Raw genomic sequence first — 42,799 nt, 5'->3', positions numbered from 1 at the left:
CTTCATCACCACCGTTCCGGATTCCGACCTGCGCGCCACGCTGCAGCACGCGGTGCTCAGGCCTCCTACCGAGGCGCCGGTCGCCTGACGCGATCGGTTGTGCCTCGCAACCCCGGCCGGCGCGCACGCTCTGGCCGGATGCCGACCGGATGCCGCATGACCGACCTCGAAAGCCATCTCGCCCCTTACGCTGCCCGCTCCGCCCAGTCGCGCGGACGCGTGCACGCCGAACCGCCGTCGTCCTCGCGCAGCGAATTCCAGCGCGACCGCGACCGGGTCATTCACAGCACGGCCTTTCGCCGGCTGGAGTACAAGACCCAGGTATTCGTCAATCACGAGGGTGATCTGTTCCGCACCCGGCTCACGCATAGCCTCGAAGTGGCGCAGATTGCCCGCTCGATCGCCCGCAACCTGCGGCTCAACGAGGATCTGGTCGAGGCCATTTCGCTGGCCCACGACCTCGGCCACACGCCCTTCGGCCACGCCGGGCAGGATGCGCTGAACACTTGCATGAAGAATCACGGCGGCTTCGAGCACAACCTGCAGAGCCTGCTGGTGGTGGACGAGCTGGAAGAGCGCTATGGCGGCTTCGACGGTCTCAACCTGACCTTCGAGACGCGCGAAGGTGTGCTCAAGCATTGCTCGCGCGTCAATGCGTCGGCGCTGGGCGAGCTGGGCCGGCGCTTCATGGAGGGCACGCAGCCGTCGCTGGAAGCCCAGCTGGCCAACCTGGCCGACGAGATCGCCTACAACAACCACGATATCGACGACGGCCTGCGCTCCGGCCTGCTCACGCTCGAACAGATGGACGAGGTGCCGATGTGGGCCCGCCACCGCGCCGAGGCGATGGCCGCGTTCCCCGGCATCAATGGCCGGCGCGCCATCAACGAGACCGTCCGGCGCATGATCAATACCCTGATCGTCGACCTGATCGAGACCACCAGCCACAATATCGCCGCGGCCAACCCGCGCAATATCGACGCGGTGCGCGCTGCCGGCCCGCTGGTCGCCTTCAGCGCCGCGGTACGCGAGGAGGCCGCGACACTCAAGCGTTTCCTGTTCCGCCATCTGTACCGGCACTACCTGGTGATGCGCATGTCGGCCAAGGCGCAGCGCATCATCACCGACCTGTTCGACGTGTTCATGGCGGATGCGCGCCTGCTGCCGCCGCAATACCAGGCCGGGCAAGGCCGCGACCAGTCTCGCCTGATATCGCATTACATCGCCGGCATGACCGACCGCTACGCGATCCGCGAGCATCGCCGCATCTTCGCGGTCCACGAGGGCGCCGGCTGAGCCAGCCTGGCCAGGGCGCGCCGTCGGGGCGGCAGCCCCACCAATGAAATGGGGACGGATCAAGCTGCGTCTGGGCTATCATCGGGTTTTTGCGCCCCCCCCGGCGACTGGTCCGGCAGGGCGTCCGCTTCGAATCCCGCCCCCGATCATGGCCCGACTCCCTCGTTTTTCGCCCGCAGGCCTGCCGGCCCTCGTGTTGCAACGCGGCAACAACCGCCAGCCGGTTTTTCTCTGTCCCGACGATTACCTGCACTACCTGGATTGCCTGCGCATGGCGGCGCGCGAACACGATCTCGCCATCCATGCCTATGCCCTGCGGCCCAACCACGTGCACCTGGTGGCCACCCCGCGTCATGCCGACTCGCTGAGCCTGACCATGCAGGCGGTCGGGCGCCGCTATGCCCGCTATTTCAACCGCGCCGCCGGCCGCACCGGCACCCTCTGGGATGGCCGCTTCCGCTCGGCGGTGTTCGATCCCGCCGCCTGGATGCTGCAGGCGATGCTGTACGTGGAAGGCAATGCGGTACGCGCGGGCGACGTGGTCGCGCCGGATGGCGATCGCTGGAGCAGCTACCGCCATCACGCCGGCATCGAGGCCAGTCCTTTGGTAAGCGATCACTCCGCATACTGGGCTCTCGGCAATACACCGTTCGAGCGCCAGTCGAACTATCGCACGGTGGCAGCCGAGGGCTTGTCTTCGATGACGCTGGCGACGCTGCGCAGCCACGCCCACAGCGGCTGGCCGCTTGGTGACGCGGCTTTCCTGGCACAACTGGAGCGCCAGGGCAGCCGGCGCGTGCAACCGCTGCCGAAGGGCCGGCCCGCCGGTCGTGGCGCCGGGGGTGGGGAGGCCGAACCCGGGTCTGCGTAAGCGCGGACACCCGCTGCGCAGGGCAAGGGGCGATCGCCTCACAAAACGCCTTGCGGTGCACCAAAAAATAACCTGTCCCCAAATAATCACCATCCCCGTTGTGGTGCGGGATTAATTATGATCTGACCCCGTTTATTTTTTTTGCGGGACTGGGACGATTCTTTTATAGTTGCTCCACCCACATTCATTGTGCGGCGCGTCACGCTTGCGTACGCCGCTGCGGCCCCGCTTGTCCTCTCGTCATCCCGCTCCCGGTTCCGGCCGGCCCAGGTGGCAGAGTGCGGTCCCCGTTCCGGCCTGCCTTGCTGGCTGCGCAGCCCTCACCGGAATCAAGCCAGTGGACCAATCGCAATCCCAACCGAAGCAAACGATGGCGCAGGCCGCAGAGTCTGCCGTCGCCGCGCACGCGCCCACCTCGCTTCCGCAAGCCCAGGGCATGTACGACCCCGCCAATGAAAAAGACGCATGCGGCGTCGGCATGGTCGCCCATATCAAGGGCAAGAAGAGCCACGAGATTGTCCAGCAAGGCCTGAAGATCCTGGAAAACCTGGACCACCGCGGCGCGGTCGGCGCCGATGCGCTGATGGGCGACGGTGCCGGCATCCTGATCCAGGTCCCCGACCAGTTCTACCGCGAAGAGATGGCCAAGCAGGGCGTGACCCTGCCGCCGTCGGGCGAGTACGGCGTGGGCATGATCTTCCTGCCGAAGGAACACGCTTCGCGCCTGGCCTGCGAGCAGGAGCTCGAGCGCACCGTGCGCCTGGAAGGCCAGGTCGTGCTCGGCTGGCGCGATGTGCCGGTGGATTGCAATATGCCGATGTCGCCGACCGTGCGCACCACGGAACCGGTGATCCGCCAGATCTTCATCGGGCGCGGCCGCGACATCATGACCACGGACGCGCTGGAACGTAAGCTCTACGTGATCCGCAAGACCGCCAGCCACGCCATCCAGGCGCTCAAGCTCAAGCACGGCAAGGAATACTTCGTGCCGTCGATGTCGGCGCGCACGGTGGTGTACAAGGGCCTGCTGCTGGCCAACCAGGTCGGCGAGTACTACCTCGACCTGCAGGACCCGCGCGCCGTCTCGGCCCTGGCCCTGGTGCACCAGCGCTTCTCCACCAACACCTTCCCGGCCTGGGAACTGGCCCACCCCTACCGCATGGTCGCCCACAACGGCGAAATCAACACGGTCAAGGGCAACGTCAACTGGGTCAACGCGCGAACCGGCGCGATCTCGTCGCCGGTGCTGGGCGACGACCTGCCCAAGCTGTGGCCGCTGATCTATCCCGGCCAGTCGGACACCGCTTCGTTCGACAACTGCCTCGAACTGCTGACGATGGCGGGCTACCCGCTCGTCCACGCGATGATGATGATGATCCCGGAAGCCTGGGAACAGCACACGCTGATGGACGACAACCGCCGCGCGTTCTACGAATACCACGCCGCCATGATGGAGCCGTGGGACGGCCCCGCCGCGATCTGCTTCACCGACGGCCGCCAGATCGGCGCCACGCTGGACCGCAACGGCCTGCGCCCGGCACGTTTCTACGTGACCGAGGACGACGTCGTGGTGCTGGCTTCGGAAGCCGGCGTGCTGCCGTTCCCCGAGTCGCGCATCGTGCAGAAATGGCGCCTGCAGCCGGGCAAGATGTTCCTGATCGACATGGAGCAGGGCCGCATCATCGACGACAAGGAGCTCAAGGACAACCTGGCCAACGCCAAGCCCTACAAGAGCTGGATCGACGCCGTGCGCATCAAGCTCGACGAGCTCGACGCCAAGCCCGAGGACGTGGCCGCCGAGAAGAAGCCCGACGCGCGCCTGCTGGACCGCCAGCAAGCCTTCGGCTACACGCAGGAAGACGTCAAGTTCCTGATGGCGCCGATGGCGCTGTCCGGCGAGGAAGCCACCGGCTCGATGGGCAACGACAGCCCGCTGGCCGTGCTCTCGTCCAAGAACAAGACGCTGTACCACTACTTCAAGCAGCTGTTCGCCCAGGTCACCAACCCGCCGATCGACCCGATCCGCGAGAACATGGTGATGTCGCTGGTGTCGTTCATCGGCCCGAAGCCGAACCTGCTCGAACTCAACAACATCAACCCGCCGATGCGCCTCGAAGTGTCCCAGCCCGTGCTGGACTTCAAGGACATCGCCAAGATCCGCAACATCGAGCACTACACCGGCGGCAAGTTCCGTACGTATGAACTGAACATCTGCTATCCGCAGGCATGGGGCAAGGAAGGCATCGAAGCCCGCCTGGCCTCGCTGTGCGCGGAAGCCGTGGATGCCGTGCGTTCGGGCTACAACATCCTGATCGTGTCGGACCGCCGCGTCGATGCGGAGCACGTGGCCATCCCCGCGCTGCTGGCGACCTCGGCCATCCACCACCACCTGGTGGAGAAGGGCCTGCGCACCTCGGCCGGCCTGGTGGTGGAAACCGGCACCGCGCGCGAAGTGCATCACTTCGCCCTGCTGGCCGGCTACGGCGCCGAAGCCGTGCACCCGTACCTGGCGATGGAGACGCTGGCCGACATGGCGCAAGGCCTGTCCGGCGACCTCTCGCCCGAGAAGGCGGTCAAGAACTTCGTCAAGGCGATCGGCAAGGGCCTGCAGAAGGTGATGTCCAAGATGGGCATCTCCACCTACATGTCGTACACCGGCGCGCAGATCTTCGAAGCCATCGGCCTGTCGCGCGAACTCGTGCAGAAGTACTTCCACGGCACCGCGTCGAACGTCGAAGGCATCGGCATCTTCGAAGTGGCCGAGGAAGCGCTGCGCCTGCACCAGGACGCCTTCGGCGACAACCCGGTGCTGGACACCATGCTCGAGACCGGCGGCGAGTACGCCTACCGCATCCGCGGCGAAGAGCATATGTGGACCCCGGATTCGGTGGCCAAGCTGCAGCACGCGGTGCGTGCCGACGACGGCCGCGGCGCGTACCAGACGTACAAGGAATACGCCAACATCATCAACGACCAGAGCCGTCGCCACATGACGCTGCGCGGCCTGTTCGAGTTCAAGGTCGATCCGACCCGCGCGATTCCGCTCGAGGAAGTGGAACCCGCCAAGGAAATCGTCAAGCGCTTCGCCACCGGCGCCATGTCGCTGGGCTCGATCTCCACCGAAGCCCACGCCACGCTGGCCGTCGCGATGAACCGCATCGGCGGCAAGTCCAACACCGGCGAAGGCGGCGAGGACGAGAAGCGCTACCGCAACGAACTGCGCGGCATCCCCATCAAGCAGGGCGATACGATGCAGTCGCTGCTGGGACCGGAAGCCGTGGTGCGCGACCTGGAACTGCAGGCGGGCGATTCGCTGCGCTCGAAGATCAAGCAGGTCGCCTCGGGCCGTTTCGGCGTGACCGCCGAATACCWGGCTTCGGCCGACCAGATCCAGATCAAGATGGCGCAGGGCGCCAAGCCCGGCGAAGGCGGCCAGCTGCCTGGCCACAAGGTCTCGGACTACATCGGCAAGCTGCGTTACTCGGTGCCGGGCGTCGGCCTGATCTCGCCGCCGCCGCACCATGACATCTACTCGATCGAGGATCTGGCACAGCTGATCCACGACCTGAAGAACGTCAACCCGGCGTCCGACATCTCGGTCAAGCTCGTGTCCGAAGTGGGCGTGGGCACCGTCGCTGCCGGCGTGGCCAAGGCCAAGGCCGACCACGTGGTGATCGCCGGTCATGACGGCGGCACCGGCGCCTCGCCGCTGTCGTCGATCAAGCATGCCGGCACGCCGTGGGAACTCGGCCTGGCCGAAACCCAGCAGACCCTGATGCTCAATGGCCTGCGCAACCGCATCCGCGTGCAGGCCGACGGCCAGATGAAGACCGGCCGCGACGTGGTGATCGGCGCGCTGCTGGGCGCCGACGAGTTCGGCTTCGCCACCGCGCCGCTGGTGGCCGAAGGCTGCATCATGATGCGCAAGTGCCACCTGAACACCTGCCCGGTGGGCGTGGCCACGCAGGATCCGGCGCTGCGCAAGAAATTCCAGGGCAAGCCCGAGCACGTGGTGAACTTCTTCTTCTTCATCGCCGAAGAAGCCCGCGAGATCATGGCGCAACTGGGCATCCGCACCTTCGACGAGCTGATCGGCCGCGCCGACCTGCTCGACACCAAGCCCGGCATCGAACACTGGAAGGCACGCGGCCTCGACTTCGCCCGCGTGTTCTACCAGGCGCCGTTCCCCGCCGAGCTGCCGCGCTTCCACACCGACAGCCAGGACCACGGCCTGTCGCTCGAGGCCGGCAAGGCGCTGGACCACGTGCTGATCGCCAAGGCGCGCCCGGCCATCGACAAGGGTGAGCGCGTGTCGTTCATCCAGCCGGTGAAGAACGTCAACCGTACCGTCGGCGCGATGCTGTCGGGCGTGGTGGCCAAGCAGTACGGCCATGAAGGCCTGCCCGACGACACCATCCACATCCAGCTGCAAGGCACCGCCGGCCAGTCCTTCGGCGCCTTCCTCGCGCACGGCGTGACGCTGGACCTGGTGGGCGACGGCAACGACTACGTGGGCAAGGGCCTGTCGGGCGGCCGCGTGATCGTGCGCGCTCCGCACGAGTTCCGCGGCGACCCCACCCGCAACATCATCGTGGGCAATACGGTGCTGTACGGCGCCATCGCCGGCGAAGCGTTCTTCAACGGCGTGGCCGGCGAGCGCTTCGCGGTGCGCAACTCGGGTGCCGCCGCCGTGGTGGAAGGCACCGGCGACCATGGCTGCGAATACATGACCGGCGGCACCGTGGTGGTACTGGGCGGCACCGGGCGCAACTTCGCGGCCGGCATGTCGGGCGGCGTGGCCTACGTCTACGACGAGGACGGCCTGTTCGACAAGCGCTGCAACACCTCGATGGTCGCGCTCGAAGCCGTGCTGGCCTCCGCGGACCAGGAGAAGGGCCAGTCGCCCGCTTCCTGGCACAAGGTCGGCGGCAAGCGCCAGCTCGACGAGGCCATCCTCAAGGGCCTGATCGAGCAGCACTTCCGCTTCACCGGCTCGGAACGCGCCAAGGAACTGCTGGCCGACTGGACCACGACGCGCCGCAAGTTCGTGAAGGTCTTCCCGACCGAGTACAAGCGCGCCCTGGGCGAGATGTACGCGAAGGAACAGGAAGCCCGCGACAGCGACCGCGAAGCCATCGCGGCCTGAGCTAGACAGGCGGGGCCCGCGGGCCCGACCAAGCATGGGCGGCGGCGCTCTCTGCGCCGCCGGCTCACAAGATACTGACCTCACAGCGGGGCCGGCGCATGCGCCGGTGCCGCGCAGCAAGACCAAGGACGCAACATGGGTAAGGCGACTGGCTTTCTCGAATTTCCGCGCCAGAACGAAGGTTACGAGCCCGTAACCAAGCGCGTGAAGCACTACAAGGAATTCGTCTTCGCGCTGTCCGACAGCGAAGCGAAGATCCAGGGCGCGCGCTGCATGGACTGCGGCATCCCGTTCTGCAATAACGGCTGCCCGGTCAACAACATCATTCCTGACTTCAACGACCTGGTGTACCGCCAGGACTGGAAGTCGGCGATCGAAGTGCTGCACCAGACCAACAACTTCCCCGAGTTCACCGGCCGCATCTGCCCGGCACCGTGCGAAGCGGCCTGCACGCTGGGCATCAACGAACTGCCGGTCGGCATCAAGTCGATCGAGCACGCGATCATCGACAAGGCCTGGGAAGAAGGCTGGGTCGCGCCGCAGGCGCCCAGGCACAAGACCGGCAAGACCGTGGCCGTGGTCGGCTCCGGCCCCGCCGGCATGGCTGCCGCCCAGCAACTGGCGCGCGCCGGCCACGACGTGACCGTGTTCGAGAAGAACGACCGCATCGGCGGCCTGCTGCGCTACGGCATCCCCGACTTCAAGATGGAGAAGACGCTGATCGACCGCCGCATCGAGCAGATGCAGGCCGAAGGCGTGACCTTCCGCGCCGGCGTGATGGTGACCGACGGCGAACTGCCGGCCGGYATCCTGAACTACGCGCGTGAAACCATTTCGGCGCAGGCGCTGCAGGACCAGTTCGACGCTGTCGTGCTGGCCGGCGGCTCGGAAGTGCCGCGCGACCTGCCGGTGCCGGGCCGCGACCTGGACGGCATCCACTACGCGCTCGAATTCCTGATCCCGCAGAACAAGGAAGTCGCCGGTGACGCGCCCAACCCGATGCGCGCCGACGGCAAGCACGTGATCGTGATCGGCGGCGGCGATACGGGTTCGGACTGCGTCGGCACCTCGAACCGCCACGGCGCCGAATCGATCATCCAGTTCGAGCTGCTGCCGCAGCCGCCGGAAGAAGAGAACAAGCCGCTGGTGTGGCCGTACTGGCCGATCAAGCTGCGCACCTCGTCGTCGCACGACGAAGGGTGCGAGCGTGACTGGTCGGTGGCGACCAAGGAATTCGTCGGCGAGAATGGCAAGATCACCGCGCTGAAGGCCTGCCGCGTCGAGTGGAAGGACGGCAAGATGCAGGAAGTGCCCGGCAGCGAGTTCATCCTCAAGGCCGACCTCGTCCTGCTGGCGATGGGCTTCACCAACCCGGTGGGTTCGCTGCTCTCCGCCTTCGGCGTGGACACCGACGCACGCAAGAACGCCCGCGCTTCGACCGAAGGCGAGCGCGCCTACCACACCAACGTGGCGAAGGTGTTCGCCGCCGGCGACGTGCGCCGTGGCCAGTCGCTGGTGGTGTGGGCCATCCGCGAAGGCCGCCAGGCTGCGCGCTCGGTGGATGCGTTCCTGATGGGACACTCCGAACTGCCGCGCTGAGTCCGCGAAGGCTCTGACGCGCCGGCTGGCAGCCGGCAACAACCCGCCCCGCGCAAGCCGGGCGGGTTTTTTATGTGCTGGGCCGGCCCGGCGGTCAGCGGGGCGGCAGCGTGCAGCCCATCAATACCGCGTCGTCGCCATAGGCGGCCAGTTTGGCGGACAGCGCGGCGCTCGCCGGTGCCAGTTGCCGGTAGCCGAGTCGCGCCCACCAGGCAGCGGCCGATTGCACGGCCACCAGCCGCGAAGAGCGCAGTCCGGCATCGAGCGCCGCAGCGCGTGCCGCCTGGTAGAGCCGCTGCGCCAGGCCGTGTCCCTGGCCCGCCGGCGCCACCGCCATGTCGTGCACGAACCAGGTCAGTCCGCCGTCTTCCCAGTGCCTTGCCAGCATGCCGTCCAGCGGCGGCAGGCTGTCCTGCGGCCACGCATGCGTCAACAGGTAGGCGGCCGGCGCTYCCTGCCGGTCCGCTGACGCCGCCACCCAGCACGTGGCCGGCGACAGTGCCAGCCGGCTGGCCAGTGCCGCGCGGGATTCGTGCAACGCGCCGCGATAGCACAGCGCCTGGATTTCCAGCACCGCGGGCAGGTCGGCGGCCCTCATCGGCCGCAGGATCATTTCGTTCATGGCGGGCGATTATAGACGGCGTCCCTGCCCGGATTCCCGCTGACGGCGCGGGTCCGCGGGACGCGCACAGGGTTGTCCCGGCTATGGTTAACGTGGTCTGTGCGGCCCAGGGCATTGTTCGTAGAATGAACCGAACAATTAGAACAAAGACTGCCTCGCTCATCCCCTTTTCAGCCGACCCATATGTCACCGGCAACGCCCGTGGCTCGGAGGAATTGATGTCCGAAGTGCGCATTTTTCCGCGGCTTTGGCGAGGTAAGGCGAAGTTGCTTCACCCCGCCGCATGGCCGGCCTGTCTGCAGCACCTCCGGCACAGCTTGCGCGCCGGGGCCGCTGTGCCCTCTTTGCCGGCGCGGCGCGTGCCGGCCCTGCAGCGCTTCGCCGCGCGCGTCCTGGCGCTTTGCCTGGGCGGGCTGTTGTCCGGCGCCGCCGGCCTCTGCCTGGCGCGGCCGGCAGTCCCGCCGCCGTCCGCCACGCCCGCTGCCTTCACCCGACCGATCTCCTTTCCCGTGCGCCCGGTGCGCCTGGTCGTGCCGTTCCCGGCGGGCGGCGTGCCGGACGCCGTGGCGCGCATGCTGGCCGAGCGGCTGTCGGTGCGCCTGGGCGTGCCGGTCGATGTCGACAACCGGCCCGGCGCTGGCGGCACCACGGCCGGCGACCTGGTCGCCAAGGCCAGTTCCGATGGCCATACATTGTTGTTCCACCAGGCCACCATGCTGATCCAGCCGGGCCTGGAGCCGGTGCCCTACGATGTGGTGCGCGATTTCACCCCGGTCGCGCGGGTGGCCACCATGCCGTTGTTCCTGGTGATCGACGCGCGCCTGCCGATGCGCACGGCGCAGCAGTGGCTGAGCGCGGTCAAGGCCAGCCCCGCGTCCTATAGCTACGGCTCCGGGCAGGCCGGCAGCCCTTCCCACCTGTACGCGGAATACGCCGTGCACGGCGTGCCGAACGGCGTGCCGCTGGTGACGGCCAAGGGGGAGGGCGCGGTGGTGCAGGAAATGCTGGCTGGCCGCGTCAGTGCCTGTTTCTGCTCTTTTGCCGCCGTGCAAGCCCATATCCGGAATGGCAACCTGCGCCTGCTGGGCGTGACGGGCATGGCGCGCTCGCAACTGGCGCCGGCCGTGCCCACGTTGCAGGAGTCCGGCCTCGATGGCTATGGCGCCGGGGCCTGGTTCGGCGTGATGGCGCCGGCCAAGACGCCGCACGCCATCGTCGCGCGACTCGCCGACGAACTGGACGCCGTGATGGCCGAGCGCGAGGTCCGGGACCGCCTGCTGGCGGCGGGGCTGACCCCGTTGCGGGATTCGCCGGAAGCGTTTGCCACCGCCATCCGTTCGGAGTCGATCCAGTGGCAGGTGATCCTGCGGCAGGCGGGCGGACCGACGGAGCCCTAGATCGTCCCGTCGAAAGTGTCTCGAACATTGCTTTAACCGCAAAAAGTGATGAAACAATTATTTGCGGTCAATGGATGTGGATTGCGCCACACCGGCCCGGGCAGTGCTAGGTAGTAGCCCTTATAATGGCGGACTGCCAAAACGGTGCAAACGTGACCGAATCCGCCTCAAACCTCGTCGAGATCAACGCTGTCGACTTCGCCTATGCGGCGGGCGGCACGCCTATTCTGTCGGGCCTCAGCATGCGCTTCCCGCGCGGCAAGGTAGTGGCCGTGATGGGCGGCTCCGGCTGCGGCAAGACCACCGTGATGCGCCTGATCGGCGGCCAGGTGCGGCCCCAGAAGGGTGAAATCCTCTTCAACGGTGCCAATATCCCCGCGCTTGACCGCAACGGCCTGTACGCGGTGCGCCGCCAGATGGGCATGCTGTTTCAGTTCGGCGCGTTGTTCACCGATCTGACGGTATTCGACAACGTTGCCTTCCCTTTGCGCGAACATACCGACCTGCCCGAGTCGATGATCCGCGACCTTGTGCTCATGAAGCTCAACGCGGTCGGCCTGCGCGGCGCGCGCGACCTGATGCCCTCCGAGATCTCCGGCGGCATGGCGCGCCGGGTGGCGCTGGCGCGAGCGATCGCGCTCGATCCCGCCCTGTTGATGTACGACGAGCCCTTCGCCGGGCTCGACCCGATCTCGCTGGGCCTGACGGCACGCCTGATCCGCAGCCTGAACGACGCGCTCGGCGCCACCAGCATCATCGTCTCGCACGACGTCAACGAGACCTTCCAGATCGCGGACTACGTCTATTTCATCGCCAACGGCCGCATCGCCGCCGAAGGCGAGCCGGACGCGCTGCGCGCCTCGACCGATCCCTTCGTGCACCAGTTCGTCCATGCCGAGGCCGACGGCCCGGTGCCGTTCCACTATCCCGGGCCTTCGCTGGCCGATGACTTCACCAGCGGGGCCGCCCGATGATGGGATTCTTCACGAATATCGGCGCCGCCGTGCGGAAGTCCGTGGGCGGGCTGGGCCACGCCACGCGCATGTTCTTCACGGTGCTGGCCATGTCGCCGGCGCTGCTGCGGCGCTTTCGCCTGGTGAGCGACCAGATCTTTTTCGTCGGCAACCTGTCGCTGGTGATCATTGCCGTATCGGGGCTGTTTGTCGGTTTCGTACTGGGTTTGCAGGGCTACTACACGCTCAACCGCTACGGCTCCGAGCAGGCGCTCGGGCTGCTGGTGGCGTTGTCGCTGGTGCGCGAACTGGGGCCGGTGGTGACCGCGTTGCTGTTCGCCGGGCGCGCCGGCACTTCGCTGACTGCCGAAATCGGCTTGATGAAGGCCGGCGAACAACTCACCGCGATGGAGATGATGGCGGTGAATCCGCTCCAGCGCGTCATCGCGCCGCGCTTCTGGGCCGGCGTGGTGGCCATGCCGGTACTGGCCGCGATTTTCAGCGCGGTGGGCATCCTGGGCGGCTATGTGGTCGGCGTGCAGATGATCGGCGTGGATGCCGGCGCGTTCTGGTCGCAGATGCAGGGCGGCGTGGATGTGCGTGCCGATGTGCTCAATGGTGTGATCAAGAGCTTCATTTTTGGCATCGCGGTGACGTTTATAGCGTTGTACCAGGGCTACGAGGCCAAGCCCACGCCGGAAGGCGTGTCGCGCGCCACCACGCGTACCGTGGTGATTGCCTCGCTGGCCGTGCTGGCACTGGATTTCCTGCTGACCGCGCTGATGTTCAGCTGAGCCGCCACGGCCATTGCCGAGGGCGCTGTACTTGAAGAAGAGACGAGAGATGAAAAGAAATACCCTCGATTTCTGGGTTGGTCTGTTTGTGGTGGCGGGCTTTGTCGCGCTGCTGTTCCTGGCGCTGAAGGCCGGCAATATGAGCTCGCTGTCGTTCCAGGACACTTACGCCGTGCAGGCGCGCTTCGACAACATCGGCGGCCTCAAGCCGCGCGCGCCGGTCAAGAGCGCCGGGGTGGTGGTGGGCCGTGTGGTGGACATCCGCTTCGACGACAAGACCTACCAGGCCACCGTGTTGATGAACCTGGAAAAGCGCTACCAGTTTCCCAAGGACACCTCGGCCAAGATCCTCACCTCGGGCTTGCTGGGCGAGCAGTACATCGGCCTCGAGGCGGGCGGCGACACGGCCATGCTGGCCGAGGGCGCGCGCATCACCATGACGCAGTCTGCCGTGGTGCTGGAAAACCTGATCGGGCAGTTCCTGTATAACAAGGCCGCGGACGCAGGTGCCGGTGGCAACAACGCGGGCGGGAGTGCGGCCAGCGCCCCCGCAGGGGGGTTGAAATGAGTGGCAAAGGTGTCCCTGCGTGGTGGCGCGGGGGACAGAAGTGGTTGACGGCGGCTGCGGCCGCCTTGTTGATGGCGGGGTGCGCGACGGGCCCGACAGCGAACCCGAAGGACCCTATCGAGCCCTTCAACCGCGAGGTCTCGCGCATCAACGAAGACTTTGACAAGGGCGTGCTCAAGCCGGTCGGCCAGCTCTACGCCGACTTCATCCCGTCGCCGGTGCGCACCGCCATCGACAACGCGTTCTCCAACGTCAGCGACGTCTACTCCGCCGTCAACAACCTGCTGCAGGGCAAGCCCGCGCGCGCCGCGGAAGACACCATGCGCGTGGCGATCAACAGCGTGCTGGGCCTCGGCGGCCTGATCGACATCGCCACGCCGGCCGGCCTGCCGAAATACAAGGAAGATTTCGGCCAGACCCTCGGCGTGTGGGGCGTGCCTTCCGGCCCATACCTGGTGCTGCCGCTGTTCGGGCCGAGCACGGTGCGCGATACCGTCGGCATGCTGGTGGACCGCCAGATGGACCCGCTGGCCTATCTGGATCCGGTGTGGGCGCGCAATACGCTGACCGGGGTGCGCATCGTCAGCACGCGCGCTTCGCTGCTGGGCGCATCCAACCTGATCGAAGAGGCCGCGCTCGACAAGTACACTTTCCTGCGCGACGCTTACCTGCAGCGCCGCGAGTACCAGATCTACGACGGCAATCCTCCGCAAAGCGAAGAGGAGGGCGAGCCTTCGGCGCCACCGGCCGACTCCCAGCAGGAAAATCAGTCGTTRCCTACGCCGCCCGTGCAGATGCCGGGGGGCATCCGCTTCGGCCGCTGAGCCGCTACCCGCTCGCCGGCGCGTGACGACGTGACGCGGCTGTGAGCGCTGCAACAAATTGTTTGAATGTGGCGCCGGAAGCTCTGGTGTCACGAACTCCCCCGGCCCGCCTCGCTCCAACCGGGGCAGGGCCACTACCGGCACTTGAAGCCGGATTGCGCAGGTTGCCGCGCCGCGGCGATTCTTGCGTTTGATTTGATAAGGAAGGACGAAGATGATGATCAAGCGACTGTTGCTGCCTTTTCTCGCCGTAGCTGCCTTTGCCGGGGCTGCCCATGCCCAGACGCAGGATGCCAGCACACCCGATGGCCTCGTCAAGGCCGTGGTCAACGACGTGATGGCGACTGTCAAGACGGACAAGGACATGCAGGCCGGCAATATCGGCAAGATCTCCGCGCTGGTTGAACAAAAGATCCTGCCCAACGCGGATTTCCAGAGGACGACGCAGATCGCCATGGGCCGCAACTGGTCCAAGGCCTCGCCGGAGCAGCAAAAGCAGATCACTGACGAATTCAAGACCCTGCTGATCCGTACCTACTCGGGCGCGATCGCGCAGATCCGGGACCAACAGGTGCAGTTCCGCCCGTACCGCGGCACGGCGGACGACACCGACGCCACCATCCGCACCCAGGTCATCAACAAGGGCGAGCCGATCCAGCTGGACTACCGCCTCGAGAAGACGCCGCAGGGCTGGAAGGTCTATGACATCAATGTGCTGGGTGCCTGGCTGACCGAGGCCTACAAGGGCAGCTTCAACACCATCGTCGGCCAGCAGGGCGTGGACGGCGTGATCAAGACGCTGCAGGACCGCAATCGCCAGCTGGCCAACGCGAAGAACTGAGATGCGCGCCTTGCAGCCTGCGCAAATGGCAGGTTGCGGCGCAGCATGAGTGGGCGAAGTGTTTTACAATGAACGCTCCCGTCCGACCGGCGGGCGCGTTTTTCCACGCCGGAAGCGCGCATACCGCTTCGACCGCCGACATCCCGAATCCTGCCAGATGCTCTCGCTCGACACCTCGCTGACCAACCGGAACGCCGCCACCGTGCTGCGTGACGGACTGGCTCGCCTGGCCCAGGGCGAGGCCAGGGTGGATTGCAGCGCGCTGACGCAGGTCGATTCCGCCGCAGTGGCCGTGTTGCTGGCGTGGCAGCGCGACGCCGCCGGCCGCGGCCAGGCGCTGTCCTTTGTCGGCGTACCGCCGCAGCTGGCCCAGCTGGCCGCGCTGTACGGCGTCGATTCCTTGCTGGAACTGGCGCCCCAGGCCGGCGCCGGCGCGCCGCACACCGCTTCCCACCGACATTGAACCGGCATCCATGGCAGGCCGCCGAGGCGGCACCTGCCACTGCGATGCCCGGGCGATGGCAGCCGCCACGCCTCGTGCTCAGAGCGGGACTGCCCCCGCATCCCCTATAATTCCGGGTTGTTCGACCGTTCCGGCGCAAAAGGCCCGGAGCAGACGCAAGAACCGGTCGAAGCACCCAGGCGGTCCCCGCCATTTCAAGGAGGCCGGCGCGCGAGCCGACAGCCCGCAGCGCCTGCCAAACAGTATCCGGCCATGAAAGCCATCGAACTCACCGACGTTCGCAAGCGCTACCGCAACCTGCAGGCGCTCAAGGGCGTCAGCTTCACTGTCGAGCGCGGAGAATTCTTCGGCCTGCTCGGCCCCAATGGCGCGGGCAAGACCACGCTGATTTCCATTCTCGCCGGGCTGAATCGCGCCGATTCGGGCAGCGTCAGCGTGCTTGGCCACGACGTGGTATCCGACTACCGCCTGGCGCGCCGCATGCTGGGCGTGGTGCCACAGGAGCTGGTCTTCGATCCATTCTTCACGGTGCGCGAGACGCTGCGCCTGCAGTCGGGCTATTTCGGCCTGACCCGCAACGACGACTGGATCGACGAGATCATGGCCAACCTGGATCTCACCAACAAGGCCGACAGCAATATGCGCCAGCTCTCCGGCGGCATGAAGCGCCGCGTGCTGGTGGCGCAGGCGCTGGTGCACCGCCCGCCCGTGATCGTGCTCGACGAGCCGACCGCCGGGGTGGACGTGGAGCTGCGCCAGACGCTGTGGAAGTTCATTTCGCGGCTGAACCGCGAAGGCCACACCATCATCCTCACCACGCACTACCTGGAAGAGGCCGAGGCGCTGTGCGACCGCATCGCCATGCTGAAGTTCGGCGAGGTGGTGGCGCTGGACCGCACCAGCAACCTGCTGAACCAGTTCGCCGGGCTGCAACTGGCGCTGACGCTGTCCAGGGGCACGCTGCCGGCCGCGCTCGAGCCGCTGCGCATGCCCGCCAATCCGGGCGAGCGCGCGGTGCGGCTGCGGCTGTCGGGTTATCCGGCGGTCGAGCCCATCCTGGCCGCCTGCCGCGAAGCTGGCTGCGAGATCGAAGACATGGAAATCAACAAGGCAGACCTGGAAGACGTGTTCGTGCAGATCATGCGACGCGAAGGCCATATGCCGGGTGCGCTGCCGGATACGGCAGTGGAGGCCGCAGCATGAAGATGCCGACCGAATTCGACGGCGGGCGGGACGCCATCAACGCGCACCTGACGCCGATGGCGGTGGGTGGCCTGGTGGGCTTCCGCACGCTGCTCTACAAGGAAGTGCTGCGTTTCTGGAAGGTCAGCTTCCAGACCGTGGCCGCGCCGGTGCTCACGGCGATCCTGTACCTGCTGATCTTCGGCCATGTGCTGGAGAACCGCGTGAAGGTGTACGACCAGATCAGCTACACCGCCTTCCTGGTGCCGGGCCTGGTGATGATGAGCGTGCTGCAGAACGCGTTCGCCAACAGTTCGTCCTCGCTGATCCAGTCCAAGATCACCGGCAACCTGGTGTTCATCATGCTGCCGCCGCTGTCGCACTGGGAGATGTTCGGCGCCTACGTGGTGGCGTCGATCGTGCGCGGCCTGGCCGTGGGCCTGGGCGTGCTGCTGGTGACGGCGTGGTTCGCCAACCTGCATTTCGCCAATATCGGCTGGATCGTGGTGTTCGCGCTGCTGGGTGCGGCGATCCTCGGCACGCTGGGGCTGATCGCGGGCATCTGGGCCGAGAAGTTCGACCAGCTCGCGGCCTTCCAGAATTTCCTGATCATGCCGGCCACCTTCCTGTCCGGCGTGTTCTATTCCATTCACTCGCTGCCTCCGTTCTGGCAGGCGGTGTCGCACGCCAACCCGTTCTTCTACATGATCGACGGTTTCCGCTACGGCTTCTTCGGCGTCTCCGACATTGCGCCGACCTTCAGCCTGGCGGTGGTGGGCACCGCCTTCGTGGTGCTCGCGGCCATTGCGCTGCGGATGCTCAAGAGCGGCTACAAGCTGCGCCACTGAACGCCACTGAACGCCGCCTGACGCCGACCCGCCACGGACCCGCACGCGAACCAACGCCAATACACATCATGCTGCCTACACCGCAACAAGTCAGGGACTACATCGCCCAGGGGCTGTCCTGCGAACACCTCGAAGTGGAGGGCGACGGCCAGCACTTCTTCGCCACCATCGTCAGCGCCCAGTTCGACGGCAAGCGCCTGATCCAGCGGCACCAGCAGGTCTACGCCGCGCTGGGCGACCGCATGCGCGCAGAGATCCACGCGCTCTCGATGAAGACGCTGACGCCGGCCGAATGGCAGGCGCAGGCGGGCGAGGCCAAGTAAGGCCGCGTCCACCGCACAGACAAGCTGGCCGCCCGACAGGCCGGACGTGACAAACAGGGCCGCCCGGCGCGGGCGGCCCGCGGGTACCAGATCCCGTGGCCGTGCGCCTTGGCGCGCTGCAACGGAACGTGACGAACGACGCCGGACGCCAGCTTGTGTTGTGCACCGGCCAGAAACGAGAAAAGATGGACAAACTCGAGATTCAGGGCAATGGCCCGCTGCGAGGCGAGATCCGCGTCTCGGGCGCCAAGAATGCCGCGCTGCCGATCCTGTGCGCGGGCTTGCTGGCGGCCGACACCGTATCGCTCGACAACGTGCCTAACCTGCAGGACGTACGCACCACGCTCAAGCTGCTGCGCCAGATGGGCGTGAAGGCCGAGCAGGACGGCGCGCGCGTCACCCTGAACGGCGCTGACGTCAATTCGCCCGAAGCGCCGTACGAACTGGTGAAGACCATGCGCGCCTCGATCCTGGTGCTCGGTCCGCTGGTGGCGCGCTTCGGCGAGGCGCGCGTCTCGCTCCCCGGCGGCTGCGCCATCGGCGCGCGCCCGGTCGACCAGCACATCAAGGGCCTGCAGGCCATGGGCGCCGAGATCACCATCGAGCATGGCTTCATCCACGCCCGCGCCAGGCGCCTGAAGGGCGCACGCGTGGTGACCGACATGATTACCGTGACCGGCACCGAGAACCTGCTGATGGCCGCCACCCTGGCCGAAGGCGAGACCGTGCTGGAGAATGCCGCGCGCGAACCGGAAGTGACCGACCTGGCGCGCCTGCTGGTCAAGATGGGCGCCCGCATCGAAGGCATCGGCACCGACCGCCTGGTGGTGCAGGGCGTGGAGCGCCTGCACGGCGCCAGCCATTCGGTGATCGCCGACCGCATCGAGGCCGGCACCTTCCTGTGCGCGGCCGCGGCCACGCTGGGCGACGTGGTGCTGCGCGGCGTCTCGCCGGGCATCCTCGACACCGTGCTGGACAAGCTGCGCGAAACGGGCGCCGCCATCGAGACCGGCGAGGACTGGATTCGCCTGCGGATGGGTCAGCGCCCGCAGTCGGTGAGCTTCCGCACCGCCGAGTATCCGGCGTTCCCCACCGACATGCAGGCGCAGTTCATGGCGCTCAACAGCATCGCTGGCGGCGTCGCGCGCATCACCGAGACCATTTTCGAAAACCGCTTCATGCACGTGCAGGAGCTGGGCCGGCTCGGCGCCGACATCGCGGTCGAAGGCAATACCGCGGTGGTCACCGGCGTGCCCAGGCTGTCGGGCGCCAAGGTGATGGCCACCGATCTGCGCGCTTCCGCCAGCCTGGTGATCGCCGGCCTGGTGGCCGAGGGCGAGACCGTGATCGACCGCATCTATCACCTCGACCGCGGCTACGACCGCATGGAAGACAAGCTGTCGGCGGTGGGCGCCAAGATCCGCCGCATCGCCTGAGCGCAAGCGCACGCCACGCGCCCGACAAGAGAGCCAGAACAAGGACACAGATGAGCCCCTCCCCGACCCAGTTGACGCTGGCCCTTTCCAAGGGCCGGATCTTCACCGAAACCATGCCCTTGCTCGAGGCGGCCGGCATCCACGTGACCGAGGATCCGGAAACTTCCCGCAAGCTGATCCTGCCCACGTCCGATCCGGACGTGCGCGTCATCATCGTGCGCGCCTCCGACGTGCCGACCTACGTGCAGTACGGCGCGGCCGATTTTGGCGTGGCGGGCAAGGATGTGCTGATGGAGCACGGCATGGCCGGGCTCTACGCGCCGATCGACCTGAATATCGCCAAGTGCCGCATGTCGGTGGCGACCTCGGCCGGCTTCGACTACGCCAGTGCGGTGCGCCAGGGCGCGCGGCTGGCCGTGGCGACCAAGTATGTGCAGACCGCGCGCGAGCACTTCGCCAAGAAGGGCGTGCACGTGGACCTGATCAAGCTGTATGGCTCGATGGAACTCGGGCCGCTGGTGGGGCTGGCCGACGCCATCGTCGACCTGGTCAGCACCGGCGGGACCTTGCGTGCCAACAACCTGGTCGAAGTGGAGGAGATCGCGCAGATCTCGTCGCGCCTGGTGGTCAACCAGGCTGCCCTGAAGCTCAAGCGCGAGCGGCTGGCCCCGATCCTCGACGCGTTTGAGCGGGCCTCCGCCGCGCTGGCCTGAGGCTGTGAGCGGCATGGAAAGGACTAGGGCATGGACCCGGGGAATGGAGTCATGAACGAGAACGCTATGGAAAACCTGGTAATCCGCCGGCTGGATTCGACCGAGCCGGGCTTCGCCACCGAACTGCGCCAGGTGCTGGCCTTCGAGGCGGGCGAGGACGAAGCCATCGAGCGCGCCGTCGCGCAGATCCTGGCCGACGTGAAGGACCGCGGCGACCCCGCGGTGCTGGAATACACGCAGCGCTTCGACCGCGTCGAAGCCGCTTCGATGGCCGCGCTGGAAATCTCGCAGGCCGAGCTGGAAGCCGCACTCGAAGAGCTCGAGCCCAAGCGCCGCGCGGCGCTGGARGCCGCSGCSGCRCGCGTGCGSGSCTACCACGAGAAGCAGAAGATCGAGTGCGGCAGCCATAGCTGGGAGTACACCGAGTCGGATGGCACCGTGCTGGGACAGAAGGTGACGCCGCTGGACCGCGTCGGCATCTATGTGCCGGGCGGCAAGGCTGCCTACCCCTCGTCCGTGCTGATGAACGCGATTCCGGCGCGCGTGGCCGGCGTCAAGGAAGTGATCATGGTGGTGCCCACGCCGGGCGGCGTGCGCAACGAACTGGTGCTGGCCGCGGCGCAGATCGCCGGGGTGGACCGTGTGTTCACCATCGGTGGCGCGCAGGCGGTGGGGGCGCTGGCCTACGGCACCGCCGCGCTGCCGCAGGTAGACAAGATCGTCGGGCCGGGCAACGCCTACGTGGCCGCCGCCAAGCGCCGCGTGTTCGGCACCGTCGGCATCGACATGATTGCCGGCCCGTCCGAAATCCTCGTGATCTGCGACGGCACCACCGACCCGGACTGGGTGGCGATGGACCTGTTCTCGCAGGCCGAGCACGACGAACTGGCGCAGTCCATCCTGCTGTGCCCGGACGCCAACTACCTGGCCGAAGTGGAGCTGAGCATCCGCCGCCAGCTCGACAGCATGCCGCGCCGCGATGTCATCCGGGCATCGCTGACCGGGCGTGGCGCGCTGATCCGCGTGCGCGACATGGACGAGGCCTGCGAGATCGCCAACGCGATCGCGCCCGAGCACCTCGAGATTTCCGCCGAGAACCCGCGCCACTGGGCCGAGCGGATCCGCCACGCCGGCGCCATCTTCCTGGGGCGCTACACCAGCGAATCGCTGGGCGACTACTGCGCCGGCCCCAACCATGTGCTGCCCACCTCGCGCACCGCGCGTTTCTCGTCGCCGCTGGGCGTATACGACTTCCAGAAGCGCTCGAGCCTGATCGAGGTGAGCGAGCACGGCGCGCAGATGCTCGGCCAGATCGCCGCCGAACTGGCCTACGGCGAAGGGCTGCAGGCCCACGCGCGCAGCGCGGAGTACCGCCTCAGGCGCAACTGAGGTAACTGAGGCCGGGTGGCCGGCGGGCGGGATGCCCGCCGCCGGCCACCCGCAGCCACCAACCGTTTCACCGACACTCACTCAGAGGTAAATCCAATGTCAGCCGTGCAGCCTTCCCTGATCGAACGCATCATCCGTGACGACGTACGCGCCATGGGCGCCTACCATGTGGCGGATTCGCACGGTCTGGTGAAGCTGGACGCCATGGAGAACCCCTACACCCTGCCCGACGCATTGCGCGGGCAGCTGGCCGCGCGCCTGGCCGAGGTGGCGCTGAACCGCTATCCGGTGCCCAGCAGCGAAGCGCTGCGCGCGCGCCTGAAGACGGTGATGCAGGTGCCGGCCGGCATGGACGTGCTGCTGGGCAACGGCTCGGACGAGCTCATCAGCATCCTCGCGCTGGCCGTGGCCAGGCCCGGCGCCAAGGTGCTGGCGCCGGTGCCGGGCTTCGTCATGTATGCCATGTCGGCGCAGTTCGCCGGGCTCGAGTTCGTCGGGGTGCCGCTCAACGCGGACTTCACGCTGGACCGCGCCGCCATGCTGGCGGCCATGGCCGAGCACCAGCCCGCCATTGTCTACCTGGCTTACCCGAACAATCCGACCGGCAACCTGTTCGATGCATCCGACATGGAAGCCATCGTGCGTGCCGCGCAGGGGGAGGTCAGCCACAGCCTGGTGGTGGTGGACGAGGCCTACCAGCCGTTCGCGCAGGACACCTGGATGCCGCGCCTGGCCGAGTTCGGCAACCTGCTGGTGATGCGCACGGTATCCAAGCTGGGCCTGGCCGGCATCCGCCTGGGCTACCTGGCAGGCGCACCGGCATGGCTGTCGCAGTTCGACAAGGTGCGCCCGCCGTACAACGTCAACGTGCTGACCGAGGCCACGGCGCTGTTCGTGCTGGAGCACGTGGACGTGCTCGACCAGCAGGCCGCGCAGCTGCGCGCCGAACGCACCACCGTGGCCGCCGCGCTGGCCGCCATGCCCGGGGTGACGGTGTTCCCCAGCGACGCCAATTTCCTGCTGGTGCGCGTGCCCGACGCCGCGCGGGTGTTCGAAGGCGTGCTCGCACGCAAGGTTTTGATCAAGAACGTGGGTAAAATGCACCCGTTGCTGGCCAATTGTCTGCGCGTCACGGTCAGCACTCCCGAAGAGAACGCGCAATTTCTCGCCGCCTTTGCCGCGGCGTTGCAGGATTAACACCATGCGTGTTGCAGAGGTCACCCGCAATACTTCGGAAACGCAGATCCGCGTTTCCCTGAATCTCGACGGCACCGGCCGCCAGAAGCTGGCGTCCGGCGTGCCGTTCCTCGACCACATGCTGGACCAGATTGCCCGCCATGGCATGTTCGACCTCGAAGTCGAAGCCACCGGCGATACCCATATCGACGACCACCACACGGTGGAAGACGTCGGCATCGCGCTTGGCCAGGCCGTCGCCAAGGCCATCGGCGACAAGAAGGGCATCACCCGCTACGGCCACAGCTACGTGCCGCTGGACGAATGCCTGTCGCGCGTGGTGATCGATTTCTCCGGCCGCCCCGGCCTGGAGTTCCACGTGCCGTTCACCCGCGCGCGCGTGGGCAGCTTCGACGTGGACCTCACCATCGAGTTCTTCCGCGGCTTCGTCAACCATGCCGCGGTCACGTTGCATATCGACAATCTGCGCGGCATCAATGCCCACCACCAGTGCGAGACCGTGTTCAAGGCGTTCGGCCGCGCACTGCGCATGGCGGTGGAGATGGACCCGCGCGCGGGCAATACAATCCCGTCGACCAAGGGCACCCTGGTAGGCTGAATCCGGCCGGCGCCGCCACCCGCGCGCGCCGGCAAGCTAAGCGTTGCCTGCGATAACCTCCGGTCAACGCGGTACCCGATGCAGACCTTGGCGCGAGACGCGTACGATATCCGTGCGCCATTCACGCCAGACCAACGGCCCAGGCCCAACCCGATGGATACGCTCAAGTCGTTCATCTCGCTGCTGGCGCTGATCAACCCGATCGGGGCGATTCCGTTCTTTATCAGCCTGACCAACCAGCAGACCGAGCAGGAAAAGCTGCACACCATCAAGATCGCGTCCATTTCGGTGGCGATCGTGGTGGGTATCTCCGCCTTGCTGGGCCAGCAGATCATCGAGTTCTTCAATATCTCGGTGGCTTCGCTGCAGGTGGGCGGCGGCCTGATCATGATCATGATGGCCATGAACATGCTCAATGCCCAGACCGGCCGCACCAAGGCGACGCCGGAGGAGGAAGATGAAGCCGAAGCCAAGGCCAGCGTCGCGGTGGTGCCGATGGCGCTGCCGCTGCTGACCGGACCCGGTTCGATCAGCACGGTAATCGTCTACGCTGGCAAGACGCAGCACTGGTACCAGTTGCTGATCCTGGTCGGGATCGGACTGGCGCTCGGCGCAGTGGTATATATGACGTTCCGCGCCGCTGACCCGATTGCCCGCGTGATCGGGCGCACCGGCATCAATATCGGCACGCGGCTGATGGGCCTGATCCTGTCGGCGCTGGCCGTAGAATTCATTGTGGACGGGCTGAAGACATTGTTGCCTGTTTTGAAATCATGACTACCATAGCAATTGTGGATTACGGCATGGGCAACCTGCGCTCGGTGGCGCAGGCCTTGCGTGCCGCGGCGCCGGAGGCGGATGTGCAGGTGGTGGACCGCCCCGCGGCGATCCGCGCGGCGGACCGCGTGGTGCTGCCGGGCCAGGGAGCCATGCCGGACTGCATGGCCGCGCTCGGCGCATCGGGTTTGCAGGAGGCCGTGATCGAGGCCGCCGCCAGCAAGCCGCTGCTGGGAGTGTGCGTTGGCGAACAGATGCTGTTCGACCTGAGCAAGGAAAGTAGGACGGCCGGCGGCAGCACCCCGTGCCTGGGCCTGTTGCCCGGCGAGGTGATCCGCTTCGAACTGGAGGGGATGACCCAGCCGGACGGCTCGCGCTTCAAGGTGCCGCAGATGGGCTGGAACCGCGTGCGGCAGGCCCGCTCTCATCCGTTGTGGGCAGGGATACCCGACGAGAGCTGGTTCTATTTCGTGCACAGCTATTTCGTGCATGCGCAGGATCCGGCGCATATTGCCGGCGAGACCGAGTACGGAGTCGTATTTACGAGCGCGGTGGCGCGCGATAATATTTTCGCTACGCAGTTCCACCCTGAAAAAAGCGCCGCCATGGGCTTGCAGATCTACCGGAACTTCGTGCACTGGAATCCCTGATCCTCATATAGTGACTTTACCGGGACCGGGCCGAACGGCCATGCTGGCCTAGGCTCATCTTTCTTCTCTTTCAATCAAACGCTCTTCACGCTTATGTTGCTCATTCCGGCCATCGACCTGAAGGACGGTCAATGTGTACGCCTCAAACAAGGCGACATGGACCAGGCCACCGTCTTTTCCGAAGATCCCGCCGCCATGGCACGTCACTGGGTGAATCAGGGCGCACGGCGCCTTCACCTGGTCGACCTCAATGGGGCGTTCGTGGGCAAGCCCCGCAATGAAGCTGCCATCAAGGCCATCATCGCCGAGGTGGGCGATGAGATCCCGATCCAGCTGGGGGGCGGCATCCGCGACCTGAACACCATCGAGCGCTGGCTCGACGGCGGCTTGTCCTACGTCATCATCGGCACGGCCGCGGTCAAGAATCCCGGCTTCCTCAAGGATGCCTGCACGGCGTTCGGCGGCCATATCATCGTGGGCCTGGACGCCCGCGAGGGCAAGGTCGCCACCGATGGCTGGAGCAAGCTGACGGGCCACGAAGTCGCCGACCTCGCGCGCAAGTACGAGGACTACGGCGTGGAAGCCATCATCTACACCGATATCGGCCGCGACGGCATGCTGCAGGGCATCAACATCGATGCCACTGTCAAGCTGGCGCAGTCGGCGACGATTCCGGTGATCGCCAGCGGCGGGCTGTCCGACCTTGCCGATATCGAACGCCTGTGCCGTGTCCAGAAGGATGGCGTGGAAGGCGTGATCTGCGGCCGTGCGATCTATTCGGGCGATCTCAATTTCGCCGAAGCCCAGGCACTTGCCGACAAGCTCGGCGCCGAGCAGTAAGACAACGCGCCTCCCGCGCGACAATTGCAGCCACCGGCGCCCGCACGTGCAGGCGCCGTGGCGGGCAAGGAATCACATGCTAGCCAAACGTATCATCCCCTGCCTCGACGTGACCAACGGGCGGGTGGTCAAGGGTGTCAACTTCGTCGAATTGCGCGACGCGGGCGACCCGGTCGAGATCGCCCGCCGCTATGACGAGCAAGGCGCCGATGAAATCACATTTCTCGATATCACCGCGACCAGCGACGGCCGCGACCTGATCCTGCACATCATCGAGGCGGTTGCTTCCCAGGTCTTTATCCCGCTGACGGTGGGCGGCGGCGTGCGCGCCGTGGAAGACGTGCGGCGCCTGCTCAATGCCGGCGCGGACAAGATCAGCGTCAACTCCTCGGCCATCGCCAACCCGCAGCTGGTGTCGGATGCCACCGCGCGCTACGGCTCGCAGTGCATCGTGGTGGCGATCGACGCCAAGCGCAGCTCGGCGCCAGGCGAGCCGGCGCGCTGGGAAGTCTTCACCCATGGCGGGCGCAAGGCCACCGGACTGGACGCCGTGGCATGGGCGCGCGAGATGGCCGCGCGCGGCGCGGGCGAACTGCTGCTCACCAGCATGGACCGGGACGGCACCAAGAGCGGCTTCGACCTGGAACTCACGCGCGCGGTCAGCGACGCCGTATCGATCCCGGTGATCGCCTCCGGCGGCGTGGGCGGGCTGCAGGACCTGGCCGACGGCATCAAGCTGGGCCGTGCCGACGCGGTACTGGCCGCCAGCATCTTCCACTACGGCGAGCACACCGTTGGCGAGGCAAAGGCATTCATGGCCCGCGAGGGCATTCCGGTGCGGATCTGAAATCTGGAACACGGCGAACCGACATGGCAAAGAAGTGGCTCAACAAGGTTAAGTGGGACGATAACGGCCTGGTGCCGGTGATCGTCCAGGAAATCGGCTCGAACGATGTACTCATGTTTGCGTTCATGAACCGCGAGGCGCTGCAGCGCACCGTGGAGATTGGCGAGGCGGTGTTCTGGTCGCGTTCGCGCAAGCGACTGTGGCACAAGGGCGAAGAGTCCGGCCACGTGCAGAAGGTCCACGAGATCCGCCTGGACTGCGACGAAGACGTGGTGCTGCTCAAGGTCACGCAGAACGACGGCATCGCCTGCCACACCGGGCGGCACTCATGCTTCTTCCAGAAGTTCGAGGGCGATACCGACAACGGCGACTGGCAGACCGTGGAACCGGTGCTCAAAGATCCGTCCACCATCTACGCGGCCAAGCCATGAGCGACACGCAAGCAAGCAGCACCGACGTGCTGGCGCGCCTGGCTGCGGTGCTGGAATCGCGCAAGCCCGAGAATGGCGGCGATCCCGACAAATCCTATGTGGCGCGCCTCTTCCACAAGGGCGACGACGCCATCCTGAAGAAGATCGGGGAGGAAGCCACCGAGACCGTGATGGCGGCCAAGGACGCGCGCGCCGCCGGGCTGGGCGAGGAAGCCGTCGGCAAGGTGGTCTACGAAGTGGCCGACCTGTGGTTCCACAGCATGGTCCTGCTGGCGCGCTTCGGGCTGGAACCGGCTGACGTGGTCAATGAGCTGGCGCGCCGCGAAGGGCTGTCCGGGCTCGAGGAAAAGGCGCGCCGCGAGCCCGGCGCCTGAACCTGAGGATATCGCGGCAGGAACGCGGCGGGAGCGGTGCGGCGCACGCATCGGATGCCGACCGGCTCGCCAGCCTGCGCAAGCTCACGCATAAGCTGTGTGCACTGTGCGCTATATTATGGGTGGCCGGCGGCTTCGCCGATCGGTTCCTGGCAGGCCGCGGCGGGGGCGCCTCGTGGCGCACTGCGCGGCTCGATTTGCGGCACGCAATGAAATTTTCATGAATTCAAAGCAAAATTGCATCTTCTGCCGGATCGTGGCCGGCGAGCTTCCGTCGAACAAGGTCTACGAAGACGACGAAATGCTGGCTTTCCACGATATCCACCCGAAAGCCCCGGTACACTTCCTCGTTATCCCCAAGGCGCATGTCGATTCGCTGGCCGATTGCGGAACCGGCGAGAGCGCTGTGCTTGCTAGAATGATGTTGAAGGTGCCGGAGTTGGCGCGTGCTGCAGGCTGCGGGAACGGTTTCCGGACGGTGATCAATACCGGCCCGGATGGCGGGCAGGAGGTCTATCACCTCCACCTGCACGTACTTGGCGGCCCGCGCAACCAGTGGAAGGTGCCGCTGCCCTGATCCCGACGCCCAGGTCCTGAGGACCGGCGTCGCGCCAGGCTTGCAGCCAAACCATGCAGGACCGCGGGCCGGACGTCCACGGTCAGACGCCATGCCGGCAACCGTCGCCCGGCATGGCCTTCAGTGACGGAACAACGAGCCGGGGTGGCAAGGCGCCGCCCCCGGCTTCATCAGGAGCAGAAAATGGGTTCGTTTAGCATTTGGCACTGGCTCATCGTGCTGGTGATCGTCATGCTGGTTTTTGGTACCAAGAAACTGCGCAATATCGGCCAGGACCTGGGCGGCGCCGTGAAGGGCTTCAAGGACGGCATGAAGGACCCCAATGGCGAAGACGCCGCGGCAGCCGCGCCGGCCAAGGAACTGCGCGACAGCACCACCATCGACGTGGAAGCCAAGGAAAAGTCGCGCCAGCAGTAAGCGCGATGCGATCCTTGCCGGCTCATCCGATGTCATCCCACCCGCCAGCAGTGCCAAGCCTGCGTGAGGTCCCGCGCGCCACGGGACTTGGCGGCGGCACCTCCCTTTCGACGCTCGCATGATCGATCTCGGCATTTCCAAGCTTGCACTGATCGGCGCGGTGGCGCTGGTGGTGATCGGTCCCGAGCGGCTGCCGAAAGTGGCGCGCACGGTCGGCGCCCTGGTCGGCCGCGCGCAGCGCTATATCAACGACGTCAAGGCGGAAGTCAGCCGCGAGGTCGAACTCGACGAACTGCGCAAGATGCGCACGGAGTTCGAGGATGCCGCGCGCGATGTCGAGCGCACCATCCACAAGGAAGTGCACGAGCACACCCAGTCCTTCAACGATGCGCTGTCCGGCACCGATGCCGGCACCGCGCCGGGCGGGGCGGCCGTGGACAGCGGCTATGTGCCTTCCTGGGATACGGCGCACAAGCTCCATAACGGCCGCAAGAGCTGGCGCGTCAAGCAAGGCGCGCGGCCGCTGTGGTTCAAGCGCCAGCACAATGTCCGCGTATGGGCGCAATCCGGCGCCGCGCGCGTCAAGCGCCACCGTCCCGCCACCGGTCCCGCACGCTCTTTCTTCGATTGAGCATGACCGGGTCTGCCAACACGCCGGTACCCGGCCGGCTGTCGCTGTCGTGCGTTCGGACTTGCGCTCCGACATGCGCTCCGCGCCGGCGTAACATCGCCGATTTTGTCACCGATTTTTCGATGCCAGCCCGCCGGGCTGAGCGGTCCACGCCATGAGCGACTCCCGTTCCCAAGATCCCCAAGACCCGCAGGACGAAGGCCAGCAGGAAACCTTCATCTCTCACCTGGTGGAGCTGCGCTCGCGCATCGTCAAGGCTGCCTCCGGCGTGATCCTGGTCTTCGTCTGCCTGGTCTACTGGGCACCGAATATCTTCAACCTGTTCGCCCGGCCTCTCATGGAGTCGCTGCCCAAGGGCGGCAGGATGATCGTCACCGACGTGACCGGCTCGTTCTTCGTGCCGATGAAGGTCACGCTGCTGGTGGCCTTCCTGGTCGCGTTGCCATGGGTGCTGTACCAGATCTGGCAGTTTGTCGCGCCCGGCCTGTACCAGCATGAGAAGCGGCTGATTGTCCCGCTGGTCAGCAGCAGCTACTTGTTGTTTATCTGCGGCGTGGCCTTCGCCTACTTCCTGGTGTTCCCCACGGTGTTCCATTTCATGGCGCACTACAACGCCCCGCTGGGGGCCGAGATGTCGACGGACATCGATAAATACCTCAGCTTCGCCATGACCATGTTCCTGGCGTTCGGCATTACCTTCGAGGTGCCCGTGGTGGTGATCGTGCTGGTGCGCTTTGGCGTGGTCGAGCTGGAAAAGCTCAAGCAGATCCGCCCCTATGTGATCGTCGGCGCCTTCGTGATCGCCGCCGTGGTGACACCGCCCGATGTGCTGTCCCAACTGCTGCTGGCCGTGCCGCTGGTAGCACTTTACGAGCTGGGACTGATCATGGCCCGCTTCACCTCGCGACCCGTCGCGGCAGACCCGGCAGCCAGCGAAGCGCAGGCGGACTGAGAACGCGTACCGCTTCGGAAGCAAAGCTTGGGGGCGCAACTTTTGCACCAAAACGGTGAAAATGCGCTTCCAGGCTGTTGCGACATCACAACAAAATCCCCCGCAATCCACGGTTTACGACGAAAAAGCCTTCTGGCGGCCGGGGGGGCTGACCCATAATACGCAGCAGACGTGAGGTAAATGCGTCGCCCAAGCACTTGGGCAAGCCAAGATTTCCCAATCAGTTGACAAGGAAAGTGTCGATATGAAGATGAAACTGTTTGCAGCCGCTGTCGCTGCCCTGGCCGCTGGTGGTGCGTATGCCCAATCGAGCGTGACCCTGTACGGCGTTGTTGACGCTGGTATTGAATACACCAACAAGAACGCAACTACCAACGGCAACCACAACCTGTTTGCCTTGCAGTCGGGCAACCAGTCCGGTTCGCGTTGGGGCCTGCGTGGCGTGGAAGACCTGGGCGGCGGCCTGAAGGGCATTTTCGTCCTGGAAAGCGGCTTCAACGTTGACAACGGTACTTCGGCTCAAGGCAATCGTCTGTTCGGCCGTAACGCCTACGTCGGCCTGCAGAGCCAGTACGGCACGTTGACCCTGGGCCGCCAGCAGACCACGTTCTATGATTTCGGCCTGATCTATGATCCGATGGCCATTTCGACCCGTTACAGCATTACCGCGACGGCTCCGGAATTCGCTGCCCGCGCCGACAATACCGTCAAGTACACCGGCACTTTCGGTGGCCTGACCACTTCGGCCTTCTACAGCTTCAACAACAACAACCAAGAGGTTGCGGGTAACTTCACCAACGGCCGCGAGTACGGCTTCCTGGCGAGCTACGCTGCAGGCCCGTTCTCGGTTGGTGCTGCTTATGACCAATCGAACGTCTCGACGGCAACTCTCAACAACGGCAATCAGCTGATCCGTCGCGCGACCATCGCTGGCACCTACGCATTCGGTCCGGCCAAGGTCTACGCTGGCTACCGCTACGCTCACGCTTACAACAACGTGGCCCTGCCGGGTGCTTCCGGCGTGCTGAACACCGCCTCGAACCTGGGTTGGGTTGGTCTGGGCTATCAGCTGACCCCGGCTTTCTCGCTGTCGGGCTCCGCTTACTACCAGAACCTGCGTAACGCCAAGGCTAACCCGTGGCAGTTCGTGACGACCGCCGACTACGCGCTGTCGAAGCGTACCGACTTGTACGCCTCGGCTACGTACATCCTCAACAAGGGTGGCAATTCGGCTCTGAGCGTGAATGGCTTCAACGACCAAATTACGTCTGGTCCGACCGTCCAAACTGGTGGCAACCAGTTCGGCGGCATCGTTGGTGTTCGCCACAAGTTCTAATTTAGCGCGGGCGTAAGCTCGCTCTAGATTGGCTTGAACTCAAAACGCCGGCATCCGCAAGGATGCCGGCGTTTTGTTTTTGGCGCCCGGGGCACGGCTGTCTGCTGTCGCCTTTGTCCGGCTTCGCGACGGGGCAGGGCGCATTCCCGTATCGTGCAAGCTGACTACCCATGGGCCAGCGCCGGCGGACAGCGTGGCGGCCTGGATGGCATGCCGGCCAGGCGGGAGGGGCCGGCCGTGGCGCTCAATCGCTCTTGCGCAGCCGGCTGCTTCCCGGGCCCGCGCGTCGCTCCCGGCTTCGATGCACAGCTTTTGCGCGATTTCGTTCACGTAGCCGCCGGGACTGCCGTGAGCGCAGCACCGGGTACGCTTTCGCGGCTTCAATGCGCCGAAGCCGGCATCGGCAAGCGCAGCCAGCACTGCCACCCCGGAAACAAAAAACCCCGCCACGAAAGGCGGGGTCAGGCAAGGCTCAGGCCGGGCGGGCGCGGCTGCGCGGCGGCTTATTCCTCCTCATCGAGCGGCATCGCGCGGCGCGGCGGCGGGGGGCGCTTGCCGATCATGACTGCCAGCTCGATCGGCTTGCCACGGCGCACCACCTTCATCTTGATTTCCGCGCCCGGCTTGAGCTGGGCGATGGCATTGAGCAGAGCGGTAGTGTCGGTGATGGTCTGGCCATCGACGGAGACCAGCACATCGCCCGGCTTCACGCCGGCCTTGTCGGCCGGGCCACCCTGGACCACGGCGGCGATCAGGGCCCCTTCCTTGGCTTCGAGCCCGAACGACTCGGCGATCTCCGGCGTCATGTCCTGCGGTTCCACGCCGATCCAGCCCCGCGTCACCGTGCCGGTGGAGATGATCGATTCCATCACCTGCTTCGCGGTCGACACCGGAATGGCGAAGCCGATGCCCAGCGAGCCGCCCGAGCGCGAATAGATGGCGGTATTGACGCCCAGCAGGTTGCCTTGCGCATCGACCAGCGCACCGCCCGAATTGCCCGGGTTGATGGCAGCATCGGTCTGGATGAAGTTCTCGAAGGTGTTGATGCCCAGGTGGCTGCGGCCCAGCGCCGACACGATGCCCATGGTCACGGTCTGGCCGACGCCGAACGGGTTGCCGATGGCCAGCACCACGTCGCCAACCTTGACGTTCTCGATCCGGCCCAGCGTGATCGCGGGCAGGTCCTTCAGCGTGATCTTCAGGACGGCCAGGTCGGTTTCCGGATCCGAGCCAACCACCTTGGCATTCGCCTTGCGGCCGTCGGTGAGGGCCACCTCGATCTCATCGGCGCCGTCCACCACATGGTGGTTGGTTAGAATGTAGCCTTCCGCGCTGACGATCACGCCCGAGCCGAGGCTGGATACCGGTTCCTGCCGTTCCGGGAGGCGGTCGCCGAAGAAGAACCGGAACCATGGATCTTCCGCCTGCGGGTTGTTGGGTGTGCGCTTGCTGCCATTCTTGCTGGTGAAGATGTTCACCACCGCCGGCATCGCCTGCTGCGCCGCGTCGCTATAGGAGCCCTGCGCCGAGGAACCCGCAATGTTGGGCACCACCTCCTTCAGCGCGACGATCGGCGACCCGGATTGCACGGCCACCCGGCCGCGTTGCAGCCATTCCGGTTTTAGCGTGGCCACGACGAACCACACGGCCAGCACGACGGTGACAGCCTGAGCAAAGAACAGCCAGAATCGGCGCAACATATTGGAGTTTGGGCAGAAAATGAAAACAAAAGATCTTGAATTGTACTTGAACGACCTGCTTCAGGTCCCTCGATACAAAGACTATTGCCCGAACGGATGGCAAGTGCAAGGCCGCCTTGAAGTGGAAAATATCGTCACCGGCGTGACCGCGAGCCTGGCATTGGTCGAAGCCGCCATCGAGGCGGGTGCCGATGCCATTTTGGTTCATCACGGTTATTTCTGGAAAAACGAAGACGCCCGCGTAATCGGCCAAAAACACGCCCGCCTGAAACGCCATTTGGCGACGACCAGCTCGGCTGGACCGGCACCCTGCCGCAACCCATGCCGCTCGCCGCGCTGGCCGCCCACGTGGGCGGCGTGCTCGAGCGTGAACCGCTCGCCATCGGCGATCCCGAGCAAATGATTCGCACGGTGGGCTGGTGCACCGGCGGTGCCCAGGGCTATTTCGACGGTGCCGTGGCAGCCGGCGTGGATGCCTACCTGAGCGGCGAGATCTCCGAGCAGACCACCCATCTCGCGCGCGAGAGCGGCGTGGCCTACCTGGCGGCCGGGCATCATGCCACCGAACGCTACGGCATCCGCTCGCTCGGCGAGCACCTGGCGCAGCAGTTCGGCCTGCGCCATACCTTCATCGATATTCCGAACCCGGTCTGACAGCGGCGGGGCGCGGCATGCGCCCGCCACCCGGGCCTTGCGCGCTCAGGCCTGGCGCGCCTTCAGGCTGTCGCGGATCTCGCGCAGCAGCACCACGTCTTCCGGCGTGGCCGCAGGCGCTTCCACCTTCGGCTCTTCGGCGCGCAGCTTGTTGATGGCGCGCACCATCATGAAGATGATGAAGGCCAGGATCAGGAAATTGACCAGGATGGTCAGGAAGTTGCCGTAGGCAAAGACCGGCACGCCGGCCTTTTTCAGGGCATCGAGCGTGTGCGGCACGCCCGCGGGCGGATCCGATAGCGCGACGAACATATTGGAGAAGTCGAGCTTGCCGATGATGCGGCCGACCACCGGCATGATCAGGTCGTTCACCACCGAATCGACAATCTTGCCGAACGCCGCGCCGATAATCACGCCCACGGCCAGGTCGATCACATTGCCGCGCATTGCGAAGGTCTTGAACTCCGAGATCATCCCCATGCTTTTCTCCCTCTGTTGCTTGGTTTGAACGGTCGTCAGGACAAAAGCCTGCCGCATCACTGCCCGTAACGCAAGCCTGCAGGCCACATAGCTGATTTCTGTCCGATTATCGCGCGAACGTGAGTAACTCTGCGCCTTTCAATGCCTCATGTGCCTAAGGTACAATTTACGGTTGACGCAAAATCTAATTTGACATCCCCTGGGGTTTGGAATGAGTGACCAGCAAAACGTGAAGAACGTGGATAAGGGTCGCCGCAATTGGTTGATTGCGACGTCAGTCGCTGGCGGCATCGGAGGCGTGGCGGTCGCAGTGCCGTTCGTCAGCACGTTCGCGCCGTCAGAGAAAGCCAAGGCAGCCGGAGCACCAGTCGAGGCTGATATCAGCGCCTTGAAGCCSGGCGARATGATGACCGTGGAATGGCGTGGCAAGCCWGTCTGGATTCTGAAGCGCACCGAGGAAATGCTCGCGTCGCTCAAGAAGACCGATGCCGAAGTCGCCGACCCCAACTCGGACGTGCCCTTCACCATGAAGACGCCCGAGTACTGCAAGAACGAAACCCGCTCGCGCGCCGACCACAAGGACCTCCTGGTCGTGGTGGGCATCTGCTCCCACCTGGGCTGCTCGCCCTCCGGCCCCTTCGGCGCCGGCTCCAATCCCCAGCTCGGTTCCGACCCCGGATTCCTATGCCCCTGCCACGGTTCGACCTTCGACCTGGCTGGCCGCGTGTTCAAGAACAAGCCGGCCCCGCAAAACCTTGACGTACCCCCCTACCAGTTCCTGTCCGACACGAAGATCGTGATCGGCAAGGATGAAAAAGGAGACGCTTGACCATGGCGGCCGAAAAACAAGTCAAGACGACTGGCCTGCTGGGCTGGATCGACGCACGCTTCCCCGCTACGCAGCTCTGGGAAGACCATCTCTCCAAGTACTACGCACCGAAGAACTTCAACTTCTGGTACTTCTTCGGCTCGCTGGCGCTGCTTGTCCTGGTCATCCAGATCGTCACCGGCATCTTCCTGGTGATGAACTACAAGCCCGACGGCACGCTCAACGCCGCCGGCATTCCCGTGGCCTACGCCAGCGTGGAATACATCATGCGTGAAGTGCCCTGGGGCTGGCTGGTGCGCTACATGCACTCCACCGGCGCCTCGGCCTTCTTCGTGGTCGTGTACCTGCACATGTTCCGCGGCCTGCTCTACGGCTCCTACCGCAAGCCGCGCGAACTGGTCTGGATCTTCGGCTGCCTGATCTTCCTGTGCCTGATGGCCGAAGCCTTCATGGGCTACCTGCTGCCGTGGGGCCAGATGTCGTACTGGGGCGCCCAGGTGATCGTGAACCTGTTCTCGGCGATTCCCGTGATCGGCCAGGACCTGTCGCTGTTCATCCGTGGCGACTACGTCGTCAGCGACGCCACCCTGAACCGCTTCTTCTCCTTCCACGTCATCGCCGTGCCGCTGGTGCTGCTGGGCCTGGTGGTCGCGCACATCATCGCGTTGCACGAAGTGGGCTCGAACAACCCGGACGGCGTCGAGATCAAGGCCAAGAAGGACGAGAACGGCATCCCGCTGGACGGCATCCCGTTCCACCCGTACTACTCGGTGCATGACCTGCTGGGCGTGGGCGGCTTCCTGATGATCTTCTCCGCGGTGATCTTCTTCTTCCCGGAGGTCGGCGGCTACTTCCTGGAGTCGAACAACTTCTTCCCGGCCGATCCGCTCAAGACCCCGCCGCATATCGCGCCGGTCTGGTACTTCACGCCGTTCTATTCGATGCTGCGTGCCACCACCTCGAACTTCCTGCCGATCCTGTGGGTGTTCTTCGCGGTGCTGCTGGGCATGGTGTTCCTGCGCAGCAAGGATGCCCGCATCAAGGTTGGCGCGCTCGCCATCGCCGTGATCCTGGCCGTGGGCTTCTACTTCATCGACGCCAAGTTCTGGGGCGTGCTGGTGATGGGCGGCTCGGTGGTGATCCTGTTCTTCCTGCCGTGGCTGGACCACTCGCCGGTGAAGTCGATCCGCTATCGCCCGGCTTTCCACAAGACCATCCTGAGCGTGTTCGTGGTGGTGTTCATCGTGCTCGGCTACCTGGGTGTCATGCCCCCGTCGCCGGTGGGTGAAAAGGTGTCGCAGCTTGGCACCCTGCTGTACTTCGCCTTCTTCCTGACCATGCCGCTGTGGAGCCGCGTCGGCCAGTTCAAGCCCGTGCCGGAACGCGTGACGTTCCACCCGCACTGAGACCGGACGAACCCCGACAAAAGCACAAGGACACACGATGAAAAAGCTGCTTTCGATTCTCGCGCTGGCCGGCGCCTGCTTTGCCGCCGCGCCCGCCATGGCCAGCGAAGGGGGCTACCCCCTCGAGCCGGCACCCGTGCAGACCAGCGATCTCTCCTCGCTGCAGCGCGGCGCCAAGCTGTTCGTGAACTACTGCCTGAACTGCCACGGCGCGTCCATGATGCGTTACAACCGCCTCAAGGACATCGGCCTGACCGACGACCAGATCCGCCAGAACCTGCTGTTCAGTGGTGACAAGGTCGGCGACATGATGACCATCGCCATGCAGCCGAAGGAAGCCAAGACCTTCTTCGGCGCGGCCCCGCCGGACCTGTCGGTGATCGCCCGCGCCCGCGGCGACGACTGGCTCTACACCTACCTGCGCACCTTCTACCGCGACGACAACCGCGCCACGGGCTGGAACAACCTGGTGTTCCCGAGCGTCGGCATGCCGCACGTACTGTGGGAGCTGCAGGGCCAGCGCGCCGCCAAGTTCGCCGAAGTCGAAGAGCACGGCGAGAAGGTCCACAAGTTCGCCGGCTTCGAGCAGGTCACCCCGGGCAAGCTGAGCACGATCGAGTACGACCAGGCCGTGACCGATCTCGTCGGCTTCCTCGACTGGATGGCCGAGCCCGCCCAGAACCAGCGCAAGCGCCTCGGCGTGTGGGTGCTGATGTTCCTCGGCGTGTTCACCGTCTTTGCCTGGCGCCTGAACGCCTCGTACTGGAAGGACATCAAGTAATCGGCAGTAAAGCCCGAGGGGCGCAAGCCCCGAAGGGGCAGGGGGCTGGCGCGGGCGTCGCGAAACCGACGTTCGCCCCAGCCCTTTTCGCTTGAATGGATCGCTTGCCGATAATGGCAAAAGTGCCATACAAAGCGCATTTACCCGCCAAAATCACGCACAAAAGTGATTTAATATCATCTAATTTGCTTTCTGCATAGCGGTTCTGCCAGAATACCGATCCAGCCAATCGACCCCGCTTCAAAGGAATCCAACCATGATGGTGTTGTATTCGGGCACCACCTGCCCGTTCTCCCAACGTTGCCGCCTCGTCCTGTTCGAAAAGGGCATGGATTTCGAGATCCGTGACGTCGACCTGTTCAACAAGCCGGAAGACATTTCGGTGATGAACCCCTACGGTCAGGTGCCCATCCTGGTCGAGCGCGACCTCATCCTGTACGAGTCGAACATCATCAACGAGTACATCGACGAGCGCTTCCCGCACCCGCAGCTGATGCCGGCCGACCCGGTGCAGCGCGCCCGCGCCCGCCTGTTCCTGTTCAACTTCGAAAAGGAACTCTTCACGCACGTCTACGCCCTCGAAAACGAAAAGGGCAAGGCCGCCGAGAAGAACCACGAGCGTGCCCGCGCCTCCATCCGCGACCGCCTGACCCAGCTCGCGCCGATCTTCGTCAAGAACAAGTACATGCTCGGCGAAGAGTTCTCCATGCTCGACGTCGCCATCGCCCCGCTGCTGTGGCGCCTGGATCATTACGGCATCGAGCTGTCGAAGAACGCCGCGCCGCTGCTGAAGTACGCCGAACGCATTTTCAGCCGCCCGGCCTACATCGAAGCGCTCACCCCSTCGGAAAAGGTGATGCGCCGCTAAACCGGCCCCCCGGCCCGAGGCGCACCGCTTCGGGCCGCCCGGAACGCGCCCCGCGCCACTGGAAGCCCAATGCCTGAAACCTCCACCAAGCCCTACCTGATCCGCGCCATCTACGAGTGGTGCACGGACAACGGCTTCACGCCATACATCGCCGTCTTCGTCGACGCCAACACCAGCGTGCCGCGCGAGTTCGTCAAGAACAACGAAATCGTGCTCAACGTCAGCTTCGACGCCACCAGCGGCCTGGACATGGGCAACGAATGGATCGGCTTCAGCGCGCGCTTCGGCGGCGTCTCCCGCAAGATCGACGTACCCATTGAAAACGTGCTCGCCATCTACGCCCGCGAGAACGGCCAGGGCATGGCCTTCCCGGTGGAGCGCAGCGTGCCCGACACCCAGGCCGCCACGGAACGCGAGAACAACCCGCCACCCAAGCTGTCAACGGTGGAAAGCGAATCCCCGGTCACGGCTGACACTACCGAAGGCCACAACGGCGACGACGAACCCACGCCGCCGCCGGTCTCGCGCATCGGCGCCAAGAAGCCTTCGCTGAAGGTGGTGAAGTAAGTACGGCGCAGGCTGCATCAAGGCATCGTCATTTCGCGCCGCATGCAGTAGAATCGCTGTCTGCACCAAACATGCCGGCTTAGCTCATCAGGTAGAGCAGTTGATTTGTAATCATCAGGTGGCGGGTTCGAGTCCTGCAGCCGGCACCAGAATTTGAAAACGGCCTCCAAGCGATTGGGGGCCGTTTTCGTTTTGCAGGCTCGCGCTCACTTAGGAAGTGCGTGGTCGCCGGGCAAGGTGTTTTTTCAGGGGCTGACCGTTGAGGCATCACCGAGGCATCACCTGGTCCTCAATACATCCCCTGCACGCCATCAACTGCCGAGTCGAGTCGACTCTTTAGCAGCGAGAGCATGCAGTGCAACCCCGAGGGCTCGGCGCATGCCGCATCGTCCTGATCCAGGAGCGTCAACATCAACCGTATTGCCGCGCTGACTTGCAGAAGTCGATCGCATTGCTCAAGGACATTGCCTCGTACTTGCTCCTCGATCGCTATCAACTGACTGACGATCTCGTGGATACGCGTTGCTGCAGAATCCTCTTTCCATAGTGCAAGGCCGTGCAACTCGGCCAACAGGTCACGCTGCATATGCCCGATTGGTGCTAGCGTCGTTTCGGCCTGCTCAGTCATGAGTCCCCTCCTCACGAACTAATGCTTGCAGCGAACAGGATTTGCGTTGGATCTGCGTTTGCTCAGCACGAGCGAAAACAACAGGCATTTGCAGCCTCCTTGGACAGGGTTTCACCCGCCTTCCGCTGCTAAACGGGGTGGGCGGGCACAGGGCGGGTTAGCAGACCGGTGTCCAAGGATGCCGGCGAGCCCGGAGGCTCCCCACCCAGGCCCGCCCATGGTATGGACGTGCGAGGGCATCGCGGACGAAAAGATAGCCGCATGGCGCGGCTGTCCGCCTTGGACGTTTCAGGCTGCTAAACCCGATCACCGTTGTTTCGGCGATGAGTCATTCTTGATGACCCCACCATCCATGTCAATCCAACCGACGACCACGGATACCATATTTAACACCTTGTGTAATATCTATCAAATCCAGCCGTAAAGCCCTGTCCAGCCGGCAATACAAACGAAAGAAGGGCGGGTGAAAAATGGGTCGTCACCAGAAGCAGCCGAAGCTTTCCGGCATTCTGCTGGAGTCGTCCTGGTCCGCAACGAAGTGACGCTGCCGGCCCGCCCACGGAAGCGCGCCCCACAATCAAGTCGAATCTTGATGCTGCAGTGCAGGCACAACGAGCGGCCTGACGGTAAGCTCTTGCCTTCAGTCGGGAGAATTCCACGGGGGAGGGCAAATGCGGCGCGTCGTATTCAATCAGAAGGGCGGTGTTGGGAAGTCGACCATTGTGTGCAACCTGGCGGCAATCAGTGCCAGCGAAGGCTTGCGCACCCTGGTCATCGACCTGGATGTGCAGGGAAATTCCAGCCAGTATCTGCTCGGCAAGCAGGCCGGCGAAGCGACCCCGACGGTGGCGGATTTCTTCGAGACCGCCCTGACCTACAGCTTCAAGCCGGTTGAGTTCTCTTCCTTCGTGCATTCGACACAGTTCGAGAATCTCGACGTGATGCCGGCGCACCCCGATCTCGATGCGCTGCATGGCAAGCTCGAATCGCGCTACAAGATCTACAAGCTGCGCGATGCATTGAACGAGCTGGATACGTACGATGCAATCTATATCGATACGCCGCCGGCACTGAACTTCTACACCCGCTCGGCCCTGATTGCCGTCGAGCGCTGCCTGATTCCATTCGACTGCGACGACTTTTCCCGCCGCGCCCTGTACACGCTGCTGGACAACGTGAAGGAGATCCAGCAGGACCATAATGCGGCGCTGGAAGTGGAGGGGATCGTGATCAATCAGTTTCAGCCGCGCGCCAGCCTGCCCCAGCAGCTGGTGGACGAACTGGTGAGCGAAGGTTTGCCGGTGCTGGGCTCGCGCCTGTCCTCGTCGGTGAAGATCCGCGAATCCCATCAGCACGCCAGGCCGATGATCTACCTGGACCCGCGGCACAAGCTCGCCCAGGAATACGTGGCATTGCATCGCGAACTGGTCGGATAGGGGCAAGCTCCGGCGGCCTGTCTTCTGGTCATGCAATCTGGCTAGCTTAGGCGGGGCAAGTTCACTTGAGCGCTGCCCGGAAGCCGCCCTCAAATCCGTTTCCTCCAAAGCCGCTCACCTGCGCACGCGGGTGCTGCCGGTGGACCTGGATGGCGCGTTCCGCTACGCCTGCGACTGAATGGCGTGGCGCGTGAGGGGCACGCGGTGATGATGCGGCCGCCGTCGTTGTCCTACGCGCGCCTGCGGTTTGGCTGACAGTACGGCCAGTCCGCTGCCCCTATAGTGAATATGGATGCGTCCGCCGGCCCGGCTTTCGCACGGGCCGGCGTGGTTTCGCTATCGCCTGCGGCTTCGCATCGCGGGCGCTCAGTCTTTCCATTGCGGGGTAGCCCATCATGCTTTTGCAGCGCTTGCCGGCCTTGTCCTTGTGCGTATTGATGGTGGCTTGCCTGGCCGCCTGCGGCGATTCGGCAACCTTGCCGGTTTCGGCCGGCACGGGCGTGAATCCAGAGCTGCCGCCGCCCAACAAGACGATGCTGCCCACCGTGAACATCGCGCCCGCCCGGGGCTGGGTGGATGGCGCAAAGCCGGTCGCTGCGCAGGGCATGGCCACGGTGGCGTTCGCCGACAAGCTCGATCATCCGCGCTGGCTCTACGTGCTGCCGAACGGCGATGTGCTGGTGGCGGAAACCAACGCACCGCCCAAGCCGGATGACGCGAGGGGCGTCAGGGGCTGGGTGATGACGCAGGTGATGAAACGCGCGGGCGCGGGCGTGCCCAGCGCCAACCGCATCACGCTGCTGCGCGATACCAATGGCGATGGCGTGGCCGATACGCGCTCGGTCTTTCTCAAGGACCTGAATTCGCCGTTCGGCATGGTGCTGGTCGGCAACGATTTCTACGTGGCCGATACCGACGCGGTGCTGCGCTTTCCCTATCAGCAGGGCCAGACCGAAATCACCGCGCCCGGCGTCAAGGTGGTGGACCTTCCGGCTGGCCCGATCAACCATCACTGGACCAAGAACGTCATCGCCGGCAAGGACGGCAGCAAGCTGTATGTCACGGTGGGCTCAAACAGCAATGTGGGCGAGAACGGCATCGACGTGGAGGAGGGGCGCGCCGCCATCTGGGAGGTCGATCCCGGGACCGGCGCGCACCGCGTCTTCGCCAGCGGCCTGCGCAACCCGAATGGCATGGCGTGGGAGCCGGTCAGCGGCGCGTTATGGACTTCGGTGAACGAGCGCGACGAAATCGGCAGCGACCTGGTGCCGGACTACATCACCTCGGTGAAGGACGGCGCGTTCTACGGTTGGCCATTCAGTTACTACGGCCAGCATGTAGACGTCCGCGTAAAGCCGCCGCGGCCGGAGATGGTAGCCAGGGCCATCGCGCCCGACTACGCCGTCGGCCCGCACACGGCATCGCTCGGCCTGGCCTCGTCTGTCGGCAATACGCTGCCGGCGCGGTTCAGGGACGGCATGTTCGTCGGCCAGCACGGTTCGTGGAACCGCAAGCCGCATAGCGGCTACAAGGTGATCTTCGTGCCGTTCTCCGGCGGCAGGCCGGCCGGCGCGCCGGTCGACGTGCTGACGGGCTTCCTCACCAAGGACGGCGATGCGCAAGGACGGCCCGTTGGCGTTGCTATCGACAAGGGCGGCGCGTTGCTGGTGGCGGACGATGTGGGCAACGTCGTGTGGCGGGTATCGGCGGCGAAGTAGCCGCCCGAAGTCACCACTACTGGTTCACGCCCATCTGCTTGAGCAGCGTGAGGTTGTCCTCCAGATGCCAGTTCTCCACGATCTTGCCGCCAGCCACGCGGTACAGGTCGAAGGCCTGGAAGTCGATTGCCTGGCCTTGTCCCTTGGCGTTGCCGAACTGCCCGGTGAAATGCCCGCGAAAGCGCAGGTGCACCGCGGCGCGGTCGCCGGCGATCACTACGTCTTCCATCTGCGCGCTCAGGTCCGGCACGGCGGTGCGGAATCCCTTCGACGCCTGCAGCGGCCCCGGCAATCCCTGCTCGCGGCCGGGCGGTAGCGTGCGGTCGGTAAAGCCGGGGTCGAGCGCGAGCCTGGCGTAGCGCTCGTCGCCGGTGTTCCAGAAGGTGGCGTAGCGGCGCGCGGCCAGCAGCACGGCGGCGTTGGCTGGCTGCCTGGCGGCTTCGGCCACGTGCTGCGGACGAACGAGTTCATCGGCCTGCTTGGCGGCGGTGGYGTTCTGTGAGAGCGAGAGCAATGCGGCGGTGGCCAGCGCGGCGGCGAGGAGGGTGGTTTTCATCGGAGGTCTCCGTGTCGGTGAATGCGATGGCGCGGTTGGTGTTGTCCTCACTATAGAATTCAATCTGAAATTGATAAACATAGTCATATCGCTATCAATTTCAAATCATGTTTGTTAATTGGGTCGGCCTGTGGCGCATGCCAGGCCGGCGTCCGCAAAGTCTCAGGTCAGCGTGAGATAGCCGCCATCGGCGCCGACGACCTTGCGCAGTACCTTGACGAATGCCGTGGCGGCAGCGCTGTCGGGCTGGCCATGGCGCCGGTGCAGGCCGCGATGGCGGACCT

The 42,799-nt window shown here is 65.2% G+C and carries 42 protein-coding genes, 1 tRNA gene and 1 pseudogene; 39 read left to right on the top strand and 5 right to left on the bottom strand.

The genetic code is table 11. The features are described 5' to 3' along the window. The first annotated feature begins 138 nt into the window (after window positions 1–138). The 4 genes from AC1DO7_RS16755 (at window position 139) to AC1DO7_RS16740 (ending at window position 8,912) form a co-directional block, all read left to right on the top strand. On the top strand, window positions 139–1,296 hold the full coding sequence (locus AC1DO7_RS16755; RefSeq protein ID WP_441618005.1) for a deoxyguanosinetriphosphate triphosphohydrolase: 1,158 nt from the start codon (window positions 139–141) through the stop codon (window positions 1,294–1,296). Window positions 1,297–1,444: 148 nt separating this feature from the next. Next, window positions 1,445–2,167: a transposase gene (locus tag AC1DO7_RS16750; RefSeq protein WP_441618007.1), complete on the top strand. Its 723-nt coding sequence runs from the start codon at window positions 1,445–1,447 to the stop codon at window positions 2,165–2,167. A 370-nt stretch (window positions 2,168–2,537) separates the two neighbouring features. Beyond that, window positions 2,538–7,313 carry a glutamate synthase-related protein gene (locus AC1DO7_RS16745; protein WP_477116338.1) on the top strand — a complete coding sequence of 1,592 codons (4,776 nt, stop codon included), beginning with the start codon at window positions 2,538–2,540 and terminating at the stop codon, window positions 7,311–7,313. 135 nt (window positions 7,314–7,448) lie between these two features. After that, on the top strand, window positions 7,449–8,912 hold the full coding sequence (locus tag AC1DO7_RS16740) for a glutamate synthase subunit beta (RefSeq protein ID WP_441618011.1): 1,464 nt from the start codon (window positions 7,449–7,451) through the stop codon (window positions 8,910–8,912). 94 nt (window positions 8,913–9,006) lie between these two features. On the opposite strand, the gene AC1DO7_RS16735 is transcribed toward AC1DO7_RS16740, so the two are convergent. Then, entirely contained in the window at window positions 9,007–9,534 is a 528-nt protein-coding gene (locus AC1DO7_RS16735; RefSeq protein WP_477116337.1) for a GNAT family N-acetyltransferase, read from the bottom strand. 359 nt (window positions 9,535–9,893) lie between these two features. Here AC1DO7_RS16735 and AC1DO7_RS16730 point away from each other — a divergent pair, with 359 nt between their 5' ends. The 26 genes from AC1DO7_RS16730 (at window position 9,894) to AC1DO7_RS16605 (ending at window position 30,892) form a co-directional block, all read left to right on the top strand. Next, on the top strand, window positions 9,894–10,931 hold the full coding sequence (locus AC1DO7_RS16730) for a Bug family tripartite tricarboxylate transporter substrate binding protein (RefSeq protein WP_441618015.1): 1,038 nt from the start codon (window positions 9,894–9,896) through the stop codon (window positions 10,929–10,931). 152 nt (window positions 10,932–11,083) lie between these two features. Continuing rightward, a complete protein-coding gene (locus AC1DO7_RS16725; protein WP_441618017.1) occupies window positions 11,084–11,905 on the top strand; it encodes an ABC transporter ATP-binding protein in 822 nt (273 codons plus the stop codon). Next, a complete protein-coding gene (gene mlaE, locus AC1DO7_RS16720; RefSeq protein ID WP_441618019.1) occupies window positions 11,902–12,678 on the top strand; it encodes a lipid asymmetry maintenance ABC transporter permease subunit MlaE in 777 nt (258 codons plus the stop codon). The genes AC1DO7_RS16725 and mlaE overlap by 4 nt, the downstream gene beginning before the upstream one ends. Window positions 12,679–12,727: 49 nt before the next feature. Further along, window positions 12,728–13,246, top strand: coding sequence for an outer membrane lipid asymmetry maintenance protein MlaD (gene mlaD, locus AC1DO7_RS16715; protein WP_441618021.1), 519 nt, complete (start codon window positions 12,728–12,730; stop codon window positions 13,244–13,246). After that, window positions 13,243–14,070 (top strand): MlaA family lipoprotein, encoded by an 828-nt coding sequence (locus AC1DO7_RS16710; protein WP_441618023.1) that lies wholly within the window; start codon window positions 13,243–13,245, stop codon window positions 14,068–14,070. The genes mlaD and AC1DO7_RS16710 overlap by 4 nt, the downstream gene beginning before the upstream one ends. 217 nt (window positions 14,071–14,287) lie before the next feature. Next, window positions 14,288–14,911: an MlaC/ttg2D family ABC transporter substrate-binding protein gene (locus AC1DO7_RS16705; protein ID WP_441618172.1), complete on the top strand. Its 624-nt coding sequence runs from the start codon at window positions 14,288–14,290 to the stop codon at window positions 14,909–14,911. A gap of 49 nt (window positions 14,912–14,960) precedes the next feature. Beyond that, complete coding sequence (locus AC1DO7_RS16700) at window positions 14,961–15,374, top strand: STAS domain-containing protein (protein ID WP_441643371.1); 414 nt, start codon at window positions 14,961–14,963, stop codon at window positions 15,372–15,374. Window positions 15,375–15,626: 252 nt separating this feature from the next. Then, entirely contained in the window at window positions 15,627–16,577 is a 951-nt protein-coding gene (locus AC1DO7_RS16695) for an ABC transporter ATP-binding protein (protein ID WP_441618027.1), read from the top strand. 56 nt (window positions 16,578–16,633) lie between these two features. Continuing rightward, window positions 16,634–17,404 (top strand): ABC transporter permease, encoded by a 771-nt coding sequence (locus AC1DO7_RS16690; protein WP_441618174.1) that lies wholly within the window; start codon window positions 16,634–16,636, stop codon window positions 17,402–17,404. A 68-nt stretch (window positions 17,405–17,472) separates the two neighbouring features. Next, on the top strand, window positions 17,473–17,727 hold the full coding sequence (locus AC1DO7_RS16685) for a BolA family protein (RefSeq protein ID WP_441643370.1): 255 nt from the start codon (window positions 17,473–17,475) through the stop codon (window positions 17,725–17,727). 185 nt (window positions 17,728–17,912) lie between these two features. Next, a complete protein-coding gene (murA, locus tag AC1DO7_RS16680) occupies window positions 17,913–19,163 on the top strand; it encodes a UDP-N-acetylglucosamine 1-carboxyvinyltransferase (protein ID WP_441618031.1) in 1,251 nt (416 codons plus the stop codon). A gap of 50 nt (window positions 19,164–19,213) precedes the next feature. Then, the gene (gene hisG / locus AC1DO7_RS16675) at window positions 19,214–19,876 is read left to right on the top strand and encodes an ATP phosphoribosyltransferase (RefSeq protein WP_006159652.1); all 663 of its coding nucleotides are present in this window, start codon (window positions 19,214–19,216) and stop codon (window positions 19,874–19,876) included. Between the two features lie 51 nt (window positions 19,877–19,927). Further along, window positions 19,928–21,265 (top strand): histidinol dehydrogenase, encoded by a 1,338-nt coding sequence (gene hisD / locus AC1DO7_RS16670; RefSeq protein ID WP_477116336.1) that lies wholly within the window; start codon window positions 19,928–19,930, stop codon window positions 21,263–21,265. A 96-nt stretch (window positions 21,266–21,361) separates the two neighbouring features. Continuing rightward, window positions 21,362–22,462, top strand: coding sequence for a histidinol-phosphate transaminase (gene hisC / locus AC1DO7_RS16665; RefSeq protein WP_441618035.1), 1,101 nt, complete (start codon window positions 21,362–21,364; stop codon window positions 22,460–22,462). A gap of 4 nt (window positions 22,463–22,466) precedes the next feature. Next, window positions 22,467–23,060 (top strand): imidazoleglycerol-phosphate dehydratase HisB, encoded by a 594-nt coding sequence (gene hisB / locus AC1DO7_RS16660; RefSeq protein ID WP_441618037.1) that lies wholly within the window; start codon window positions 22,467–22,469, stop codon window positions 23,058–23,060. A gap of 153 nt (window positions 23,061–23,213) precedes the next feature. Continuing rightward, window positions 23,214–23,837: a MarC family protein gene (locus AC1DO7_RS16655; RefSeq protein WP_477116335.1), complete on the top strand. Its 624-nt coding sequence runs from the start codon at window positions 23,214–23,216 to the stop codon at window positions 23,835–23,837. Further along, window positions 23,834–24,487 carry an imidazole glycerol phosphate synthase subunit HisH gene (gene hisH, locus AC1DO7_RS16650; RefSeq protein WP_441618041.1) on the top strand — a complete coding sequence of 218 codons (654 nt, stop codon included), beginning with the start codon at window positions 23,834–23,836 and terminating at the stop codon, window positions 24,485–24,487. Before AC1DO7_RS16655 ends, hisH begins: the two co-directional genes overlap by 4 nt. 93 nt (window positions 24,488–24,580) lie before the next feature. Further along, on the top strand, window positions 24,581–25,327 hold the full coding sequence (gene hisA, locus AC1DO7_RS16645; protein ID WP_441618043.1) for a 1-(5-phosphoribosyl)-5-[(5-phosphoribosylamino)methylideneamino]imidazole-4-carboxamide isomerase: 747 nt from the start codon (window positions 24,581–24,583) through the stop codon (window positions 25,325–25,327). Between the two features lie 76 nt (window positions 25,328–25,403). After that, window positions 25,404–26,174, top strand: coding sequence for an imidazole glycerol phosphate synthase subunit HisF (gene hisF, locus AC1DO7_RS16640; protein ID WP_441618045.1), 771 nt, complete (start codon window positions 25,404–25,406; stop codon window positions 26,172–26,174). A 23-nt stretch (window positions 26,175–26,197) separates the two neighbouring features. After that, a complete protein-coding gene (gene hisI, locus AC1DO7_RS16635; protein ID WP_441618047.1) occupies window positions 26,198–26,605 on the top strand; it encodes a phosphoribosyl-AMP cyclohydrolase in 408 nt (135 codons plus the stop codon). Next, window positions 26,602–26,979 carry a phosphoribosyl-ATP diphosphatase gene (locus tag AC1DO7_RS16630; protein WP_441618049.1) on the top strand — a complete coding sequence of 126 codons (378 nt, stop codon included), beginning with the start codon at window positions 26,602–26,604 and terminating at the stop codon, window positions 26,977–26,979. The genes hisI and AC1DO7_RS16630 overlap by 4 nt, the downstream gene beginning before the upstream one ends. A 220-nt stretch (window positions 26,980–27,199) precedes the next feature. Then, complete coding sequence (locus AC1DO7_RS16625) at window positions 27,200–27,556, top strand: histidine triad nucleotide-binding protein (RefSeq protein ID WP_441618051.1); 357 nt, start codon at window positions 27,200–27,202, stop codon at window positions 27,554–27,556. Window positions 27,557–27,739: 183 nt separating this feature from the next. Further along, entirely contained in the window at window positions 27,740–27,973 is a 234-nt protein-coding gene (gene tatA / locus AC1DO7_RS16620; RefSeq protein ID WP_441618052.1) for a Sec-independent protein translocase subunit TatA, read from the top strand. Window positions 27,974–28,091: 118 nt separating this feature from the next. Then, a complete protein-coding gene (tatB, locus tag AC1DO7_RS16615; protein WP_441618054.1) occupies window positions 28,092–28,604 on the top strand; it encodes a Sec-independent protein translocase protein TatB in 513 nt (170 codons plus the stop codon). Between the two features lie 154 nt (window positions 28,605–28,758). Next, the gene (gene tatC, locus AC1DO7_RS16610) at window positions 28,759–29,556 is read left to right on the top strand and encodes a twin-arginine translocase subunit TatC (protein ID WP_441618056.1); all 798 of its coding nucleotides are present in this window, start codon (window positions 28,759–28,761) and stop codon (window positions 29,554–29,556) included. A 244-nt stretch (window positions 29,557–29,800) separates the two neighbouring features. Further along, complete coding sequence (locus AC1DO7_RS16605) at window positions 29,801–30,892, top strand: porin (RefSeq protein WP_441618058.1); 1,092 nt, start codon at window positions 29,801–29,803, stop codon at window positions 30,890–30,892. A gap of 503 nt (window positions 30,893–31,395) precedes the next feature. Here AC1DO7_RS16605 and AC1DO7_RS16600 read toward each other — a convergent pair. Beyond that, on the bottom strand, window positions 31,396–32,592 hold the full coding sequence (locus AC1DO7_RS16600; RefSeq protein ID WP_441618060.1) for a Do family serine endopeptidase: 1,197 nt from the start codon (window positions 32,590–32,592) through the stop codon (window positions 31,396–31,398). 19 nt (window positions 32,593–32,611) lie between these two features. Here AC1DO7_RS16600 and AC1DO7_RS16595 point away from each other — a divergent pair. Beyond that, a pseudogene (locus AC1DO7_RS16595) lies at window positions 32,612–33,246 on the top strand (Nif3-like dinuclear metal center hexameric protein). A 45-nt stretch (window positions 33,247–33,291) separates the two neighbouring features. Here the strand turns inward: AC1DO7_RS16595 and mscL are convergent. Continuing rightward, window positions 33,292–33,726, bottom strand: a complete 435-nt coding sequence (mscL, locus tag AC1DO7_RS16590; RefSeq protein WP_441618064.1) for a large conductance mechanosensitive channel protein MscL — start codon at window positions 33,724–33,726, stop codon at window positions 33,292–33,294. A 211-nt stretch (window positions 33,727–33,937) separates the two neighbouring features. Here mscL and petA point away from each other — a divergent pair, with 211 nt between their 5' ends. The 6 genes from petA (at window position 33,938) to AC1DO7_RS16560 (ending at window position 38,326) form a co-directional block, all read left to right on the top strand. Further along, complete coding sequence (gene petA / locus AC1DO7_RS16585) at window positions 33,938–34,555, top strand: ubiquinol-cytochrome c reductase iron-sulfur subunit (protein WP_441618066.1); 618 nt, start codon at window positions 33,938–33,940, stop codon at window positions 34,553–34,555. A 2-nt stretch (window positions 34,556–34,557) separates the two neighbouring features. Continuing rightward, the gene (locus tag AC1DO7_RS16580) at window positions 34,558–35,961 is read left to right on the top strand and encodes a cytochrome b (RefSeq protein WP_441618068.1); all 1,404 of its coding nucleotides are present in this window, start codon (window positions 34,558–34,560) and stop codon (window positions 35,959–35,961) included. 37 nt (window positions 35,962–35,998) lie between these two features. Continuing rightward, a complete protein-coding gene (locus AC1DO7_RS16575; protein WP_441618070.1) occupies window positions 35,999–36,742 on the top strand; it encodes a cytochrome c1 in 744 nt (247 codons plus the stop codon). A gap of 256 nt (window positions 36,743–36,998) precedes the next feature. Then, on the top strand, window positions 36,999–37,610 hold the full coding sequence (locus tag AC1DO7_RS16570) for a glutathione S-transferase N-terminal domain-containing protein (RefSeq protein ID WP_441618072.1): 612 nt from the start codon (window positions 36,999–37,001) through the stop codon (window positions 37,608–37,610). A gap of 69 nt (window positions 37,611–37,679) precedes the next feature. Next, the gene (locus AC1DO7_RS16565; protein WP_441618074.1) at window positions 37,680–38,177 is read left to right on the top strand and encodes a ClpXP protease specificity-enhancing factor; all 498 of its coding nucleotides are present in this window, start codon (window positions 37,680–37,682) and stop codon (window positions 38,175–38,177) included. 73 nt (window positions 38,178–38,250) lie between these two features. Further along, window positions 38,251–38,326: transfer RNA gene (locus AC1DO7_RS16560), tRNA-Thr, on the top strand. A 140-nt stretch (window positions 38,327–38,466) separates the two neighbouring features. Here AC1DO7_RS16560 and AC1DO7_RS16555 read toward each other — a convergent pair. After that, complete coding sequence (locus tag AC1DO7_RS16555) at window positions 38,467–38,805, bottom strand: DUF1484 family protein (RefSeq protein WP_441618076.1); 339 nt, start codon at window positions 38,803–38,805, stop codon at window positions 38,467–38,469. Window positions 38,806–39,476: 671 nt separating this feature from the next. On the opposite strand from AC1DO7_RS16555, the gene AC1DO7_RS16550 reads away from it, so the two are divergent. Both AC1DO7_RS16550 and AC1DO7_RS16545 read left to right on the top strand, forming a co-directional pair. After that, complete coding sequence (locus AC1DO7_RS16550; protein WP_441649734.1) at window positions 39,477–40,241, top strand: ParA family protein; 765 nt, start codon at window positions 39,477–39,479, stop codon at window positions 40,239–40,241. A 395-nt stretch (window positions 40,242–40,636) separates the two neighbouring features. Next, entirely contained in the window at window positions 40,637–41,959 is a 1,323-nt protein-coding gene (locus AC1DO7_RS16545) for a PQQ-dependent sugar dehydrogenase (protein WP_441618080.1), read from the top strand. Between the two features lie 16 nt (window positions 41,960–41,975). Here AC1DO7_RS16545 and AC1DO7_RS16540 read toward each other — a convergent pair whose 3' ends face one another. After that, window positions 41,976–42,515: an ester cyclase gene (locus tag AC1DO7_RS16540; protein ID WP_477116334.1), complete on the bottom strand. Its 540-nt coding sequence runs from the start codon at window positions 42,513–42,515 to the stop codon at window positions 41,976–41,978. Window positions 42,516–42,799: the final 284 nt, after the last annotated feature.

It is taken from the genome of Cupriavidus sp. 05N40 (assembly GCF_056397305.1).
This window is presented reverse-complemented; position numbering and strand designations above follow the sequence as displayed.

Bases quoted from the DNA above. Each gene is read 5' to 3' on its own strand.
- AC1DO7_RS16755 (WP_441618005.1), top strand. From the start codon at position 139: ATGCCGACCGGATGCCGCATGACCGACCTCGAAAGCCATCTCGCCCCT.
- AC1DO7_RS16750 (WP_441618007.1), top strand. From the start codon at position 1,445: ATGGCCCGACTCCCTCGTTTTTCGCCCGCAGGCCTGCCGGCCCTCGTG.
- mlaE (WP_441618019.1), top strand. From the start codon at position 11,902: ATGATGGGATTCTTCACGAATATCGGCGCCGCCGTGCGGAAGTCCGTG.
- mlaD (WP_441618021.1), top strand. From the start codon at position 12,728: ATGAAAAGAAATACCCTCGATTTCTGGGTTGGTCTGTTTGTGGTGGCG.
- AC1DO7_RS16705 (WP_441618172.1), top strand. From the start codon at position 14,288: ATGATCAAGCGACTGTTGCTGCCTTTTCTCGCCGTAGCTGCCTTTGCC.
- AC1DO7_RS16695 (WP_441618027.1), top strand. From the start codon at position 15,627: ATGAAAGCCATCGAACTCACCGACGTTCGCAAGCGCTACCGCAACCTG.
- AC1DO7_RS16690 (WP_441618174.1), top strand. From the start codon at position 16,634: ATGGCGGTGGGTGGCCTGGTGGGCTTCCGCACGCTGCTCTACAAGGAA.
- AC1DO7_RS16685 (WP_441643370.1), top strand. From the start codon at position 17,473: ATGCTGCCTACACCGCAACAAGTCAGGGACTACATCGCCCAGGGGCTG.
- murA (WP_441618031.1), top strand. From the start codon at position 17,913: ATGGACAAACTCGAGATTCAGGGCAATGGCCCGCTGCGAGGCGAGATC.
- hisG (WP_006159652.1), top strand. From the start codon at position 19,214: ATGAGCCCCTCCCCGACCCAGTTGACGCTGGCCCTTTCCAAGGGCCGG.
- hisC (WP_441618035.1), top strand. From the start codon at position 21,362: ATGTCAGCCGTGCAGCCTTCCCTGATCGAACGCATCATCCGTGACGAC.
- hisB (WP_441618037.1), top strand. From the start codon at position 22,467: ATGCGTGTTGCAGAGGTCACCCGCAATACTTCGGAAACGCAGATCCGC.
- AC1DO7_RS16655 (WP_477116335.1), top strand. From the start codon at position 23,214: ATGGATACGCTCAAGTCGTTCATCTCGCTGCTGGCGCTGATCAACCCG.
- hisH (WP_441618041.1), top strand. From the start codon at position 23,834: ATGACTACCATAGCAATTGTGGATTACGGCATGGGCAACCTGCGCTCG.
- hisA (WP_441618043.1), top strand. From the start codon at position 24,581: ATGTTGCTCATTCCGGCCATCGACCTGAAGGACGGTCAATGTGTACGC.
- hisF (WP_441618045.1), top strand. From the start codon at position 25,404: ATGCTAGCCAAACGTATCATCCCCTGCCTCGACGTGACCAACGGGCGG.
- hisI (WP_441618047.1), top strand. From the start codon at position 26,198: ATGGCAAAGAAGTGGCTCAACAAGGTTAAGTGGGACGATAACGGCCTG.
- AC1DO7_RS16630 (WP_441618049.1), top strand. From the start codon at position 26,602: ATGAGCGACACGCAAGCAAGCAGCACCGACGTGCTGGCGCGCCTGGCT.
- AC1DO7_RS16625 (WP_441618051.1), top strand. From the start codon at position 27,200: ATGAATTCAAAGCAAAATTGCATCTTCTGCCGGATCGTGGCCGGCGAG.
- tatA (WP_441618052.1), top strand. From the start codon at position 27,740: ATGGGTTCGTTTAGCATTTGGCACTGGCTCATCGTGCTGGTGATCGTC.
- tatB (WP_441618054.1), top strand. From the start codon at position 28,092: ATGATCGATCTCGGCATTTCCAAGCTTGCACTGATCGGCGCGGTGGCG.
- tatC (WP_441618056.1), top strand. From the start codon at position 28,759: ATGAGCGACTCCCGTTCCCAAGATCCCCAAGACCCGCAGGACGAAGGC.
- AC1DO7_RS16605 (WP_441618058.1), top strand. From the start codon at position 29,801: ATGAAGATGAAACTGTTTGCAGCCGCTGTCGCTGCCCTGGCCGCTGGT.
- AC1DO7_RS16600 (WP_441618060.1), bottom strand. From the start codon at position 32,592: ATGTTGCGCCGATTCTGGCTGTTCTTTGCTCAGGCTGTCACCGTCGTG.
- mscL (WP_441618064.1), bottom strand. From the start codon at position 33,726: ATGGGGATGATCTCGGAGTTCAAGACCTTCGCAATGCGCGGCAATGTG.
- AC1DO7_RS16580 (WP_441618068.1), top strand. From the start codon at position 34,558: ATGGCGGCCGAAAAACAAGTCAAGACGACTGGCCTGCTGGGCTGGATC.
- AC1DO7_RS16575 (WP_441618070.1), top strand. From the start codon at position 35,999: ATGAAAAAGCTGCTTTCGATTCTCGCGCTGGCCGGCGCCTGCTTTGCC.
- AC1DO7_RS16565 (WP_441618074.1), top strand. From the start codon at position 37,680: ATGCCTGAAACCTCCACCAAGCCCTACCTGATCCGCGCCATCTACGAG.
- AC1DO7_RS16555 (WP_441618076.1), bottom strand. From the start codon at position 38,805: ATGACTGAGCAGGCCGAAACGACGCTAGCACCAATCGGGCATATGCAG.
- AC1DO7_RS16550 (WP_441649734.1), top strand. From the start codon at position 39,477: ATGCGGCGCGTCGTATTCAATCAGAAGGGCGGTGTTGGGAAGTCGACC.
- AC1DO7_RS16545 (WP_441618080.1), top strand. From the start codon at position 40,637: ATGCTTTTGCAGCGCTTGCCGGCCTTGTCCTTGTGCGTATTGATGGTG.